This is a genomic window from Pseudoduganella sp. GW821-FHT05F09, from assembly GCF_059419605.1.
Map to the genome: position 1 here is coordinate 1,029,297 of NZ_JBWKSD010000001.1, position 56,596 is coordinate 1,085,892.

General features: G+C 65.4%; 49 protein-coding genes (2 of these 49 only partly in view). 30 read left to right on the forward strand and 19 right to left on the reverse strand.

The genetic code is table 11. The features are described from left to right. From tmk to AC07S4_RS04380, 9 genes are all read left to right on the forward strand, one after another. Positions 1-250, forward strand: partial view of a dTMP kinase gene (gene tmk / locus AC07S4_RS04340; RefSeq protein ID WP_228892729.1) — the final stretch only. 368 nt of this gene lie to the left of the window's left edge; 250 of the gene's 618 nt are visible here — the last part of the coding sequence; its start codon lies off the left edge, out of view; its stop codon occupies positions 248-250. Next, a complete protein-coding gene (locus AC07S4_RS04345; RefSeq protein WP_494985423.1) occupies positions 247-1,272 on the forward strand; it encodes a DNA polymerase III subunit delta' in 1,026 nt (341 codons plus the stop codon). Before tmk ends, AC07S4_RS04345 begins: the two co-directional genes overlap by 4 nt. Positions 1,273-1,283: 11 nt before the next feature. Beyond that, the gene (locus tag AC07S4_RS04350) at positions 1,284-1,661 is read left to right on the forward strand and encodes a PilZ domain-containing protein (protein WP_161071309.1); all 378 of its coding nucleotides are present in this window, start codon (positions 1,284-1,286) and stop codon (positions 1,659-1,661) included. A gap of 20 nt (positions 1,662-1,681) precedes the next feature. Next, on the forward strand, positions 1,682-2,197 hold the full coding sequence (locus tag AC07S4_RS04355) for a GNAT family N-acetyltransferase (RefSeq protein WP_494985424.1): 516 nt from the start codon (positions 1,682-1,684) through the stop codon (positions 2,195-2,197). Between the two features lie 26 nt (positions 2,198-2,223). Then, positions 2,224-3,417, forward strand: a complete 1,194-nt coding sequence (locus tag AC07S4_RS04360; protein WP_494985425.1) for a tetratricopeptide repeat protein — start codon at positions 2,224-2,226, stop codon at positions 3,415-3,417. A 38-nt stretch (positions 3,418-3,455) separates the two neighbouring features. Continuing rightward, a complete protein-coding gene (locus tag AC07S4_RS04365; RefSeq protein ID WP_494985426.1) occupies positions 3,456-4,235 on the forward strand; it encodes a TatD family hydrolase in 780 nt (259 codons plus the stop codon). A 16-nt stretch (positions 4,236-4,251) separates the two neighbouring features. Then, positions 4,252-4,914 (forward strand): ankyrin repeat domain-containing protein, encoded by a 663-nt coding sequence (locus AC07S4_RS04370; protein ID WP_494985427.1) that lies wholly within the window; start codon positions 4,252-4,254, stop codon positions 4,912-4,914. Between the two features lie 82 nt (positions 4,915-4,996). Next, a complete protein-coding gene (locus AC07S4_RS04375) occupies positions 4,997-5,920 on the forward strand; it encodes a class I SAM-dependent methyltransferase (RefSeq protein WP_494985428.1) in 924 nt (307 codons plus the stop codon). Between the two features lie 119 nt (positions 5,921-6,039). Next, a complete protein-coding gene (locus tag AC07S4_RS04380; protein WP_494985429.1) occupies positions 6,040-6,285 on the forward strand; it encodes a hypothetical protein in 246 nt (81 codons plus the stop codon). A gap of 12 nt (positions 6,286-6,297) precedes the next feature. On the opposite strand, the gene AC07S4_RS04385 is transcribed toward AC07S4_RS04380, so the two are convergent. After that, positions 6,298-7,281 (reverse strand): NAD(P)H-dependent flavin oxidoreductase, encoded by a 984-nt coding sequence (locus AC07S4_RS04385; RefSeq protein ID WP_494985430.1) that lies wholly within the window; start codon positions 7,279-7,281, stop codon positions 6,298-6,300. 81 nt (positions 7,282-7,362) lie between these two features. Here AC07S4_RS04385 and AC07S4_RS04390 point away from each other — a divergent pair, with 81 nt between their 5' ends. Beyond that, positions 7,363-7,998, forward strand: a complete 636-nt coding sequence (locus AC07S4_RS04390; protein ID WP_494985431.1) for a TetR/AcrR family transcriptional regulator — start codon at positions 7,363-7,365, stop codon at positions 7,996-7,998. Between the two features lie 23 nt (positions 7,999-8,021). Here AC07S4_RS04390 and AC07S4_RS04395 read toward each other — a convergent pair whose 3' ends face one another. Next, positions 8,022-8,528 carry a cupin domain-containing protein gene (locus AC07S4_RS04395; protein ID WP_494985432.1) on the reverse strand — a complete coding sequence of 169 codons (507 nt, stop codon included), beginning with the start codon at positions 8,526-8,528 and terminating at the stop codon, positions 8,022-8,024. A 217-nt stretch (positions 8,529-8,745) separates the two neighbouring features. On the opposite strand from AC07S4_RS04395, the gene AC07S4_RS04400 reads away from it, so the two are divergent. Continuing rightward, positions 8,746-8,946 (forward strand): hypothetical protein, encoded by a 201-nt coding sequence (locus tag AC07S4_RS04400; protein ID WP_494985433.1) that lies wholly within the window; start codon positions 8,746-8,748, stop codon positions 8,944-8,946. On the opposite strand, the gene AC07S4_RS04405 is transcribed toward AC07S4_RS04400, so the two are convergent. Next, positions 8,943-10,067, reverse strand: a complete 1,125-nt coding sequence (locus AC07S4_RS04405) for a phospholipase A (RefSeq protein WP_494985434.1) — start codon at positions 10,065-10,067, stop codon at positions 8,943-8,945. The two genes, AC07S4_RS04400 and AC07S4_RS04405, sit on opposite strands and share 4 nt — an antisense overlap. Before the next feature lie 168 nt (positions 10,068-10,235). On the opposite strand from AC07S4_RS04405, the gene fusA reads away from it, so the two are divergent. Then, positions 10,236-12,350 carry an elongation factor G gene (fusA, locus tag AC07S4_RS04410; RefSeq protein ID WP_494985435.1) on the forward strand — a complete coding sequence of 705 codons (2,115 nt, stop codon included), beginning with the start codon at positions 10,236-10,238 and terminating at the stop codon, positions 12,348-12,350. A gap of 23 nt (positions 12,351-12,373) precedes the next feature. On the opposite strand, the gene AC07S4_RS04415 is transcribed toward fusA, so the two are convergent. Further along, entirely contained in the window at positions 12,374-12,823 is a 450-nt protein-coding gene (locus tag AC07S4_RS04415) for a hypothetical protein (protein ID WP_494985436.1), read from the reverse strand. A gap of 211 nt (positions 12,824-13,034) precedes the next feature. Between AC07S4_RS04415 and AC07S4_RS04420 the strand changes: the two genes are divergently transcribed. Continuing rightward, on the forward strand, positions 13,035-14,771 hold the full coding sequence (locus AC07S4_RS04420; protein WP_494985437.1) for a methyl-accepting chemotaxis protein: 1,737 nt from the start codon (positions 13,035-13,037) through the stop codon (positions 14,769-14,771). A gap of 151 nt (positions 14,772-14,922) precedes the next feature. Further along, positions 14,923-16,887, forward strand: coding sequence for a family 43 glycosylhydrolase (locus AC07S4_RS04425; protein ID WP_494985438.1), 1,965 nt, complete (start codon positions 14,923-14,925; stop codon positions 16,885-16,887). A 62-nt stretch (positions 16,888-16,949) separates the two neighbouring features. On the opposite strand, the gene AC07S4_RS04430 is transcribed toward AC07S4_RS04425, so the two are convergent. From AC07S4_RS04430 to AC07S4_RS04455, 6 genes are read right to left on the reverse strand one after another with little or no spacing between them, the layout of a single operon-like run. Beyond that, on the reverse strand, positions 16,950-18,341 hold the full coding sequence (locus AC07S4_RS04430) for an FGGY-family carbohydrate kinase (protein ID WP_494985439.1): 1,392 nt from the start codon (positions 18,339-18,341) through the stop codon (positions 16,950-16,952). Further along, positions 18,338-19,360, reverse strand: coding sequence for an ABC transporter permease (locus AC07S4_RS04435; protein WP_494985615.1), 1,023 nt, complete (start codon positions 19,358-19,360; stop codon positions 18,338-18,340). Before AC07S4_RS04435 ends, AC07S4_RS04430 begins: the two co-directional genes overlap by 4 nt. Before the next feature lie 11 nt (positions 19,361-19,371). Continuing rightward, positions 19,372-20,376 (reverse strand): ABC transporter permease, encoded by a 1,005-nt coding sequence (locus tag AC07S4_RS04440; RefSeq protein ID WP_494985440.1) that lies wholly within the window; start codon positions 20,374-20,376, stop codon positions 19,372-19,374. Beyond that, complete coding sequence (locus AC07S4_RS04445) at positions 20,373-21,998, reverse strand: sugar ABC transporter ATP-binding protein (protein ID WP_494985441.1); 1,626 nt, start codon at positions 21,996-21,998, stop codon at positions 20,373-20,375. Before AC07S4_RS04445 ends, AC07S4_RS04440 begins: the two co-directional genes overlap by 4 nt. 12 nt (positions 21,999-22,010) lie before the next feature. Beyond that, positions 22,011-23,015 carry a rhamnose ABC transporter substrate-binding protein gene (gene rhaS, locus AC07S4_RS04450; protein ID WP_494985442.1) on the reverse strand — a complete coding sequence of 335 codons (1,005 nt, stop codon included), beginning with the start codon at positions 23,013-23,015 and terminating at the stop codon, positions 22,011-22,013. Then, complete coding sequence (locus tag AC07S4_RS04455; protein WP_161072970.1) at positions 23,012-23,878, reverse strand: DeoR/GlpR family DNA-binding transcription regulator; 867 nt, start codon at positions 23,876-23,878, stop codon at positions 23,012-23,014. Before AC07S4_RS04455 ends, rhaS begins: the two co-directional genes overlap by 4 nt. Before the next feature lie 319 nt (positions 23,879-24,197). Between AC07S4_RS04455 and AC07S4_RS04460 the strand changes: the two genes are divergently transcribed. From AC07S4_RS04460 to AC07S4_RS04485, 6 genes are read left to right on the forward strand one after another with little or no spacing between them, the layout of a single operon-like run. After that, positions 24,198-26,297 (forward strand): bifunctional rhamnulose-1-phosphate aldolase/short-chain dehydrogenase, encoded by a 2,100-nt coding sequence (locus AC07S4_RS04460; protein WP_494985443.1) that lies wholly within the window; start codon positions 24,198-24,200, stop codon positions 26,295-26,297. Between the two features lie 57 nt (positions 26,298-26,354). After that, complete coding sequence (rhaI, locus tag AC07S4_RS04465) at positions 26,355-27,650, forward strand: L-rhamnose catabolism isomerase (RefSeq protein ID WP_494985444.1); 1,296 nt, start codon at positions 26,355-26,357, stop codon at positions 27,648-27,650. A gap of 20 nt (positions 27,651-27,670) precedes the next feature. Further along, complete coding sequence (locus AC07S4_RS04470) at positions 27,671-30,487, forward strand: glycosyl hydrolase (RefSeq protein WP_494985445.1); 2,817 nt, start codon at positions 27,671-27,673, stop codon at positions 30,485-30,487. Beyond that, on the forward strand, positions 30,484-31,932 hold the full coding sequence (locus AC07S4_RS04475) for a glycoside hydrolase family 28 protein (RefSeq protein ID WP_494985446.1): 1,449 nt from the start codon (positions 30,484-30,486) through the stop codon (positions 31,930-31,932). Before AC07S4_RS04470 ends, AC07S4_RS04475 begins: the two co-directional genes overlap by 4 nt. Continuing rightward, positions 31,932-33,119 (forward strand): glycoside hydrolase family 88/105 protein, encoded by a 1,188-nt coding sequence (locus AC07S4_RS04480; RefSeq protein ID WP_494985447.1) that lies wholly within the window; start codon positions 31,932-31,934, stop codon positions 33,117-33,119. Before AC07S4_RS04475 ends, AC07S4_RS04480 begins: the two co-directional genes overlap by 1 nt. Beyond that, on the forward strand, positions 33,116-33,430 hold the full coding sequence (locus AC07S4_RS04485; RefSeq protein ID WP_161072965.1) for an L-rhamnose mutarotase: 315 nt from the start codon (positions 33,116-33,118) through the stop codon (positions 33,428-33,430). The genes AC07S4_RS04480 and AC07S4_RS04485 overlap by 4 nt, the downstream gene beginning before the upstream one ends. Positions 33,431-33,473: 43 nt before the next feature. Here AC07S4_RS04485 and AC07S4_RS04490 read toward each other — a convergent pair whose 3' ends face one another. Beyond that, positions 33,474-34,352 (reverse strand): alpha/beta hydrolase, encoded by an 879-nt coding sequence (locus tag AC07S4_RS04490; RefSeq protein WP_494985448.1) that lies wholly within the window; start codon positions 34,350-34,352, stop codon positions 33,474-33,476. Positions 34,353-34,396: 44 nt separating this feature from the next. On the opposite strand from AC07S4_RS04490, the gene AC07S4_RS04495 reads away from it, so the two are divergent. After that, on the forward strand, positions 34,397-35,044 hold the full coding sequence (locus AC07S4_RS04495; RefSeq protein WP_494985449.1) for a 3-keto-disaccharide hydrolase: 648 nt from the start codon (positions 34,397-34,399) through the stop codon (positions 35,042-35,044). 15 nt (positions 35,045-35,059) lie between these two features. Here AC07S4_RS04495 and AC07S4_RS04500 read toward each other — a convergent pair whose 3' ends face one another. Further along, positions 35,060-36,409, reverse strand: a complete 1,350-nt coding sequence (locus AC07S4_RS04500; protein WP_494985450.1) for a hypothetical protein — start codon at positions 36,407-36,409, stop codon at positions 35,060-35,062. 124 nt (positions 36,410-36,533) lie between these two features. Here AC07S4_RS04500 and AC07S4_RS04505 point away from each other — a divergent pair, with 124 nt between their 5' ends. Genes AC07S4_RS04505 through AC07S4_RS04515 form a run of 3 tightly spaced genes read left to right on the forward strand, consistent with a single transcriptional unit; the run spans position 36,534 to position 39,470 of the window. Then, on the forward strand, positions 36,534-38,267 hold the full coding sequence (locus AC07S4_RS04505) for a rhamnogalacturonan acetylesterase (RefSeq protein WP_494985451.1): 1,734 nt from the start codon (positions 36,534-36,536) through the stop codon (positions 38,265-38,267). After that, positions 38,264-38,995: a DUF6250 domain-containing protein gene (locus AC07S4_RS04510; protein WP_494985452.1), complete on the forward strand. Its 732-nt coding sequence runs from the start codon at positions 38,264-38,266 to the stop codon at positions 38,993-38,995. The genes AC07S4_RS04505 and AC07S4_RS04510 overlap by 4 nt, the downstream gene beginning before the upstream one ends. A gap of 4 nt (positions 38,996-38,999) precedes the next feature. Beyond that, positions 39,000-39,470 carry a nuclear transport factor 2 family protein gene (locus AC07S4_RS04515; protein WP_494985453.1) on the forward strand — a complete coding sequence of 157 codons (471 nt, stop codon included), beginning with the start codon at positions 39,000-39,002 and terminating at the stop codon, positions 39,468-39,470. Between the two features lie 9 nt (positions 39,471-39,479). Here the strand turns inward: AC07S4_RS04515 and AC07S4_RS04520 are convergent, their stop codons facing one another. Genes AC07S4_RS04520 through AC07S4_RS04540 form a run of 5 tightly spaced genes read right to left on the reverse strand, consistent with a single transcriptional unit; the run spans position 39,480 to position 47,782 of the window. After that, a complete protein-coding gene (locus tag AC07S4_RS04520) occupies positions 39,480-41,777 on the reverse strand; it encodes a TonB-dependent receptor domain-containing protein (protein ID WP_494985454.1) in 2,298 nt (765 codons plus the stop codon). A 1-nt stretch (position 41,778) separates the two neighbouring features. Next, positions 41,779-42,480 carry a GDSL-type esterase/lipase family protein gene (locus AC07S4_RS04525; protein ID WP_494985455.1) on the reverse strand — a complete coding sequence of 234 codons (702 nt, stop codon included), beginning with the start codon at positions 42,478-42,480 and terminating at the stop codon, positions 41,779-41,781. A 21-nt stretch (positions 42,481-42,501) separates the two neighbouring features. Continuing rightward, complete coding sequence (locus AC07S4_RS04530; RefSeq protein ID WP_494985456.1) at positions 42,502-44,706, reverse strand: GDSL-type esterase/lipase family protein; 2,205 nt, start codon at positions 44,704-44,706, stop codon at positions 42,502-42,504. Positions 44,707-44,736: 30 nt separating this feature from the next. Continuing rightward, the gene (locus tag AC07S4_RS04535; protein ID WP_494985457.1) at positions 44,737-46,596 is read right to left on the reverse strand and encodes a rhamnogalacturonan lyase; all 1,860 of its coding nucleotides are present in this window, start codon (positions 46,594-46,596) and stop codon (positions 44,737-44,739) included. A gap of 28 nt (positions 46,597-46,624) precedes the next feature. Beyond that, positions 46,625-47,782: an alpha-hydroxy acid oxidase gene (locus AC07S4_RS04540; protein ID WP_494985458.1), complete on the reverse strand. Its 1,158-nt coding sequence runs from the start codon at positions 47,780-47,782 to the stop codon at positions 46,625-46,627. A 173-nt stretch (positions 47,783-47,955) separates the two neighbouring features. On the opposite strand from AC07S4_RS04540, the gene AC07S4_RS04545 reads away from it, so the two are divergent. The 4 genes from AC07S4_RS04545 (at position 47,956) to AC07S4_RS04560 (ending at position 52,581) form a co-directional block, all read left to right on the forward strand. Next, on the forward strand, positions 47,956-49,515 hold the full coding sequence (locus tag AC07S4_RS04545; RefSeq protein WP_494985459.1) for an alpha-L-fucosidase: 1,560 nt from the start codon (positions 47,956-47,958) through the stop codon (positions 49,513-49,515). 114 nt (positions 49,516-49,629) lie between these two features. Beyond that, the gene (gene fnr / locus AC07S4_RS04550) at positions 49,630-50,400 is read left to right on the forward strand and encodes a fumarate/nitrate reduction transcriptional regulator Fnr (protein ID WP_494985460.1); all 771 of its coding nucleotides are present in this window, start codon (positions 49,630-49,632) and stop codon (positions 50,398-50,400) included. A gap of 68 nt (positions 50,401-50,468) precedes the next feature. Beyond that, positions 50,469-51,953: a PAS domain-containing sensor histidine kinase gene (locus AC07S4_RS04555; protein ID WP_494985461.1), complete on the forward strand. Its 1,485-nt coding sequence runs from the start codon at positions 50,469-50,471 to the stop codon at positions 51,951-51,953. Continuing rightward, complete coding sequence (locus tag AC07S4_RS04560; protein WP_494985462.1) at positions 51,943-52,581, forward strand: response regulator; 639 nt, start codon at positions 51,943-51,945, stop codon at positions 52,579-52,581. Before AC07S4_RS04555 ends, AC07S4_RS04560 begins: the two co-directional genes overlap by 11 nt. 4 nt (positions 52,582-52,585) lie before the next feature. Here the strand turns inward: AC07S4_RS04560 and AC07S4_RS04565 are convergent, their stop codons facing one another. Then, positions 52,586-53,029, reverse strand: coding sequence for a universal stress protein (locus AC07S4_RS04565; protein WP_494985463.1), 444 nt, complete (start codon positions 53,027-53,029; stop codon positions 52,586-52,588). Between the two features lie 18 nt (positions 53,030-53,047). Further along, positions 53,048-53,776, reverse strand: coding sequence for a helix-turn-helix domain-containing protein (locus AC07S4_RS04570; protein WP_494985464.1), 729 nt, complete (start codon positions 53,774-53,776; stop codon positions 53,048-53,050). 194 nt (positions 53,777-53,970) lie between these two features. On the opposite strand from AC07S4_RS04570, the gene AC07S4_RS04575 reads away from it, so the two are divergent. Next, entirely contained in the window at positions 53,971-56,001 is a 2,031-nt protein-coding gene (locus tag AC07S4_RS04575) for a putative bifunctional diguanylate cyclase/phosphodiesterase (protein ID WP_494985465.1), read from the forward strand. Between the two features lie 71 nt (positions 56,002-56,072). Then, positions 56,073-56,596 carry the 5' end (the start) of an EAL domain-containing protein gene (locus tag AC07S4_RS04580; protein ID WP_494985466.1) on the forward strand. Its footprint extends 2,059 nt past the window's final position, so 524 of the gene's 2,583 nt are visible here — the first part of the coding sequence; its start codon is at positions 56,073-56,075; the stop codon falls past the right edge of the window.

Below are 56,596 nucleotides of genomic sequence, written 5' to 3' on the forward strand. Positions count from 1 at the left end.
GCATGCCGACCTGGAGCCGGACCTGACCTTTTTGTTCGACGTGCCGCTGGAAGTGGCGCGCGCGCGCCTGGACGCCACCCGCGAGCTGGACAAGTTCGAGCGCGAGCAGGAAGACTTCTTCCACGCCACCCGCAACGAGTACCTGCGCCGCGCGGCTGAAGCGCCGCAGCGCTTCCGGGTGATCGACTCCACCCGCAGCATCGCCGAGATCCAGCAGGAGCTGGCAGGCATACTGGACGGGCTGGTATGACCACCTCCATCTACCCCTGGCAGGAAACGGCCTGGCAGCAGCTGCAGGCGCTGCGCGCCCGCATGCCGCACGCCATCCTGTTCCACGGCGCGGCGGGCACCGGCAAGGCCGGCTTTATCGAGCATTTCGCCCAGTCGCTGCTGTGCGAAAACGCCGGCCCGGGCGGCCATGCCTGTGGCGCCTGCGTCTCCTGCGGCTGGTTCGCCCAGCACAACCATCCCGATTACCGCCGCGTGCGCCCCGAGTCCTTCGAAGACGAAGTGAGCGGCGAGGGCGAGGAGGGCGAGGACAAGAAGGCCGCCAAGTCCAAGACCCCGTCCAAGGAAATCAAGATCGAGCAGATCCGCCAGCTGGCCGATTTCATGAACATCTCCACCCACCGCCAGGGCCTGCGCGTGGTGGTGCTGTATCCGGCCGAGGCGCTCAATATGCCGGCCTCGAACGCGCTGTTGAAAACGCTGGAGGAACCGCCTCCGGGCACGGTGTTCCTGCTGTCGTCGAACAGCCTGGACCGCCTGCTGCCCACCATTTTGTCGCGCTGCCGCAAGTTCGCGCTGCCCATGCCGGGCCACGACGAAGCACTGGCCTGGCTCAAGGCGCAAGGCGTGGCCGACGCCGACAGCTGGCTGCGCGAGCAGGGCGGCGCGCCGCTGGCCGCGCTGGCGCAGTCCGAGTCCGGCAGCCGCGAGGAAATGGACATGCTGCTGCAGATGCTGGCCCATCCCAGCGTGGAAGCGGCGCTGCGCGCAGCCGACAAAATGCAGAAAGTGCCGCTCGCATCCCTGGTTTCCTGGCTGCAGCGCTGGCTTTATGACATGTTTTCCTACAAACTATCAGGCAACATCCGGTATTATCCCCGTTACCGCAAGGAGCTGGCCGGACTGGCGGACAAGGTGCACACCGCCAGGCTGATGGCGGCGATCAAGGGCGTCAACGAGCGCCGCGCGATTGCCGACCATCCTTTGTCGCCCAAGCTGTTCATTGAGGATATGCTGCTGGACTACACAGCCAGCTGCGCTTGAAAGGAAACGAATTGACCGGCAGCACCATCGATCCCAATGCCGTACCGATAGCGCGGCCCACCGTGCTGTCGCTGGCGATTAAGGAAAAGGCCGCGCTCTACGCGGCCTATATGCCGTTCCTCAAACACGGCGGCATCTTCGTGCCGACCCAGAAGCCCCACAAGATCGGCGACGAAATCTATCTGATCCTGGCGCTGATGGACGACACCGCCAAATACCCGATCGCAGGCAAGGTCGCCTGGATCACGCCGCCCAGCGCCGCGCACAACAAGGCGCAGGGCATAGGCCTGCATTTCCCCGACGACGAATCCGGCCACCGCGTCCGCGCCCGCATCGAGGAAATCCTCGGCGCCGCGCTGCGTTCCTCGCGCGCCACGCACACCCTTTAACCACCTTTACGTTTTAATTCATGTCCTACCGCCACCGCATCGCCACGCTCAACGACCTGCCCACCATAGTCGCCATCTACAACAGCACCATCGCCTCGCGCGAAGTCACCGCGGACACGGAGCCGGTATCGGTCGAGTCGCGCCTGGCCTGGTTCCATGAGCACACGCCCGAGCGCCGCCCGCTGTGGGTCATTGAGCGTGCCGGCGACAATTCGGCGGCGCCCGCCATCCTGGGCTGGATTTCCTATTCCAACTTCTACGGCCGCCCGGCGTATTCGGGCACGGCGGAAGTGTCGATCTACATCGCCGAAGAGGCGCGCGGCAAGGGCATAGGCCGCTATGCCCTGCAGGAAGCCATCGATTTCGCGCCCAGCATCAATGTGCACACGCTGCTGGGCTTCATCTTCGGCCACAACCAGCCCAGCCTGGGCCTGTTCTCCCGCTTCGGCTTTGAAACCTGGGCCAATCTGCCCAAGGTCGCCAACCTGGACGGCATAGAGCGCGACCTCATCATTTTGGGCAAGCGCGTCGCCTGATCTTTAAACCCACTTCGAAAGCTGCCATGCTGCGTAAAGTCATCCTGGTCCTAGCCCTTGGAATTTGCGCAGCACAGCCGGCCAGTGCCGTACTGATGGGCAGCGCCGAAAGCCAGAAGCTGGTGTCCGAAGGCCAGGCCCTGCAGGCCAACGGCCAGTTCAAGGAAGCGCTGGAAAAATACGAGGCGGCGCGCAAGCTGTCGCCGGACGCTTCCAGTCCGCTGTCCTCGGCGGCCTACCTGCTGCAGGCGCTGGCGGGCGGCATGCCCGCCGAGTCCGCCGCCAAGGTGCGGCAGCAAGCCGAAGCGCTGGCGCGCGCGGCGCTGAAACTGGCCGCCAACGACCCCATGGCCGCCGAAGTGCTGCGCATGCAGTCGGACCCGACGGTGGTTCCCGCCTACAAGCCCAGCGAAGCGGCGGGGCAGGCTTATGCCGAGGGCGAAGTGCTGTTCCATAAAGGGCAATACGAAGCGGCGCGCGTCAAATACCGCGAAGCGCAGCTGGCCGATCCCAAGTTCTCCAACGCCTGGCTGATGGAGGGCGACACCTATTTCGTTGAAAAAAACTGGCCCGCCGCCGAAATGCTGTTCCAGAAAGCGGCGGCGGTCGATCCGAAAAACGCGCAGGCCTGGCGCTTCCAGGCGGACGCGCTGATGCGTCTGGGCAACCGGGCCGGCGCCGAGGCCGCCGCGCTGAACGCCGTGGCGGCCCAGCCAGGCCAGCAGCCGAGCTGGGACCGGCTGGCCATGATCGCCGAGCTGGACAAGCAACCCTACGCGCGCCTGCGGCTGGAACGCAAGGCCTCGGTTTCCTTCGACCCCAAGTCCGGCAAATCCACTGTGCAGATGGACGGCGAGTTCAAGGACGCCAAGGCCGAAGCCAACACCGACTACGCAATGTGGCTGACCTATGCCGTGGCCCAGGTGAACGCCCGTGCGGCCGCCGAGAAGGACGGCCGCAAGCTGTCGCCGTTCGCACAGGAGCTGGCAGGCTGGACCACCGCCCTCAAGGTGGCCGACGAGCTGGTGCAGGCGGGCGGTCCCGCGCCTGTGACGCCCGCGCTGCAGGCGCTGCGCAAGCTGGCCACGCCGGACCAGCTGGAGGCGGCCGTGCTGCTGCTGATGTACCGCGAAGCCTACCGCCCCGAGTTCGAGGCATGGAAGCAAGCCCATCCCGACGGCATCAAGGCCTTCCTGGCGGCGAACCGGCTGATACCCTAGCCGTGGCGGCCGCGCCGCCGCTCGCGTACAATCACGGCATGTTTATCGATTCCCACTGCCACATCAATTTCCCCGAGCTGGCTGCTCGCATGCCCGAGATACTCGGCAAAATGGCCGAGAACAAGGTCACCCATGCGCTTTGCGTGTCGGTTGACCTGCCGGACTTCCCGCAAGTCCTGGCGCTGGCCGAACAATATCCGCACATCTACGCCTCGGTCGGCGTCCACCCCGATTACGAAGACACGCCGGAACCAACGGTCGAGCAGCTGGTGCAGCTGGCCGACAATCCGCGCATCATCGCCATAGGCGAGACCGGGCTGGACTACTACCGCCTGGAAGGTGACCTGGAATGGCAGCGCGAGCGCTTCCGCACCCACATCAAAGCTTCAAGAATCACGCGCAAGCCCTTGATTATCCACACAAGGGCCGCCAGCGCCGACACCATCCGCATCATGCAGGAAGAGGGCGCGGGCACCGACCAGGGCGGCGTGGCCGGCGTGATGCACTGCTTTACCGAGTCCCTGGAAGTGGCGCGCGCGGCCATGGCCATGGGCTTCTACATTTCCTTCTCCGGCATCGTCACCTTCAAGAGCGCCAAGGACCTGCAGGCGGTGGCCATGGAAGTGCCGCTGGAGCAGATGCTGATCGAAACCGATTCGCCCTACCTGGCCCCCATGCCGCACCGTGGCAAGATGAACGAGCCCGGCTTTGTCGCCCACGTGGGCGAATACATCGCCAAGCTCAAGGGCGTGTCCGTGGAGCAGGTGGCGCAGCAGACCAGCGACAACTTCTTCAAGTTATTCAACGTGGTACGTTAATCTTCTCAGCTAATACATGACCCTCAAACGCCGGCTGCTGCTGTCCGCCATCGCCCTGGTGCTGACCGTTCCGGCGTTTGCCGAAACCGAAGACCAGGTCGACTTTTTCCGCGCCGCCCAGGTGGACAACGTTATCGTGGTGCGCGACGTGCTCAAGCGCGGCCTGGATCCCAATCTGCACGAGCCGGAGCGCGGCGAAACCGGCCTTATCGTCGCCATGCGGCACGACGCCAACCGCGTCTTCGCCATCCTGCTGCAGCATCCCAGGATCGACCTCGAAGCGCAGTCCGCCAACGGCAGCACGGCGCTGATGATGGCCGCCTTCAAGCACAACAAGGCCGCCGTGGCGGCCATGATCGCCAAGGGCGCGCAAGTGAACCGCAAGGGCTGGACGGCGCTGCACTTCGCGGCGGCGGCGGGCGACCTGGAGATTATGAACATGCTGCTCGAACACCACGCCTACATCGACGCCGGCTCGCCCAGCGGCCTCACGCCGCTGATGCTGGCCGCGCGCGAAGGCATGGAAGACGCCGTCAAGCTGCTGCTGGAGCAGGGCGCCGACGCCACGCTGAAGGACGGCGCCTACCGCGTGGACGCCGCCGAGTTCGCCATCCGGGCGGAAAAGCCGTGGATCGCCAAAGCCATCAAAGCGCATCTCGCCGGGAAAACGGCAAAGTAGACGGTTTTTCCAGTGCAACTCGCCGCTTAGCTTTGCGCCCGCCGCAAAGATAATGGCTACGTTGCGCTAACAAGGAAAAACCATGCTGAACGAACGTGAAATAGAGAGCTGCTATCTCGGACAATTCATCCCTGTCCACTACCATCACAATATGCTGATGGACCAGAACCGCATGCACAGCTTCAAATCCGCCATCGACTACGCGGTGAAGCCGGGCATGAAAGTGCTGGAACTGGGAGGCGGCACCGGTGTGCTTTCCTTCTTTGCGGCGGCCAAGGCCAGCAAAGTGTACTGCGTCGAATTCAACCCGGACATGGTCAAGGAAGCGCGCAAATTCCTCGCCATCAACCCGAACGGCGAGAAAGTGGAAGTCATCCACGCCGACGCCTTTGAATACCTGCCGCCCGAACCGGTCGACGTCGTGATCTGCGAAATGATCCATGTCGGCATGCTGCGCGAAAAGCAGGTGGAAGTGATCGAATCGTTCAAGCGCCGCTACCTCGAGCGCTTCGGCGGCCCGCTGCCGGTGTTCATGCCCGAAGCGGTCATCATGGCGGTCCAGCCGCTGCAGCAGGAATACGACTTCGAAGGCTTCTTCGCCCCCATCGTGCAATTCCAGGAAACCCAGGTCATCTATCCCGGCACGGTGGAAATGGCGCAGCCCGCCGTGTACAGCGTGCTCGACTTCACCCAGCCGAACGACATGATGATAGGCTGGCAAGGCAAGTTCGTGGTTGAGCGCAGCGGCTGCGTGAACGCCATGCGCTTTGTGACCAAGAACATCCTGTCCGTGGTACAGGAGCGCAACAGCACCATCGACTGGCTGAACCACTACATGACGCTGCCGCTGGCCAAGCCGGTGCAGGCCAAAGAAGGCGACGTGCTGGAAGTAAGCTTCCAATACCGCGCGGGCGGCTCGCTGCCTTCGCTGCAAGCATCGCTGCGCTGCGAAGTGCTGTACGAATCCGCGCTCCAGCCCCACCACTACGCGCCCGCCTACGCCTGAAATTCGTTGATCCACCCTGGGGTCAGTTCTGTCATCGCGTCAAAATGACGCGATGACAGAACTGACCCCGACGTTGGGATGGCTGTATACTCGGGGTTTTGATTAAAAGAGTATTTGCTATGGAACAAGAAGATCGCCGCTACATCATCCAGCAGAAGAAGATCGCCGACGGCGACAAGCCGCCGGTGTTTGCGAAGGTGATGCGCAGCAAGGAAGGCGCGTTTGAAGGGGTGTCCTTCATTAAGTCGAAGGAGAAGGCCACCATCCTGACCGTACCGGAAGCCGAGCAGGCTATCGCCTGGGCTCAGAAGAAGAAGCCGAACGCAAAAGAGTACGAAACCAAGATCATTTGCGTCGGCCAGTAATCTCCTCCCGCCTTATGCGGCCCGCAGGTTCAGCAGGCGGGCGCGGGCGGTGTCGTATTCCGCTGTCAGGCGGCTGACCAGCTCGGCCACCGTCGGCGCGTCTTCCATCAGGCCCACGCCCTGGCCCGCGCCCCAGATGTCGCGCCAGGCTTTGGCCTTGGCGGTACTGCCGGAGCCGAAGTCCATGGCCGATTTGTCCGCTTCCGGCAACGCGTCCGGGTCCAGGCCGGCGGCGACGATGGATTTCTTCAGGTAGTTGCCGTGCACGCCGGTGAACAGGTTGGTGTAGACGATGTCCGCCGCCGTCGATTCGATAATGGCCTGGCGGTAGCCATCGTCCACGTTCGCTTCCTCCGTGGCCAGCCAGCGCGAGCCGATGTAGGCGAAGTCCGCGCCCATCGCCTGCGCGGCCAAAATGGCGTCGCCGGTGGCGATCGAGCCGGACAGGGCGATCGGTCCCTTGAAGAACTTCCGCACTTCTCCCACCAGCGCAAACGGCGACAGCGTGCCCGCATGGCCGCCGGCGCCGCTGGCAACCAGAATCAGGCCGTCCACGCCGGCTTCCAGCGCCTTCTTCGCGTGGCGGATCGACACCACGTCATGCAGCACGATGCCGCCGTAGCTGTGGATGGCGTCCAGCATCTCTTTCGGCGGCGCGCGCAGCGAGGAAATAATGATGGGCACCTGGTGCTTGACGCACATCTCCACGTCGTGCGCCAGGCGGGTGTTGGACTGGTGCACGATCTGGTTGACGGCGATGGGGCCGACTATCGCGTCCGGATTGGCTTGCTGGTAGGCGGCCAGTTCGGCTTTCAGCTCGGTCAGCCAGGTGTCCAGCAGCTCTGCCGGGCGCGCGTTCAGCGCCGGGAAGGAGCCGACGATGCCGGCTTTGCACTGCGCGGCCACCAGTTTGGGGCCGCTGGCGATGAACAGCGGCGAGCCGATCACGGGCAGGGCCAGTTTGCGCAATACCTCTGGGATGTGATTCGATGTCATGATATGCTCCTCGGGTTAGGTCTGATACGATGTTATCAGAAAAAACGCTGTTTTTTCCACTGAATTTTAGAGCATGACTTCATGACAAAAGCCAAGGTTGTCGATTTTCGCCAGGAACAGGAAGATTTGCGGGGCGCGCTGCGCCAAGGCATGCTGGACGCCGCCAGCCGCTTGCTGGTGGAGGAGGGGCCGGCCGCGCTCACCGTGCGCAAAGTGGCCGAGGCCGTCAATTGCTCGACCACGCTGCTGTATTCCATCTTCGGCGGCAAGGACGGGCTGAGCAATGCGCTCTACCTGGAAGGCTGCGAACGCCTGAAGCGCGACTTTGAGGCCACCGAAGCGGAACTGGCCAAGGTGGATGCCGAGCAGGGCGTGTGGCTGTGCGCCCGCGCCTACCTGGATTTCTCGCGCCGCAATCCCAGCTACTACCTGGTGATGTTCGGCGACGCCATCGCCGGCTTTATCCCGCCGCTGGAGTCGCGCGTGTCCGCCTGGGGCACGTTCACGCCGCTGATACGCCAGTTCGAGCGCTGCATGGACCAGGGCCTGCTGCCGAAATCCAGCCCGACGGCGGCGGCGCGGCTGCTGTGGGCCGCGCTGCACGGCATCGCCAGCCTGGAGCTCAAGGGTTTTTACCTGAAAAAGGAGCACCCGGACGAGCTGTTCAAGGCGGCCGTGCGCGCCATCCTGCTGTCGCTCAAGTCGCCGGAGGCATAAACGGCGCAGTCTTGCCCCAGGGATCAGGGCAGGGATTTGCGCTGGCGCGTATACGCGGGATTGATCACCGGATCGTGGCTGCGGGACAGCTCGCGCCCGGCACAGCAGCAGCAATAGCAGTAGCACATGAGGGCGCCCATCGGGCCGGTCTCGAAACTGTATTCCTTGCCTTTCGGGATAAACATCCAGTCGCCGGCATTCAGCTCTATGCCGTCATAGAAGACCGAGCCGGACATGACGACGCGCAAGCCGTCGTTGTCGTGGCTGTGCTCGCCGACGCTTTTCCCGGGCGCCGCGCTGGTCAGGAAGAACTGGCCGCCGTCCATATAGAACGGCAACTGCCATTTGACGAAACCCTCCGGCACCTGCCTCTTGTCCACCGCCAGCAGATTGCACAGTTCGACCGCCTCGCGGTCGCGCGAGGTCAAAATGCGGGAACCCAGCTTGTGGCCCACCTTGCCCAGGGCCTCATCGATACGCTGCTTGCCTTCGTCATAGCTGATGTGCGTGGGCTTGTATTGCTCGTTCATGGCGCTACTCCCTGTCCGGTTGTTCGGACCACCAGTGGAGCATCCGCATGGGAGTTTTCGTTTGATGCGCGTCAAAGGTGCGCGCCGGCGCCGCGCAGTTCAGCCCCGGATTTGCACAATTGGTCGGTCCATGCTGCAGCTTGTCGCATGGACATAATGCGCGCGGCCAGTTAGGTTACATTAACGTTGTCGAAAACGTACCTCCCTGGAGCGCATCATGCTGAGTTTTATGCTGTGGCTGGTTCTGCTGTTTCTGTGTTGGCCGCTGGCCTTGCTGGCTCTGCTGCTCTACCCGCTGGTCTGGCTGCTGCTGTTGCCGTTCCGCCTGATCGGCATCGGCGTGGACGCCGTGTTCGGCCTGCTGCGCGCCGTCGTCATGCTGCCGGCGCGCGTGCTGCGCGGCTCGCCCGGCCGTTAGAACTCCACCAGCACGCCTGCGCCCACGGACTTCTGGGCGTAGTTGTAGTCGATCAGGCTCTGGCCGTAGCCGGTGCTGCCTTGCAGATAGCCTTTCAGATTGTCGCGCAAGGGGAAGTGCCAGCCCAGCTGCAGGAAGCCGTGATTGGTGCTCAGGTTGCGCCGCGCCAGCAGCGCGTACTCGTGGCCGGCATTGCGGTAGGCCAGGCGCAGGTCGCCCCGGCCCATGAAGTCGCTGATATCGATGTTGTCGTTGTCCGACTTGGCGTTGTCCAGCCGCTGCCACACCCGCAAGGTGGCGCTGAAATGCGGCCCCCATTCCCCGCCCACCTCGGCATACAGCCGGTTCCAGCTGCGCGACAGGGTCGAGGTCTGGCCGTTGGACTGGTGCACCATGCCGAAATTCACATAGCGCAGCCGCGCCTCGCCGATGCCGGCGTTCAGCGGCGCCACTACCATCAGTTCGGGCTGGTAGTTGGTTTCGCGGAAAGGGCTGGACGCGGAGCGGTTGTAGGCCTGCCAGAAGCTCTGCTGCGTATAGGCGAACCACAAGTCGAAGGGGCTGGCGGCGATACTTTCCATCATCTTCATCTTGAAGCTGAGCTGGTAACTCAATTCCACGTGCTTGCTTTTCAGGCCGGCCGGCGTGAATTCCTTGAAAGGCCCGTCATTGGTGCCGTTGCTGTAGTTCGCCAGCAGCAGATAGGTGTCGCGGTGCGGGCTGAAGGAGAACACGCCGCGCTTGGACGGCTGGTCCAGCTCCCACTTCTGCACCATGCGCGACAAGGGCTGTTCCGGTACGGCGGCCTCCACCGCCGCCATGGCCGTGGGCGCCGCTTCGGCTTTCGCCGCCGCCACCGCAGGTGCGATCACGGCCGCCGCTTCGCTGGCCAGCGCGGGCTGCGTCCCCGGCGCCGCCCCGGCAGCGGGCGGCGTGGACGCCAGCGGCCCTTTTTTTGCCAGCGCGTCATAGCAGCTCAGGCGGGCGCTGGGGTCGCCCAGCACCGAGCAGCGCTGCAGCAACACTTCGATTTCGGCCGCGTCCTGGGCCAGCACGGCGCCGGGCGCCAGCGTGGCGAGAACGATCAGGGATTGCATTGCCAGCGGAGCTTTGGTCTTCATGGGATGATGGGTTGATTGTATTGGTGAGTAGTCTATATTGATTGCGGGAAATCCCGCGCACCTTTGCCAACCGCACTTGAATTTGGCCGCGCACACCATACTTGAGTGATCCATTACTGATAGAATCAACGACGACCCGCAGCCGGGCCTCGTTTCAAGGAGATTGTGATGACCCGCAAGACACCTATCGAGCGTTACCGCAATATCGGCATCAGCGCTCACATCGACGCCGGTAAAACCACCACCACCGAGCGCATCCTGTTCTACACCGGCGTCAATCACAAAATCGGCGAGGTGCACAACGGCGCTGCCACCATGGACTGGATGGAGCAGGAGCAAGAGCGCGGCATCACCATCACCTCGGCCGCCACCACTGCCTTCTGGAAGGGCATGGCGGGCAATTTCCCCGAGCACCGCATCAACATCATCGACACCCCCGGTCACGTGGACTTCACCATCGAGGTGGAGCGTTCCATGCGGGTGCTGGACGGCGCCGTCATGGTGTACGACTCGGTGGGCGGCGTGCAGCCGCAGTCCGAGACCGTCTGGCGCCAGGCCAATAAATACAAGGTGCCGCGCATCGCCTTCATCAACAAGATGGACCGCGTGGGCGCGGACTTCTTCCGCGTGCAGCAGCAGATCAAGGACCGCTTGAAGGGCACCGCCGTGCCCATCCAGATTCCGCTCGGCGCCGAGGATAATTTCCACGGCGTGGTGGACCTGGTGAAGATGCGCGCCATTAACTGGGACGACGCCAGCCTGGGCGTGAAGTTCACCTACGAGGACATTCCCGCCGACTTGAAAGAGCTGGCGCAGAAGTGGCACGACCATATGGTGGAGGCGGCCGCCGAAGGCTCGCCCGAGCTGCTGGAAAAATACCTGGACGGCGGCGTGCTGACCGAGGCCGAGATCAAGCAGGGCCTGCGCGCGCGCACCATCCGCAACGAGATCGTGCCCATGCTGGCGGGCAGCGCGTTCAAGAACCGCGGCGTGCAAGCCATGCTGGACGCGGTGATCGAGTATCTGCCTTCGCCGCTGGACGTGCCGGCCATTTCAGGCCACGACGAGCAGGACAATCCGATCGAGCGCCATCCGGCGGACGACGAGCCGTTCTCCGCGCTTGCGTTCAAGATCATGACCGACCCCTTCGTGGGACAGCTGACCTTCTTCCGCGTGTATTCCGGCGTGGTGAATTCGGGCGATACGGTGTACAACCCGACCAAGAGCCAGAAGGAACGCCTGGGCCGCATCCTGCAGATGCACGCCAACGAGCGCAAGGAGATCAAGGAAGTGTATGCCGGCGATATCGCTGCGGCGGTGGGCCTGAAGGCCGTCACCACGGGCGACACGCTGAGCAATCCGGACCACGTGATCGTGCTGGAAAAAATGATCTTCCCCGAGCCGGTGATTTCGCAGGCGGTGGAGCCCAAGACCAAGGCCGACCAGGAGAAGATGGGCATCGCCCTGAACCGCCTGGCGCAGGAAGACCCGTCATTCAAGGTGCATACCGACCAGGAATCGGGCCAGACCATCATGTCCGGCATGGGCGAGCTGCACCTGGAGATATTGGTGGACCGCATGCGGCGAGAGTTCGGCGTGGAGGCGACGGTGGGCAAGCCGCAGGTGGCTTACCGCGAAACCATCACCAAGAAAGCCACGGACGTGGAAGGCAAGTTCGTCAAGCAGTCCGGCGGACGCGGGCAGTACGGCCACGCGGTGCTGACGGTGGAGCCGTCCGGCGCGGGCAAGGGCTTTGAGTTCGTGGACGCCATCAAGGGCGGCGTGATTCCGCGCGAATTCATCCCTGCGGTGGAGAAGGGCATCCAGGAAACGCTGCAGAACGGCGTGCTGGCGGGCTACCCGGTGGTGGACGTGAAGGTCACGCTCACCTTCGGCTCCTACCATGACGTGGACTCGAACGAGAACGCCTTCCGCATGGCCGGCTCGATGGCCTTCAAGGAGGGCATGCGGCGCGCGTCGCCGGTGCTGCTGGAGCCCATGATGCACGTGGAAGTGGAAACACCGGAAGAGTTCATGGGCAATGCCATGGGCGACCTCACGTCGCGGCGCGGCATGGTGCAGGGCATGGACGAAATTCCCGGCGGCGGCGGGAAGATCATCCGCGCATCGGTGCCGCTGGCCGAGATGTTCGGCTACTCCACCACGCTGCGTTCGCTCACGCAGGGCAGGGCCACGTACACCATGGAGTTCAAGCACTACGCCGAAGTGCCCAAGCATATCCTTGACCAGATCGCCGTCTCGGCCAAGGGCAAGGCGCACTAAGGCACATTAGGGCGCCAGCAGTCCTAGTCGGTCAGCTTGAATTTGAGCTGCACCGACAGGGCGCCGTACAGCCTGTCCTTGTAGCGCGGGATCACGGCGATGTTGGCGCCCACGCGCTGGTATTCAAAGCTCATCACAGGAATGGCGGCCAGGAACCAGCCGCCGTCGCGCATTTTCGGGTAGCCGTTAAAGCCGCCCACCACCGCGCCGAAACGCACCGGGCCAATGGCGAAGGGCTGGTAGTAGACGCCTGCGTAGTTGGAATACTGGCGGTCGCTGTTGTAGAAGCGGCCGGCGGTCGCGGCGGCAACGGTGGAGAAGCGGTATTCCGCGCCGATGCCGGGGTTGCGGTCGTTCAGATTGCGCTCGCGGTCGAAATGGTAGGAATAAAACCCGGGATTGATCCACAGCTCGCTGAGCGGCTTGTCCTCGACCAGCTCGAAGGGGTTGGCGTCGCCCGCAGTGGCTGGCATGGAAAAAGCCGCTATCGATGCAAAAGCGAGGCAAGCCGCAACATGATGTGTCATCCCAACAGTCCTTGATAAAAGCCGTAGCGGCGGTTGGGGCATTATAGCCAAGAGTGGACACGGTTCGTTACAATTGAGTCTGGAATTAATTTCCTTGTAACAAGATAGTCATATTTGCCAACTATCGACCGTATTAATTCACCTGAGAAGAAATCCCATGACCATTACCAAACGCCTTATGCTGACCCTGTCCGTGGCGCTGCTAGCGCTGCTCTTTGTCGGCATCAGCGGCGTAGTGCAGCTGCAGCGCGCCCAGGCCCGCCTGGATACTGTGCAGACATCGCTCATCCCCAGCATCGCCGGCTTGAACATGGCGAAAAACGCGGTGTCCGACAGCCGCCTGGCAGGCTACCGCCTGTCTGTATTTTCCGCGCCGGCGCCTGCCGAGTGCCCGGACCCGTGCAAGATGCCGGACCGCGCCTCGCTGACCAAAGCCTACAACGACGCCCACGCGAAGTTCGACGAGATCCTGGCCAAGTACGAAAAAGAAAACGCCACCGACGACACCGACCGCAAAATGGTGGAAGCGGACCGCGAAGCCATGGCCACCTACCGCAAGGCGCTGGTGCCCTTCCTGGAAGCTTCCTACGCAGGCAATATGGACGGCGTGCGCGCCACGCTGGTGGGCGGTTCGCCGCTGGCGGTGGGCGCGGCCGGCGTGAAGAAAGCGCTGGACGACCATATCGCCTACAACAACACCCTGATCGACAAGGTGCGTGAAGAATCGATCGCCGCCTACAAATTCGCCTTCAACCTGCTGGTGGGCGTGATCGTCGCTGCGCTGGTGGTCACCGCCATGCTGGGCTTCCAGCTGTACCGCACCATCAGCGGCAGCCTGAGCAACATCCAGGGCACGCTGGAAGGCGTCAGCCAGTCGCTGGACCTGACGCAGCAAGTGCGCGTCGAACGCATGGACGAAGTGGGCCACACCGCCGTTGCCTTCAACAAGCTGCTGAGCGATATCGGCGGCGTGATCGGCAAGGTGCGCAACGCCACCGAGACCGTCAGCTCGGCCTCGCAGCAAATCGCGGCCGGCACCGGCGACCTGTCCTCGCGCACCGCCTCGCAGGCGGCGGCGCTGGAACAGACCGCGTCCAGCATGGAAGAACTGAGCTCCACCGTGGGCCAGAACGCGGACAACGCGCGCCAGGCCAACCAGCTGGCGCGTTCCGCGTCCGACGTGGCGGTACAGGGCGGCAGCGTGGTGGAGCAGGTCACCATGACCATGTCCTCGATTAACGACTCGTCGCGCAAGATCGTCGACATCATCAGCGTCATCGACGGCATCGCCTTCCAGACCAACATCCTGGCGCTGAACGCGGCGGTGGAAGCGGCGCGCGCCGGTGAGCAGGGGCGCGGCTTTGCCGTGGTGGCCACCGAAGTGCGCAACCTGGCGCAGCGCTCGGCCGCTGCGGCCAAAGAGATCAAGGTACTGATCGAGGACTCCGTGGACAAGGTAGGCTCCGGCACCAAGCTGGTGGAGCAGGCCGGCGCCACCATGAGCGAAGTGGTGACCAGCGTGCGCCAGGTGACGGACATCGTCGCCGCCATCAGCGCCGCAACCGACGAGCAGAACGCAGGCATCGCCCAGGTCCACCAGGCCATTACGCAGATGGACCAGGTAACGCAGGAAAACGCGTCGCTGGTGGAAGAAACCGCCGCCGCCGCCCAGCTGCTGCGCGACCAGGCTGAGGAACTGTCGCAAGCGGTGGCCGCCTTCACCATCAGCGGCGGCCAGGCGCCAAGGCCGGCCGTTCGCCGCGCCAGCGTGGCGCCCATCGCTAGCGCCGCACCGCGCGCGCCGGCAGCACCGGCAGCACCTGCGGCGAAGCGCGCCGCACCGGCCAAGCTGGCCAACGCCAAACCGGCCAGCAGCGACTGGGAAGAATTCTAAGCAGTCCCACAGCAGGCTTGAAACCGCGCCAGTGATGGCGCGGTTTTTTTTCGCCGATCATCATTGTGATTCTTTGTCCCGGCAAGAAAATATCACATGGCGCTCCCCTAGAATGTGACGGTAAACCGACCATACAAGCGATCAAAAACCGATGACATACAAATTAAGCCTCGTCGCCGCTGCCGTGCTGGCGGCCCTGTCGGCGCCGGCCTTCGCAGCGCCGGCCACGCAAGCGGGCGAACCCGCATTTGCCAACCCGCTGGTGCGCCAGCGGGCCGACCCCCACGTCACGCTGCACAGCGACGGCTACTACTATTTCACGGCCACCGTGCCCGAGTACGACCGCATCGAGCTGCGCCGCGCGCGCACCCTGGACGAGCTGGGAACGGCGCAGGCGCAGACGGCCTGGCGCAAGCACGCCAGCGGGCCGATGAGCTATCACATCTGGGCGCCGGAGCTGCACCACATCAACGGCAAGTGGTACATCTATTTCACCGCAGGGCGCGCGGACGCGCACTGGGAAATCCGCCTCTACGTGCTGGAAAACAGCGCCGCCAACCCGCTGGAAGGCGAGTGGGTGGAACGTGGCCAGCTGAAAACCGGCTGGGAAAGCTTCGCGCTGGACGCCACCACCTTCGCGCTGGGCAGCAAGCGCTACCTGGCGTGGACCCAGCGCGGCACCGAGGAAGGCTACAAGGGCACCAATATCTACCTGGCCGAAATGGACACGCCGCTGTCCATCAAAGGCCCCGCCACCATGCTGTCCCGCCCCGAATACGCGTGGGAAAAGGTCAAGTACGATGTCAACGAAGCCCCGTCCGCACTGGTGCGCAACGGGCGCGTGTTCCTGACCTACTCGGCCAGCGCCACCGACGCCAACTACGCCATGGGCCTGCTCACCGCGCCCGCCAGCGCCAACCTGCTGGACGCGGCATCGTGGCGCAAGTCCGCCGAGCCGGTGTTCAAGAGCGCCAACGGGCAGTACGGCCCCGGCCACAACTCCTTCACCACCACGCCCGACGGCAAGGCCGACGTGCTGGTCTACCACGCGCGCGACTACCGCGACATCCAGGGCGACCCGCTGCGCGACCCCAATCGCCACACCCGCGCGCAAGTGCTGCATTGGCGCGCCGACGGAACGCCGGACTTCGGCGTGCCCGTTGCGGACAAGGGCAAAGTGGCGGCCAAGCCGCTGTTCCGCGACCCGGTGGAAGACGGCGCCGCCGACCCAGTCGTCATCTGGAACCCGGCGCGCGGCAAATGGTGGATGTACTACACCAACCGGCGCGCCAAGTCCGCCGGCCTGCCGAATATCGCCTGGGTGCACGGCACTCGCATCGGCATCGCCGAATCCGGCGACGCCGGCGCCACATGGACCTATGCGGGCTTGGCCGACATCGAGCTGCCGCAGGAATGGGGCGGCGCTGACGCCACGCACTGGGCGCCGGAGATCGTGCGTGGCGACGACGGCGTCTACCATATGTACCTCACCGTGGTGCCGGGCGTCTTCACCGACTGGAAGCATCCGCGCCACATGGTGCACCTGACCAGCAGCGACATGCGCAGCTGGCGCAAGGCGGAGCAGATAAAGCTGGCCTCCGAGAGCATCATCGACGCCTGCGTGGCGCGCATGCCGGGCGGGGGCTGGCGCATGTGGTACAACAACGAAGCGGACAAGAAGTCCATCTACTACGCCGACAGCCCGGACCTGGTGACCTGGACCGACCGTGGCCGCACCGTCAGCGACCAGGGCGGCGAAGGGCCGAAAGTATTCCAGTGGAAGGGCTCGTGGTGGATGATCACCGACGTCTGGCGCGGCCTGGCCGTGTACCGGTCGGACGATGCTGTGAAGTGGGTGCGCCAGGCGGACAACCTGCTGCAGGGCGGAGGGCAGGGCGTGGATGACCAGGTGCAGGGCGGGCATCCGGACGTGGTGGTCAGCGACGGCCGGGCCTACCTGTTCTACTTCACCCATCCCGGCCGCCGTGGAGCGGACGCCAAGCTGGATGGCCCAGAACAGCGGCGCAGTTCGATACAGGTAGTGGAATTGCAGGAATCCGCCGGCGTCCTGCGCGTCGAGCGCGACCAGCCCACGAATATTCTGCTCAAACCGTAGGACGGGTTAGCGGGGCTTTGCCCCGCGTAACCCGCCATGTATGCAATGCGGCGCTGCCGGAATCAAAGCGCCGCGAGCCAGCGCTCGCGGTATGCAGCCCAGCCAGTCAAAGCCAGGCCCGCCGCCGCGCCGGGGGCGGCGCCGGGGTCAGCGCCGGGTTCAGTTCCGGCATCCGGGCATTTCTCCGCCCAATTTGCCAGCAGCCAGGCGCCGCAAGTGGTGCCGCTGGCGTCGTCCGAGCAGATGACGGCTTGCGCCGGACGCAGCGCGGCCAGCAGCGGCGCGAAGTGCGGATTGCCGGTGTAGCTGCCTTCCACCACGATGGCGACGCTCGCCGCGTTCAGCGCCGACAGGCAGTAATCGCTCATCAGCACGCAGTACAGCGTGGCCAGTGCATAGCGCTCATGCGCGGTCTGCGGTGCGGGACCGGTGATTTCCCCGGTCCGTCCGCCGAACGGCCCGCCTGCGGAGGCGAAGCAGGGCAGCGCCATCGTGCCCTGGTCTATCAGCCGCTGCAAATCCTCCACGCTGCAGGTCTCTGGCGCGGCGCCGGCCAGCTCGCCGAACTCGCGCCCGCCCATGAAGCGCATGCACGCCACCGGCTCGCCCAGCGCATTGCTGTTGGCCAGCATGTCCGCTTCTTCGCGCAAACCGTCCAGCGGCATGCCGATGGCGGCGGCGATCACCCAGGTGCCGGTCGACAGCACGGTGCGCGCGCCGTCGCCGTTCAGGTGCCGCAGCAGCGATGCATTGCTGTCGTGGATGCCGCAAACGACCTGGCAATCCCACGGCAAACCCGTCAGCTCGGCCAGGTCCGGCTTCAAGGCGCCCAGCGGCGCCCAAGCCGGCTGCATAGCGGGGAACAGGCCGCTCCAGCCCATGCGCTCGACCAGCGCGGAATACTGCTGCCGCGCCGGCTGCCACAAATCCGTATGGCAGCCCAGCGAAGTGACTTCGCTGGCGGCCACGCCGCTCAGGCGCCAGGCCCAGTATTGCGGATACATCAGGATATGCCGCGCGCGCGCGAACTGCTCGGGGAAGGCCTGCGCCTGCCACGCCAGCTGGCGCCCCAGGTTCAGGCCCGCCGGCAGCAGCGGAGAATAGCTGGACGAATATGCCGGCCGCAGCGCGCCATATGCCGCGTCCTGTTCGGGCGGCAGTTCGAACTCGTAGTCCAGCACAGGCAGCACCAGCCCGTGGTCGTCGACCAGCGCCGCCGTGGCGCCGTGCGTCACCGGCACGATCGCGGTGACATGCGCCAGCTGCGCGAAGGCGCGCATGGTGTCCAGCATCCAGCCCCAGATCCGCTCCGTGTCGTGGTGCGGATACAAGCCGTCCTTGACGATGGCGTTCGGGCTGCGCTGTTCTGCCAGCGTGCCGCCGCCGCTGTCCAGGAGCGCCAGCTTGACATTGGTCTTGCCGATGTCGAGAACTATGGTCGCGCTGCCGGTCATTTGGCCACCTTGCGGCCGCGCAGCAGGCGTGGCAGCGCAATCGTCACCAGCAGCAGCACGCCAACCACGATGGTCATGTAGATGCCGGGGATGTTCGCCAGCGACAGGCCATACGTCACGGTGCCCAGCGTGAGCACCGCCAGCAGCACGCCGCCTATGGTGCCCGCGCCGCCGGCGATGCTGACGCCGCCCAGGATCACCATGGTGATCACTTCCAGTTCCCAGCCCATGGCGATATTCGGACGCGTGCTGCCGATGCGGCCGGTGAGCAGGTAAGCGGCCAGGCCGGCCATCGCGCCCGCAACCATGAACAGCACCAGGCGGTAGCGTTCAACCGGAATGCCGGAGAAACGCGCCGCTATCGGGTTGTTGCCGATGGCGTAGATGCGGCGGCCCCAGGTGGTTGCGTGCAGCACCACCGCGAAGACGGCCGCAAACACCAGCAGTACCACGAACTCGCGCGGGATCAGGTCGAAGAAATAGCCCTGGCCCCAGTCCATCATCAGCTGCGGGTAGCCGGTGTATGCCTGGTCGCCCAGCACCACGCTGGCCAGGCCGCGGAACAGCGACACCGTGCCGATGGTGACCACGATGGAAGGCAGCGCCCAGCGCGTCACCAGCCAGCCGTTAAGCCAGCCGCAGGCCGTGCCAGTGGCCAGCGCCACGAACAGCAGGCTTTCCGGCGGCAGGCCGATGGACTTGGCGTAGCCCATCGCCACCGACGACAGCGCCAGCGTGCCCGCCACCGAAATATCGATCTCGCGGCAAATGATGAGCAGCGCCATCGGCAGCGCGATCAGCGCTTTCTCGCTGAAGTTGAACGTGCCGTCGGCCAGGTTGTTCAGGTCCAGGAAGTTCGGCAGCAGTATGGCGCAGACGACGAAGGCGGCCAGCAGCAGCAAGGCCAGCAGGCTTTCCCAGCGGCCCAGCGCCGCGCCCAGGCGGAAGCCCGGACGGTCCTGGATAACGTAGCGCGACGTGCTCGCCGCCGGTGCGGTGGTTTGCGTCGAGGTTGGCATAGGCGCTGGATTCACGCGGCACTCCCGGTAGATTTAATCAGATGCAGCGGCAGGATCTGGCGCCCGGCGCTCTTGTTGCCGCGCGCGTTAATCATCACGGCGGTCAGGATGACAAAGCCGGTCAGCGCGCTTTGCCAGAACGGCGATACTTTCAGCACCGGCAGCGCATTGCCGATGACGGCCAGGAACAGCGCGCCCAGCACAGCGCCGGCCACCGTGCCGGTGCCGCCCGCGATGCTGATGCCGCCGATGACGCAGGCCGCAATCACGGTGAACTCGAAGCCGTAGGCGATTTCGGTGTAGGCGACGGCGTAGCGCGCCACCCACAGGTAGCCGCACAGGCCAGCCATCAGGCCGGACAGGCCGTAGGTCCACAGCAGGCGGCGCGCAATCGGAATGCCGACATAGCGCGCCGACGCGGGCTCGTTGCCCACGGCGTACAGGTCGCGGCCAAAACGGCTGTGGCGCGCCACGAACACGGCCGCCAGCACGGTCGCCACGGCGATCCAGACCAGGTGGCTGACGCCCAGCAGGCGCGCCAGCGGGAAGGCGATGAAGTCGGCCGGCATCTGGTGCGAGGACACCCAAGCGCCGCCGGACAGCACGAACACCAGCCCCCGGTACACGCTCATGGTGCCCAGCGTAACCACGATGGGCGGCAGTTCCAGGTAGCCTATCAGCCAGCCGTTGACCAGGCCAAGCAGCAGGCCGATGGCCACGGCGGCCAGCATCACCAGCACCAGCGGCAGCTCGGGATAGCGCGCCGCCAGCAGCGCCGACATCATGCCGGACAAGGCCAGGTTGGACGCCACCGACAAATCCACGCCGCGCGTGACGATGACCAGCATCTGCGTCAGCGCCAGCATGATGAGCAGGGTGCTGTCCGTCAGCAGGCCGGCCAGGCTGCCCCAGCTCAGGAACACCGGCGCGCGCAGGCCCACCAGCAGTATCAGGGCCACTATCATCAGCGCCAGCAGCGCCTCCCTTTGTTTCAGACCACTTTTCAGTGCGTTCATGCGCATTCCTCAACTGGCAGCGCGCAGCCGGAAGCCGCCGCCACTACTTTCTCGGGCGTGGCCTCGGCCCGCTCGAATACATTGGTGATGTGCCCCTGGTGCATGACCACCACGCGGTCCGCCAGCCCCAGCACCTCGGGCAGTTCGGACGACACCAGGATGACCGACAGGCCTTTGCCTACCAGTTCGCTGACGAATTTGTGCACGGCGGCCTTGGAGCCGATGTCGATGCCCTTGGTCGGCTCGTCCAGGATAATTACGCGCGGATTGGTCGCCAGCCATTTGCCCAGCACGACCTTCTGCTGGTTGCCGCCCGAAAGCTCGGACACCAACTGCGTCAGGTGGCTGGCCTTCAGTTCCAGCTGTTCGCTGAAATGGCGCGCAATGGTGTTTTCCTGCGCGCGGCGTCCGCGCAGCAGGAAGCCCACTTTGTCCAGGATGGGCAGGGTGATGTTCTGCAGGATGGGCAGCGACAGGTGAGCGCCCTGGTGCTGGCGGTCTTCCGGCACGTAGGCGATGCCGTGCTCGATGGCGTCGGCGGGGCAGGTGATGCGCACCTGGCGTCCACCCAGGCGCACCGAGCCGCGCACGCCGGTGCTCAGGCCGAACAGCGCCTGCATCACTTCGGAGCGGCCCGCGCCCACCAGGCCGTAGAAGCCCAGGATCTCGCCCTGGCGCAGCTTGAAGCTCACGTTCTCGAATTCGGTCGGGTGGCAGAAGCCCTCGACTTCCAGCAGCACGGGGCCTGGCGTGACGTCGGCCTTGGGATAGGCCTGGTGCACGGCGCGGCCCACCATCAGCGCCACCAGTTCAGGTTCGGTGATGTCGCACAGCGCGCCCTCGGCGATGAACTGGCCGTCGCGCAGCACGGTGTAGCGGTCGGCCACGGCGAAGATCTCGTCGAATTTGTGCGAGATGAAGATGACGGCGGTCCCCGCTGCGCGCAGCTGGGCGATGATGCGGTACAGCTCCTGGATCTCGCGCTGCGACAGCGAGGCGGTGGGCTCGTCCATGATGACCACGCGCGCATCCTGCGACAGGGCGCGGGCGATCTCCACGAAATGGCGCTGCGCCACGCTCAGGTCTTTCACCTTGGCGCGCACCGGCAGCGACACTTCCAGGCGTTCAAACAGTTTTTCCGCTTCCGCTTCGATCAGGCGCCAGTCCACGCGGCCCAGCGCGCCCTTGCAAGGCTGGCGGCCGACGTAGATGTTCTCGGCCACGGTCAGTTCGTCGAACATCACCGTTTCCTGGTGCACGGCGGTGATGCCGGCGCGCATGGCTTCCTGCGCGCTGGCGAAGGTCACCGACTTGCCGCACAATTCCATGCTGCCTTCGTCCGGGCGATAGATGCCGGTCAGCGTCTTGACCAGCGTGGACTTGCCCGCGCCGTTCTCGCCGATCAGGGCCATCACTTCGCCGGGGCGCACGGATAGCGCTACCTTGTTCAGTGCCACGATGCCGGCGAAGCGCTTGCTGATGCCGGTCAGCGCCAGCACCGGCGCGGGCAGGGCGGCGCCCGCCGCAGCAGCAGCGGCCGGAACCGAGGCGGCGGACGACGCCGCCGGCTGTGCACCGGCCGGCAGCGGCAGCTCGCCGTTTGCTAACAAATTGAGTTGCATGCTACGTCCGCGTCAGAAGATTTTGGAGAACTTGTCGACGTTCTCTTTGTTGTAGGTGAACGGTGCGCCCATGGCCGCTTCGCCGTTCGCGTCTATCGCAATGGTGCCCATGCGGCCGGCCGATACCGAGCCGCCCGCCTTCGCGTTCGGAGCGCCTTTGACAAAGTCATACGCTGCATAGGTGGCGGCGTAGCCCAGGTCGATCGGGTTCCAGATCGCGAACTCGCGCACCGCGCCGCTCTTGACGTGGCCCGCCATTTCGGACGGCAGGCCCAGGCCGGTGACGAACACCTTGCCCACCAGGTGCTCGTCCACCACGGCCTTGCTGGCCGCGTTGATGCCCACGGTGGTCGGCGCGATGATGGCTTTCAGGCCCGGATTGCTGCGCAGCAGGCCGATGGCTTCGCGGTAGCTCTTGTCCGACTGGTCGTCGCCGTACACGGTGGCCACCAGTTTCAGCTTGGCGAATTCCGGCTTGGCCAGCTCGGACTTCATCACATTGATCCAGATGTTCTGGTTGGTGGCCTGCGCGGAAGCGGACAGGATGGCGATCTCGCCGGCGCCGCCTATGGCGTCCGAGGCCATCTGGATCTGCTTCTGGCCGATCAGTGCCGCGTTGGACGGGTTCAGCTGCATCAGGCGGCCCTCCTGCGACAGGCCGCTGTCGAAGGAAATTACCTTGATGCCGCGCGCCATGGCCTTCTTGGCGATCGGTACCAGCGCATCCGGGTCGTTGGCCGAGATCACAATGGCGCTGACCTTCTGGCTGATGAGCGAGTTGACGATCTCGATCTGGCCTTCGGCGCTGGGCGTGGTCGGTCCGGTGTAGATGATCTCCACATCCTTGAGCTGCGCCGCCGCTTCCTTGGCGCCGGCGTGGGCCGCGTCAAAGAAGCCGTTGCCCAGATTCTTCACCACCATGGCGATGCGTACCTTTTCCTGCTTCTTTTCACAGCCAGCAAAGGCGACGAGCATGCTTGCGGCCAGCGCCGCGATTGCGAGTTTCTTGAGCTTCAATGCGAGGTCTCCGATTGGAACAGGGCTGCGGACTGGAAGTCGTACCCTGGGTTATAGTTAGGGGTGTTCATTTGCGGCGGCATGGCTTCCGGCTCCACGGTCACCACGCGGATGCCCGACTGCTCCATCAGCTGCACGGCCGAATCGGAAGCGTGGGTGTCGGTGATGACGGTGGACACGCGGTTCAGGCCGCACAGGATCAGGCCGGCCTTCTTCTGGAACTTGGAGCTGTCGGCCAAAACGATCAATTCCTCGGCTTGGCTGATCAGTCGCTTCTCGGCCTGGATCAGCAGCGGGTCCGCCTCCATCAGTCCCAGCAGCGACAGGCCATACACGCTCATGAACATCTTGGCGGCATAGTGGTGCTGGGTGATGTCGTTGTCGAAGGGGCTCAGGATCACGTTCTGCTCACGGTACACCTTGCCGCCCGGCAGGATGATCTCGTTCTCACTCGAAATGAGCAAACGCTCAGCCATCAGGAAGGAATTGGTCAGGATCTTGAGATGCTGGTCAACCAGGAACTCGGCCATCATGAAGGTGGTGGTGCCACCGTTGATGATGATGGTTTCGCCCTCGGTGCACATGCCGGCCGCGTAGCGCGCTATGGCGCGTTTGCGTTCGGCGTAGCACTGGATGTTGTTCTGGAAGGTTTCGCTGGTGAGCGGGAAACCGCGCTTTTTCTGTTGCAGATTGGTTGCACCACCCCGCGTGCGGGTGAGCAGATTGCGGCCGGCCAGCCAGCTGATGTCCCTGCGGACGGTAGCAGGCGAGGCGTTGAGCCACTCGACCAGTTGAGGCACGCTAGCCGTATTATGTTCGGCGAGCAGCTTCAACAAACGTTTACGGCGCTTGTGATTTACCATTTCTGTCTCCTCTTGTTTTGTGTCTACTCAAGTCGTTCCGGAGGTTTTTGCCGCCGGTAGTGCCAGGTGATCACTTTATTAACGATAGAGACTAATCATTTTGGTCTGACCAGTCAATCAAGCTCTGCTCAATTAATTGATTATTTCCGCCGCATTGCAGCATTAACCGCGCATTCCAATCAACGATATGATTATTTCGTTCTTAGTCATCATGTTGATTGCTTGCGCATTGACACTCCATACCCCGCTGATTTCTACTGATTGCAGTTGCCCCTGCGGCAAAAAATCAGCACACATACCCAACAACGGAGATCAGCAAATGAAAGACCCGAAGCAGAAAGAACCGATCGCTTCCCTATGGAACGACAGCGCGGCAGCCGCCATGAGCGAGCCTGAACTGCTGCTGTACCGCTCCAACCTGTTGGGTTCGGATCTGCGCATCACCAATTTCGGTGGCGGCAACACTTCCGCCAAGGTCATGATGGCCGACCCGCTCAGCGGCGAACAAGTGGAAGTGCTGTGGGTCAAAGGCTCCGGCGGCGACCTGGGCAGCATCAAGCTGGACGGTTTCTCCACGCTGTACATGGACAAGCTGCAAGCGCTCAAGCAGCGCTACCGCGGCCTGGCGCTGGAAGACGAGATGGTGGCCTATCTGCCGCACTGCACCTTCAACCTGAACCCGCGCGCCGCCAGTATCGACACGCCGCTGCACGCCTACATCGACCGCAAGCACGTTGACCACATGCACCCGGACTCCTGCATCGCCATCGCGGCCTGCAAGAACAGCGAAGCGATCACCGCCAAAGTGTTCGAAGGCGAACTGGGTTGGCTGCCATGGCAGCGTCCTGGCTACGACCTGGGCCTGAAACTGGAAGCGCTGTCGAAATCGCAGCCGCAGCTGAAAGGCATCATCCTGGAAGGCCACGGCCTGTTCACCTGGGGCGACACCGCCAAGGGCTGCTACGAGACCACGCTGAACATCATCAAGCGCGCCGAAGAGTGGCTGGCCGCCAACGTCAAGCAGCCGGTATTCGGCGGCGCCGGCACCACCCCGCTGGCAGCGCAAGAGCGTTCCGCGCTGGCCGCGAAACTGATGCCTATCCTGCGCGGCAAGATCAGCCAGGACGAATACAAACTGGGCCACTTCGACGACAGCGACGCCGTGCTGGAATTCGTCTGCAGCAAGGACCTGGAGCCGCTGGCCGCGCTGGGCACTTCCTGCCCGGACCACTTCCTGCGCACCAAGATCCGTCCGTTCGTGATCGACTTCGACCCGGCCAAGCCGGACTTCGACGGCCTGGTGGCCGGCCTGGATGAGCAGCTGGAAGCCTACCGCGCCGACTACCGCGCCTACCACGAGCGCTGCAAGCACGACAACAGCCCGGCCGTGCGCGACGCCAATCCGATCATCTACCTGATCCCTGGCGTGGGCATGCTGTCCTTCGCCAAAGACAAGGCCACCGCCCGCATCGCCGGCGAGTTCTATGTCAACGCCATCAACGTGATGCGCGGCGCGAACGGCGTGGACACCTACGTCGGCCTGCCCGAGCAGGAAGCCTTCGACATCGAATACTGGCTGCTGGAAGAAGCGAAACTGCAGCGCATGCCGAAACCGAAAAGCCTGGCCGGCCGCATTGCGCTGGTCACCGGCGGCGCCGGCGGCATCGGCCAGGCGGTTGCACGCCAGCTGCTACAGGAAGGCGCTTGCGTCATGCTGACCGATATCGATCCTGAAGCCCTGGAACAGGCGCACAAGGACCTGGCCAAGACCGCAGGCAAGGACAGCGTGGGCAGCATCGTCGCCAACATCACCAGCGAGCAAGCGGTGGAGGACGTGATCAGCGCATCCGCGCTGCGCTTCGGCGGCATCGACCTGCTGATCTCCAACGCCGGCATCGCCTCGTCGGCGCCGCTGGACGAGACCACGCTGGAAATCTGGAACCGCAACCAGGACATCCTGGTGACCGGCTACTTCCTGGCCAGCCGCGCCGCTTTCCGCATCATGAAGCAGCAGAAGCTGGGCGGCAGCATGGTGTTCGTGGCCTCGAAAAACGGCCTGGTGGCATCGGCCGGCGCGTCCGCCTACTGCACCGCCAAGGCGGCCGAAATCCACCTGGCGCGCTGCATCGCGCTGGAAGGCGCGCCGCACGGCATCCGCGTCAACGTAGTCAATCCGGACGCCGTGATCCGCGGCTCCCGCATCTGGGACGGAAAATGGAAGCAGGAACGCGCCCAGTCGAATAAAATCGGCGCGGACGACGTGGAAGACTTCTACCGCCAGCGCAGCATGCTGAAACTGAGCGTGCTGCCGGAAGACATCGCCGAGGCGGTGTACTTCCTGTCGAGCGACAAGGCAGGCAAGAGCACGGGCAACATCCTGAACGTGGATGCCGGCAACGCCGCCGCCTTTACCCGCTAAGGAATTCGGCTGGCATGCAGCGCATGCCAGCCTTCAAAAGAACAGATGGAGACTGGAATGAGCACTTTGATCGACGCTGGCCGCGTGGCCGAACACAACGCAAAACTGCAAGCCAACCTGCAGGCCGACTACGACGCGCTGGCCGGCGTGCTGGCCCGCCGTGGCCAGGACATCGAAAAACTGACCGCCGCCGCGCAGCGTTTTGCCGTGGCGCTCCCGAGCTGGGGCGTGGGCACCGGCGGCACCCGTTTCGCACGCTTCCCGGGCAAGGGCGAGCCGCGCAACGTGTTTGAAAAAATGGAAGACTGCGGCGTGATCCATCAGCTCACGCGCGCCACGCCTAGCGTGTCGCTGCACTTCCCATGGGATAAAACCACCGACCCGAGCGCACTGCGCCAGCAGGCCGAAGGCTACGGCCTGGGCTTCGACGCGGTCAACTCGAACACCTTCCAGGACCAGCAGGGCCAGGAACACAGCTACAAATACGGCAGCCTGACGTCCCAGGACGCGGCCACCCGCGCGCAAGCCGTGGCGCACAATATCGAATGCATCGAACTGGGCAAGGCGCTCGGCTCGAAAGGCCTGACCGTGTGGGTGGGCGACGGCGCCAACTTCCCCGGCCAGCACAACCTGCGCGGCGCGCTGGAACGCTACCTGGACAGCGCACGCGGCATCTACGCGGCGCTGCCGGACGACTGGCAGATGTACATCGAACACAAGCTGTTCGAGCCCGCGTTCTACGCCACCACCATCGCCGACTGGGGCACCAGCTTCGCCTGCGCCCAGCAGCTCGGCCCGAAAGCGAAATGCCTGGTCGACCTGGGCCACCACGCGCCGAACACCAATATCGAAATGATCGTGGCGCGCCTGGCGCAGTTCGGCAAGCTGGGCGGTTTCCACTTCAACGACAGCAAATACGGCGACGACGACCTGGATTCGGGCAGCATCAACCCGTTCCAGCTGTTCCTGGTCTTCAATGAACTGGCGGACGCCGAGCAGCGCGACGGCGCCGGCTTCAATCCGGCCTACATGCTGGACCAGTCGCACAACGTGACCGATCCTATCGAAAGCCTGATGAACAGCGCGGCCGAAGTGCAGCGCGCAGCCGTGCAGGCGGCGCTGGTGGACCGCGCAGCGCTCAAGCAGTACCAGGAGAGCAACGACGCGCTGCAATCGGCGCAGGCCCTCAAGCAGGCCTACCGCACCGACGTCAGCGCCATCCTGGCCATGGCTCGCCTGCGTTCGGGCGGCGCCATTGATCCGGTGGCTTGCTACCGCGCCTCCGGCTACCGCGAGAAGGCGGCCGTGGCGCGTCCGGCAAAGGCAGGCGCCAGCAGCAGCGGCATCGTCTAAACGTCCGCTGGAGCCTATCGATGAGCAAGCGCACCATGCGCAGGACGGCGGCTACCCGCTACATTTCCTACACCTGGATCGCCGCGGCAGCGGCGGCGCTTGCAGCCGGCTCCGCCGTGGCGGCGGGCGCCGGTGTATCCGCAGCTTTTGTGCCTCCCGCGCCGGTGCGGTCCGACCGGCTGTCGGACGTGGCGGCCAGGCTGGCCGTCCCGCCGGACGACGCCAAGGCCCTGGTGCGCTGGTGGTGGTTTGGCCCGAACGTGGTCAAATCGCAGCTGGAACGCGAAATGCTGGCCATGAAGCAGGGCGGTTTCGGCGGTTTTGAAATCCAGCCCGTCTACCCCATGGAACTGGATGACCCCGCGCGCGGCATCCGCAACGTTCCCTATCTTTCCCCCGAATTCCTCGACGCCGTCAGCTTCGTCAACGCCAAGGCCCATGAGCAGAAGCTGCGCGTGGACATGACGCTGGCCAGCGGCTGGCCCTATGGCGGTCCCAACGTCCCCGTGACGGAAGCCGCCAGCCGCATGCGCGTGGCGGCAATCGCCATTCCCGCGGGCGCCGCGTCTTACGCGCTGCCGTCCGTCATGAGCGGCGAAAGCCTGGTGGCCGCCTTCGTGGGCGAGGGCAGCGACAAGCAGTACGACGCCACCAAGCTGCGCCTGCTGGACGCCAAAGCTTCCGCCACCGGCCGCGCCGCCGTGGAACCGGCTGCGCAGGCGCGTGTGGCGGTGCACTACATCGCCAGCCGCACCGGCCAGCAGGTCAAGCGCGCCGCATTGGGCGCGGAAGGCTTTGTGCTGGACCATTTGAGCCGCACCGCCATCGACCACCACCTGAACACCGTGGCCGAGCCGCTGATGAAAGCCTTTGGCGACAAGCCGCCTTACGCCGTCTTTTCGGACAGCCTGGAAGTCTACGGCACCGACTGGACCGGCGATTTCCTGGCCGAGTTCCAGCGCCGCCGCGGCTACGATCTGAAGCCGCACCTGCCCGCCGTCTACAGCGGCCAGGGGCCGGACGCCGCCGCCGTGCGCCACGACTGGGCGCTCACGCAGACGGAACTGGTCAACGAACGCTATCTCACGCCGGTGAACGACTGGGCCACCGCCCACCGCACCCAGTTCCGCTCGCAGACCTACGGCGAGCCCGCTGTCTCCATGTCCAGCAACCGCTTGGTGGCGCTGCCGGAAGGCGAAGGCCCGCAGTTCCGCAGCTTCTCCTTCACCCGCCTTGCCACGTCGGCTGGCCATTTGTACAACCGCCCCGTGGTCTCCGCCGAGACGTGGACCTGGCTCAATTCCCCCGCCTTCAGCGCCACGCCGCTGGACATGAAGGTGGAAGCGGACCGCATGCTGCTGCAGGGCGTGAACCAGTTCGTCGGCCACGGCTGGCCGTACACGCCGCCGGGCGCGCAGGAACCGGGCTACTCCTTCTATGCCGCCGCCGTGTTCAACGACCACCAGCCCTGGTGGAACGTCATGCCGGACGTGAACGCCTATCTGCAGCGCACCAGCTATCTGCTGCGCCAGGGGCAGCCGGCCAATGAAGTGGCGGTGCTGCTGCCGAACGACGACGTCTACTCCGCGCTCACGCCGGGCAAGGTGTCGCTGTCGGCCGAAATGCACAAGCACGTTACGCCGCTGCTGACCGAGCAGATACTCGACGCGGGCCACAACCTTGACTATGTCGACGCCGAGTCCATCCTAGCGCTGGGCGTGAAGCATCCGGTGCTGGTGCTGCCGCACGTAACGCGCCTGGCGCCGGAAGTGCTGGCCAAGCTGCAAGCCTATGTGCGCGGCGGCGGCAAGATCATCGCCGTTGGCGGCACGCCGTCGCTGGCGCCGGGCTATGCGGATGCCGCGCGCATCGGCGGCCAGGTGGCGGCGGCTTCGAAAGCCTTGTTCGCCTCCGGCGCGCAAGTGCAGGTGGTGGCGGACGACGCAGCCGTTGGCGCAGCGCTGAAGAAGGCGCTGCCGGGCGATCTGCGCCTCGCGTCCGGCCAGTCCGACGTGGGCTTCATCCGCCGCAAGCTGGCCGATGGCGACATCTACTTCATCGCCAACACCAGCAACCGCGAAGTGCGCACCACCGCGACCCTGCGCGCCACGCGCCGCTCGGCGGCCTGGTGGAACCCGCAGGACGGCAAAACCACGCCCGCCAGCGTGAAGCCCGATTTTGCGCTGACCCTGGCTCCCTACGAATCGCGCGTGCTCGTGCTGTCCGACGCGGCGCAAGCCACGGCGCCAGGCGCTATCGGCAACAGCGCCGTTGGCGTCGCCGGCACAGCCTCGGTACTGGCGGACCTGAGCCGCGACTGGCAGCTGGCCTTCGCCGGCGCCCAGCCGCAAGCCATCGCCGAGCTGCGCTCGTGGACGGATACGGCCGCAACCCGCTACTACTCCGGCGTAGGCGTCTACACCAAGGACGTCACGCTGGCGGCGGCGCCCGCAGCCAACGCCCGCGTCACGCTGGACTTCGGCCCCGGCACGGCGCTCGAAAGCACGCCCAAAGTCCCGGCGGGCATGCGCGCCATGCTGGAAAGCCCGGTGCGCGAAGCTGCCGAGGTCTACGTCAACGGCGTCCGCGCGGGCTCCGTGTGGAAGCCGCCTTACCAGCTCGACGTAACCCAGTGGCTGAAGGCAGGCAGCAACCGCATCGAAGTGCGGGTCGCCAACCTGGCCCTGAACGGCCTGGCGGGCCAGGAGCGTCCCGACTACCGCCTGCTGTCCGCACGCTACGGCCAGCGTTTCGTCCCGCAGGACACCCACCTGATCGAGCCCAAGCCGTCCGGCATGCTCGGCCCCGTGCGCCTGATGTCCGAGCAAATCAAATGAGGAACACCATGCAAGTGAAGTGGATACAGGCCGCGCTGGCCGCCGTGCTGGCCCTGGCCATGTCGGTCGCCGGCGCCAAGGACTACAGCGTGGACAAGTACGGCGCCAAAGGCGACGGAACGACCATGAACACCAAGGCCATCCAGGCCGCCATCGATGCGGCGGCCAAGGACGGCGGGCGCGTGGTGTTCCCGGCCGGGACCTATCTGAGCGGCTCCATCTTCGTCAAGAGCGGCGTTACGCTCAACGTGGGGAAGGGCGCCACCATACTCGGTTCGCAAAACATCAAGGACTATCCCGTCATGCCCACCCGCATTGCGGGCATCGAGATGAGCTGGCCGGCCGCGCTGGTGAACGTCTACGAGCAGAAGAACGCCGTCATTGAAGGCGAAGGCACCATAGACGGCGACGGCAAAATCTTCTGGGACAGCTACTGGACCCTGCGCAAGGAGTACGAGCCGCGCGGCCTGCGCTGGGCTTCGGATTACGATGCGCAGCGCCCGCGCCTGGTGCAGGTGTTCAATTCCTCCCACGTCAAGGTCGGCGGCGGCCTGCTGCTGCGCCGCTCGGGCTTCTGGACGCTGCACATCTGCTACTCCACCGACATCACCGTGGACGGTGTCGTCATCCGCAACAATGAAGGCGGCCGTGGCCCCTCCACCGACGGCATCGACATTGACTCGTCCAAGCGCATCCTGGTGCAGAACGCCGACATCGCCGTCAACGACGACGCCCTGTGCCTGAAAGCCGGACGCGATTCCGACGGCCAACGCGTGGCCCGCACCACGGAGGACGTGGTGATACGCGACTCCATCGTGCGCGACGGCGCCGCAGGCGTGACCTTCGGCAGCGAGACGGCGGGCGGCTTCCGCAATATCGAGGCCTACAACATCACCGTGGTGGGCAACGTGCCGGTCGGTATCCTGTTCAAGTCCGCGCACACCCGTGGCGGCTTCGGCGAGAACCTGCGCCTGCACGACTTCAAGATGACGGACATCCCCGTCGTCATGCGCATCACCATGAACTGGAATCCAAGCTACAGCTACGCCACTATCCCGCCGGAGATCAAGGACTATCCTCCCTACTGGAAAGTGCTGGCCACGCCGGTGCCCAAGGAAAAGGGCCGCGCCTACTTCCACGACGTGAGCATCTGGAACATTCAGGCCACCGGCGCCACCACGGCGTTCGAAGTGAGCGGCTACAAGGAAGTGCCGCTGGAGCGGTTCAGCCTGAAGAACGTGGACATTCAAGCCAAGCAAGGCGGCTTTATCCACGACGTGAAGGACTGGCAGTTCAGCGACGTGAAGCTCGCGCTTGGCGCGCCGGTTGAACTGGAAGAGGGCGCCGCCGTGCGCGGCCTGCCTGCCGGCAGCACCGTTGTGGGCGTGGCCAAGCCCAAGGAAGACCCATCGAAGAAAAGCTTTGAAGAACAGGACAAGACCTGATGTTTAATAAGACCGCACTTTTCATCTCGCTGAGCCTGGCCTTCGGCCTGGCCTCGGCGCAGCAGAACTACCCGCTGCCCACGCCGGCGCAGCAGGCCATCGTGGACAAGGACACCAATCGCAAATTCGGCGACGCGCCTGTCGACGGCGGCCCGCTGGCGACAGACCTGTCGCCGGCCCTGCAGACTGCGGCCATCGACAAGGCCTTGCGCAAAGTGGCGGACTGGCAGCTGGACCGCACCATGCGCCACCTGGACAAGATCTGGACCTCGGCCGTGCTGTTCACAGGCTTCATGGCCGCCAGCGACGCGACCGGCGACGCGAAATACCGCGACGCCATGCTGACCATGGCCAAGGGCTTCAACTGGGAGCTGCGCACGCCATACCCCAACGCGGACGACATCAGCGTGGCGCAGACCTATCTGGAGCTGTACGCGCTGGACCCCACGCCTGAAAAACTGGCCGCCACCCGCACCCAGCTCGACATCCTGATCAACCTGAAGACGCTCAAGCCCGGCGACGACCGCCTGCCTTGGTGGTGGTGCGACGCGCTGTTCATGGCGCCGCCGGTATGGCTGAAGATGTACAAGGCCACCGGTGACCGCAAGTACCTGGACTACGTGCACACGCAATGGCAGAACACCTACGATCTGCTGTACGACAAGCAGGAGCACCTGTACGCGCGCGACGCGAGCTACGTGGGCAAGACTGAACCGAACGGCAAGAAGATCTTCTGGTCGCGCGGCGAAGGCTGGGTGCTGGGCGGCCTGGCGCGCAGCATAGACCTGATTCCGGCGGACGATCCGAAGCGGCCGTTCTACATCCAGCAGCTGCGCGAGATGTCGGCGGCCGTGGCGAAAATCCAGGGACCGGACGGCCTGTGGCACGCTGGCCTGCTGGACCCCGCGACCTATCCGCTGCCGGAAATCTCCGGCTCCGCGCTGTTCGTCTTCGGCATGGCTTACGGCGTGAACCAGGGCTACCTGGACGAGAAGACCTACCGCCCTGTCATCGAGCGCGCCTGGGCGGGCATACTGAAGAACGTGTATGCGGACGGCCGCCTGGGCGGCATCCAGCAGACCGGCGCGGAACCGGCGTTCTACCGGCCTGCGTCCAGCTATAACTACGGCGTGGGCGGCTTCCTGCTGGCTGCGGCGGAACTCAAGAAAATGGTGGCAAAAAAATGACCTCGCGCGCCTTCCGCATGAAACTCAAACCCGGCACGGTGGAGGAATACCGCCGTCGCCACGACGAACTGTGGCCGGACCTGGCGCGCGCGCTGCGTGACGCCGGCATCTACGACTATTCGATTTTCCTCGATGAGGAAACGCTGCACTTGTTCGCGGTGCTGAAGCTCTGGCCGGACAACAAGATCGCCGAGCTGCCGCAGAAGGAAGTGATGAAGCGCTGGTGGGACTACATGGCCGACCTGATGGAAGTCGAGCCGGGTAACCGGCCGCGCGAATGGCCGCTGGAGCAGATGTTCCACTTTGCGTGACGGAGCTGGCGGGTTACGCTCACGCTAACCCGCCAGGCGCGGCCTATCGCTTCGACAGCAAGCCCCGCGTGCGCAGCCACTCCTCTGCGCGCCGTGGCCACTCGGACGAAGTCCCCAGCCCGTCCTTCATGCCCATGCCATGCCCGCCATGTTCAAACAGATACATCTCCGCAGGCACGCGCGCCTTGGTCAGCGCCTGGTAGAACAGGATGCTGTTCTCAACCGGCACGGACTGGTCCTCCTGCGTGTGGATCAGCAGCGTGGGCGGCGTGGCGGCGGTGACCTGCTTTTCCAGCGACATCTGCGCCACCAGCTCGGCCGACGGCGACTTGCCCAGCAGCGCCACGCGCGAGCCCATGTGCGCAGCCGCCGGGTCCATGGTAATGACGGGATACATCAGCATCAGAAAGTCCGGCCGGCCGCTGGTGCCGTCCAGCGCCGCCCCGGTGCGGCCTGCAGGCAAATCGAACAACGTACCCGCGCTGGCCGCCAGGTGACCGCCCGCCGAGCTGCCCATCACGCCGATGCGCGCCGGGTCGATGCCGAATTCCTTGGCGCGCGAGCGCACCATGCGCACCGCGCGCAGCACGTCCTGCAGCGGCGCCGGATGGCCGAATTCCTGCATCCGGTACTTCAGCACAAAGGTCGTCACGCCCAGCCCGGACAGCCAGTTGGCGTACTGCGTGCCTTCGCGGTCTGTGGAAAGCCGCACATAACCGCCGCCAGGGCATATGATGACGGCTGTGCCGTTCGGCCGGTCCACCGCCGGCCCCACCAGGGTCAGCGTCGGTTCGCTGACATTGGATATGCGTCCGTCCTTGATTTGCTCCGCGCCGATATTGGCGCGCGCTCCGGGCACGCCTTCCGGCCAGAGAGGAATAACAGGGTTGGCGCAGGCCAGCGCCGAGATGCAACTGATCATTGTGGCGAGTATAAATTTTTTCATGGTATTGGAGAGCGTATCAGATGACGAATTTTAAAGTGAGCAAATTGTGGGCCGCCTGCGTGGCAGGCTTGTGCCTGGCCGGCCAGGCCGGCGCCGTGGACCTGTTCAACGGCAAGGACTTCAGCGGCTGGGAGTTGCAAACCACCCCCGCCGCGCCGCTGGAAAGCGTGTTCACCATGCTGCCGGGCGGCGTGGTGGCGTCCACCGGCAAACCGGCCGGCTTCCTGGCCACCACCGCCAGCTACCGCAACTACAAGCTGCACGTGGAATGGCGCTGGAGCGGCAAGCCGGGCAACGGCGGCGTGCTGCTGCACATCAGCCCAGGCCCGATGGACCGCGTGTGGCCGCTAAGCCTGCAAGTCCAGACCAAGAACGGCAACGTGGGCGACCTGCTGCCAATGGCGGACTACTCCTTCGCCGAACCGCCAACCAGCGCGGCGGGCGCGGCGCCCATCATCAAGGCCCACATGGTGGCGGACAGCGAACTGCCGGCCGGCGAATGGAACAGCGCCGACATCGTCAGCCGCGACGGCACGGTGGAAGTGACCATCAACGGCGTGCTGCAGAACAAGGTGACCAAGGCCACGCCGTCGTCCGGCCGCATCGGCTTTCAGCTGGAAAGCGCGCCCTACGAGCTGCGCCGCGTAACGCTGACGCAGCTCGACTAGAGCGCAAGCCGGGTCTTACTTCCGCTTCAGCCATTCCTCCGGCACCGGCACGATGCAGATGTTCATCGTGCGGCCGTCCTCGGACAGCATGGCGGACTGGATCTCGATCTTGGTGCCGTCCGCATTGAAAGTAGGGTGCGGATGGTCGGCGGCCGTGTCCTTGTGGCCGGTCGTCAGCGTGATCATCTCACGCGTCTTGCGGTCGATCAGGTAGACGCTGCGGCTGAAATCGTCGCCCACGGCCCAGCGGCCGTCCGAGGAGCCGTGCACGTGCCACAAGCCGCTGCCGGACGGCGTCTGGCCGGCGATGGTCATTTCACGCGTGCGCAGGTTCACGATGGCGAGGCCGCTCGGTTTCTCGCGCGTGCCGCTTGGTCCCCATGCCGCATCCTGGCCCGGATTGGCGCCGCCCACGTCGGTTGCCGGGGCGCCCACGCCGCCTGCGCCTTCGGGGATTTTGCGGTGGCCCATGATGGCCATCGCCACTTCATCCTTCGAGATCACCGCTTCGTGCGTCACCCATTCATACGGCGCTTCCGGGTACAGCGGACGCAGGCCCGAGCCGTCCGCTTTCACGGTCCAGGTGCGCTGCGGCGACTTGCCGCCGGTCTCCCAGCAGAACACGATTTCGCCCGGATTGAACAGATTGGCCTGGATATGGCCGATCTGGAACGGCACAGACACCACATGCTTGATCTCGCCCGTCTTGACATTCATGCGCGCGATGCCGTTGGGGCCAGCGCCCATGCCGCGCGGGCCGAAAGGCTGCTCCGGCTTCACGCCCGGCGCCAGGTGCTTGCTTGCCTCGTCTTTGCCAACGCGGAAATAGGCCCATTCTTCGTCCGCGTCCAGCGCCATGTCGCCGCCGGCCTCCATGCCCACCGGGGTGGTGCCGGCAACGCGCTGGTATTCGCCGGCGGGCTTCATCGTGCCTGCCGCGCTGTCCGCAAACAGGCGCGCCAGGTCCACCTCGACGATCTGCAGCCTGCCCTTGGTGCTGTCCGGGCGCATGAAGTACAGTTTCATCGCCTTGCGCGCCAGGTTCAGCATGCCGGTATAGCCGCCTTGGCTCACCTGGACGATGTCGCCGGTCTGCTCGTTCACCGCCAGCGCTTCGCCGCCCGCGAGGCGAGACCGGAACACCACCCACTTGCCGTCCGACGTCCATTGCGGATGGGTGGGGTAGATTTTCGAATCCCCATGCGGCTTGCTGGTCAGGAAGGTGAGCATGGTGCCGGTGACGGGATCTTTGACCACCTTGCGCTCGGACGGGAAGCGCTTGCCGATCTGCGCGTGCGCCGTGCCGCTGAAGGCGCACGCCATCATGATTGCGGCCACGGTCGGCATGAGGAATCTGGTTTTCATATCTGGATGATTTCAGGTTGCGGGGTTCCGATTGTGTGCGCATTTTCACAGCCGAATTGCTCATCTTCCTGATTCTTTGCAAGCCGCGCGAGGAGAGCGAAAATCATGGCATAAAATCTTGGCCATGAAACCATTCCTGAAGGCGCTGGGGCGCGCCGCTTCCATCCTCGCCTGCTGCGCCGCAGCATCGGCTTTTGCCCAGAATACTCCGGCCGCATCGGCTCCATTGCCGGCCGCCGTCAACACCGATCCAGCGCAGGCACGCCCGCAGCTGCCCGAACCGGCCAATCCGGCCTTGCCGTCGCTGATCCTGATTGGCGACTCGACGGTGCGCAACGGCCGCGACGACGGGCAGGGCAAAGGCGCCGAAGGCCAGTGGGGCTGGGGCAATCCCATCGCCGCCTACTTCGACGCGAACAAGATCAACGTCGTCAACCGCGCCATCGGCGGCTTGAGCAGCCGCACCTACATCAGCGGCGGCCATTGGGAACGCACGCTGCCATTCGTGAAGGCGGGCGACGTGGTGGTGATGCAGTTCGGGCACAACGACTCCAGCGCCGTCAACGACAACAGCCGCGCGCGGGGCACCATCAAGGGCGTGGGCGAGGAAAGCCAGGAGATAGACAACCTGCTCACCGGGAAGCACGAAACGGTGCACAGCTACGGCTGGTATCTGCGCCAGTACATCGCGGCTATCCGCGCAAAAGGCGCAACGCCCATCATCTGCTCGCCCATTCCCCGCAAGATGTGGGACGCGGACGGCAAGGTCGGACGCGGCAAGGGCGACTACGCCGGCTGGGCCGCCGAGGTGGCGCGCCAGGAGCGCGTGGGCTTTATCGACCTGAACGAACTGGCGGCCCGCAAATACGACGAGTTGGGCCGCGACGCGGTGATGAAGCTGTTCCCGCTGGTGACGCCGGACGAGCGCGTGCACACCAACCTGGCCGGCGCTGAGTTGAATGCGCGCCTGGTGGTGTCCGGCCTGAAAGCGCTGCGCCTGCCGGTGCTGCAGTCCGCGCTGGCCGCAAAGGCCGCCGACATTGCGCCCGCGGAGGATGAGCGTCCGGTTGTGGACGGCGCCAAAGTGCGCGGCGACGTGCCGCGCGATCCCTCGCTGCCCAACGTCTTTATCGTCGGCGACTCCACCGTGCGCAGCGGCGGAACCAACGGCGCTTTCGGCTGGGGCGAGCGCATTGCGCCGTACTTCGACACCAGCAAGGTCAATGTGGTGAACCACGCCATCGGCGGCCGCAGCAGCCGCACCTTCCTCACCGAAGGCCGCTGGGACAAAGTGCTGGGCCAGATGAAGGCAGGCGACGTGGTGCTGATCCAGTTCGGCCACAACGATGGCGGCCGCATCGGCGATCCGGCCATGAAGGGCAGGGCGTCCGGCAAAGGCACCGGTCCCGAAACCGTGGAAGACACGAAACCGGACGGAACGAAGGAGCAGGTGCACACCTTCGGCTGGTACATGGCCAAATACGTGGCCGACGCAAAGGCGAAAGGCGCTTCCGTTGTGCTGCTGTCGCCAGTGCCGCACAAGGACGGCTGGGAGCAGGGCCGCGACTTCGCCACCTTCGCGCAGTGGGACGCCGAAGTGGCGGCGGCAGGCGGCGCGCAGTTTGCGGACCTGACGATGGTGGTCAGCGATGGCTACCGCCAGATTGGCGCCGCCGAAGTGGCCAGCCATTTCTCGGACGCCCGCACCCATACCAACGACGCCGGCGCGCAGTTCAACGCCCGCAGCGTGATCGCTGCGCTGAACGGCCTGTCCCGCAATCCTGCCGCGCCTTTCCTGTCGCCGCAGGGCAAGGCCGTGGAGGGCCAGTCCGGTTCTCCGGCGAAGGGCAAGCAATGATGCGCAGCGTTGCCCGGGCCACGGCGCCTGTACTGGTGTTGGCCGCACTGTCCGTCTGGTGCGCCGCCTGGACGACGGCGGCGCATGCGCAGGAATGCAGCAGCTGGGGCAGGCCAGGCGCGCTGCTCCACGAGGACGGCTTCGAGAAGGACATGTCGCAGTGGGTGGCCGAGTACCGCGCCGCGCCGGGCTCCAGCATCACCGCGGCCGGCGGCAAGCTGACCATGGACCTTGCGGGTGACGCCACGGTCTGGTTCAAATCCAGGCTGTCGGGCGACGTCCAGATCAGTTACCGCCGCAAGATGCTGATGGCCGGCGGCGTCAACGACCGCCTGTCGGACCTGAACCAATTCTGGATGGCCAGCGACCCGCGCAACGCCGACCTGTTCACGCGCGACGGCACCTTTGCGCAATACGACGCGCTAAGCCTGTACTACATGGGCATGGGCGGCAATACCAACACCACCACGCGCTTCCGCAAATACGACGGCAAGGGCCAGCGCGTGCTGCTGGGCGACCTGGCGGACAGCGAGCACCTGCTGCTGCCCAACCGCGAATACCAGATCGACATCGCCGTGTACCAGGGCTGCACGCGCATCCTGGTGGACGGCGAACCGTACTTCACCTACCGCGACCCCGAGCCGCTGCGCAGCGGGTATTTCGGCTTCCGCACCACGCACTCCCGGCAGGAAATCAGCGATTTCAAGGTCTACCAGCTGATAAAATAGCGTCATGAAACCGACCCTGATGCTGCTGCTCTCCGCCGCCTTGCCGCTTGCCGCGCAAGGCGCTTCCTGCCTGCCCGCTGCGGACCTGATCGCGCGCGACGCACAATACGAGGAGGCCACGCGCGTCAACGACGCGGCCTTCCTGGAAAACTATCTGGCGGATGATTTTGTCTGGGTCCACAACCTGGTCTCGTCCATCGACGACAAGGCGGCCGTGGTGGCGCGCGCGAAGAAGGCGGCCACCGTGCCCAAGTCCCGCACCACCAGCGGCGTGCAGGCGCAGTCGCTGGGCGACACCGTGGTGCTGCGCGGCCAGAGCACGGTGGAAGCGTGGAATGCGGACGGCAAGACCTGGCGCAGCAACCGCTACCAGTTCATGCGCACCTATGTGAACACGCCGGCAGGCTGCAAGCTCCTGGCCGTGCAGACCATGAAAGTGTGGTCCAGCGAAGCGGAAAAAGCCTCCGCCAAATAAAACGCAAGGTCAACGCCCGCCGCCGCCACCGCCGCCGGAGCCCCGCTGGCCCTGTCCCTGGCCGCTGCCCTGCCGCATGACCGAACCCGGCCCCGGCGTAAATCCTCCCAGGCGATAGGACAAGCCCACATACACTATCCGTCCGTCGGAGCGGCGTATGCTGTTTTCCTTCAGCGACGCCGTATCGGTAATGGTCTCGATGCGGTTCGCGTCGAAGGCGTCCGTCACGTTCAGCACCAGGGACAGTTTCGGCGTGAACGCATGGCGCATGCTGAAATTGACCGTGGTATTCGGCTGGCGCATGCCCTGGCCTATCAGCTGGCGGCCCATCGTTTGCACGGCGGCCTGCAGATCGTCTTCCGGCGTGGCCTTGTAGTTCAGCCGCAAGCGCCCGCTCAGCGACGATGCGGTGCGCGTCGACGTGAAGCCGTATATATCCACCAGGTCCTGCTCCGTATGCCCCAGGTTGCCGCTCGCATTGACGGACAGGGCGGGCGTGAGCTTGCCGTGCACCGTGAATTCCAGCCCGCTCGCATTGCTGCGGCCACCGTTCGCGGGAGTGGTCAGCAGCACCGTGTCGCTGATGAAGTAGCGCCGTATCAGGATGGAATCGCTGTCCCTGCGGTGGTAGGCGCGCAGATTCGTTTCCATGCCGGCGATGCGGGTCTCGTAGCCGATCTCGAACGAGTCGGTCTTGGTCGGGCTCAGATGGGGATTGCCGGCCGAAACGTTGTACTCGTCCCGGTAGATCACAAAGGGATTGAGCTCGTTCGCGTTCGGCCTGCGCAGCCGGTGCGCGTAGCTGAAGCGCAGATTGGTTTCGTCGGACCATTTATAGGTCGCGTAGGCGCTGGGGATGTAGCTGGTGTAGCTGTTGGCGGCGCTGACATGGCTGGTCAACTGCTCGACGTCCAGGTCGGTATGCTCTATGCGCAGCCCGCCCAGCACACCCCATTTGTCGTTGAGGCGCGTCTGGTAGGAGCCGTACACCGCCAAGTTCTTCTCATCGAGGTGGAAGCGGTTCGAGCGCTGCAGGTTGACGTAAGGCTGCTGCGAAACCGGATCGACGCTGGTGTACAGCGTGTCGAAGTCGCTGCGGTTGTCCGCCACCTTGTAGCCCAGCTTGATCATGGCGCGGTCCACCGGCAGCTCGTAGTCGCCGGTGAAGTCGACGATGCGGTTGCCGGTCACGTTGTCCTGATAACTCTTCTGGTCCAGCGCGCCGGCCGGCGCGATGGCGTAGGCGTTCTGGTAGGCGTTGTTGAAGGTGTTGTCGGCCGACGTGACGCGCAGGTCGACCTTCATGCTTTCGCCGTCTATGCTGCCCTTGTGCTCCCAGCGCGCGCCCCAGCCATAGTTGCGGGCTTCGCCGCCGCGATGCGTGCTGCGCGTGTAGTCGCTGTCCACGGCGCCCGCCGCGGCGTAGCGCTGGTAGCGGTCATGCGAACTCTGATCGTTGTCCCTGATCTGGAAGGACATGCTGGCGGCCAGCGTGTCCTTGGCGCCGATGTTGTAGGTGACGCCGCCGTTGCCGCCCACGTTGTCGCTCAGGCCGGACATGCTGCCGAACTGGGTGCTGTGCACCATGCCGCCGGAAAGGCTGTCGATACGGTCGCGCACCGTCTCGTTGGTCGAAGCGCGGCCGTCGTGGCGCACATTGAGGCCGCCCTGGAAGCCGAACACACCCGAGTTGTAAGTACCCGAGAACGCGGAGTTGTAGCGCCCCGCAGTGCCGCCGTTGGCGTTGATCACGCCAAAGCCGCCGGGCCGGCGCGTGCGCCGCATCACCAGGTTGATGATAGGGCCGCCGCCCGCTTCGTTGCCGAATTGCGCGCCGGGATTGTTGATGACTTCAACCGATTCGATATCCTCGGCGGGAATCGCATTCAGGGAAGCGCCCCGGTTATCGCCCTGCATCATGGCGGAAGGCTTGCCGTCGATGAGGATCTGCACATTCGAGCTGCCGCGCAGCGTGACCGAACCGTCCGGGTCCACCGCCACGGACGGCACGCTGTTCAGGGCGTCCGCCGCCGAGCCGTTGCTGCTGCCCACATCGGACTTCACGTCATACACCTGCCGGTCTATGCGGTTGGTGGGCCGCTCGGCCGCCACCACCACGCTGGGAACATCGGCTTCCTCAGGGGGCGCAGCGGGAGCAGGGGTGGCAGGCGGTTCCGGCGGCTTCACCGGCGGGACATCCTTCTTGATGGTCACCACCGGCTTCTCCGCCGTCTGCGCCAGCGCCGGCCCGAACGCCACCGCCAGGCACGCGGCGATGACCGTCGGGCGGGATACAAAATTCTTCATACTATTTCTGCACCACGGCCAGCAAGGCTTCCAGCTCATCCGCCCACATGGTGTAGCCGGCGGTCGTGAGGTGCAGCTTGTCGCCGCTCAGCCCCTTCCAGTTATCGCCTTCGGGCGTAAAGCGCGCGGCCAGGTTCAGATACCAGATGGTCTTGTTGTCCGCCAGCGGCGCAACCAGTTTGTTCACCTCGGCCATGCGCTGCTCGGCGCGGGAGTTCGGCAGTATGCTGACCACCACCACTTTCACGCCGGCGAACTTCTTCTGCGTGGCCGCGATCACTGCCTTGATGCCGGCGGCGGTGTCTTCCGCCTCGTTGTTCACGTTATTGGTGCCGATCATGATGACCGCCACCTTGGGCTTCAGGAAGGACAGGTCGAAGTTATCGAGCCGCCACAGCACATGCTGCGTGCGGTCCGCACCCAGGCCGAAGTCAAAGGCGCGGTGCTCAAAGCGGCGGTTCCACACCGAAGCGCCCGAGCCCCAGCGGAACTGCTCGGTGATCGAGTCGCCGATGAAGATGATGTCGGCCTCGCGGCCCTTGCGCAGCGCCAGGTAGTCTGCGAAATAGGTCTGGTAAGGCACGCGCGCCAGGTAGTTCTGATCGCTGGCGGTCGTGGTGGCCGGGTCCAGCGCGGCGGCGGTCTGTGGCAAGCCCAGATTCAGGCTGGCGGCGGTGGCGAGGGCGAGCAGCAGTCGTTTCATTCAAGTCTCCGTTGTGGTTTGTCAGTTTTGCGCGCGCAGCTGCTCGATCAGCGCAGCGGGTACAGCGATTGCGGTGCCATGGCGCATGCGCACCGGCGTGCCTTCGTCGGGGAAGCTCATTTTGGCCGTCACGTCTTCCCAGTTCACCAGGTCGCGCGAGCGCATGGCGCCGTAGTGCTTGGTGCGGTAAGCGTCATAATAGACGATCACGTCCTCGCCGGCCTGGATGGCAGTCGGCCCCTCGACCCACATGCCTTGCGGCGTGATGGGCGCACTGAGCTTGCCGAACGGACCGTTCAGCGATGGCGCGTCCGCCACCTGCAGGTATTTGCGCGGCGGGTTCACGGTTTCGTCCTTTACCAGCAAGTGGTTCTTGCCATTGGCGCGCACGAAGGTGGCGTCGATCACGCTGAAGCCGGGGTCGTAAAACAGCTTGGTCGGCGTGAAGGTCTGGAAGTCCCTGGTGCTGGTCGAGTACAGGCGGTGGTTGTATTTCTCCTCGGAGGAGCCGGCTGTTTCAGCGAACTTGCCCGGCACGGTGGAAGCCCAGAAGATCAGGAACTCGCCGCGCTGGTCGTCGTAGACGATTTCCGGCGCCCACGCATTGAGCACGCCTTTTTCGTGCGCCATCACCGGCAGTTCCTTCTGCTCGGACCAGTGGATCAGGTCCTTCGACGAAGCGTAGCCGATATTGTTCTCTTTCCAGCCCGAGGTCCAGACCATGTGGTAGGTGCCGTCCGGGCCGCGCACGATGCAGGGGTCGCGCATCAATTTCGAGATGCCGACCTTGGGCGCGAGGTAGCTGCGGCCGCCGCCCAGCTTCTCCCAGCGGTAGCCGTCCGCGCTGGCGGCCAGGTGCAGGCCATCCTCGCCGTTCCTGGTGAAGTAGGTGAACAGATAGGCGGTTGAGCCGGCGCGCGCCTGCGGGCCTGCGTTGGCTTCATCGCCCAGCGGACGCTCGTTGCTGAACGTGGGGCTGCGCGGCACGGCGAAGCTGGCAACGGGGTCCGGCTTGGCCGGGTTGAAGCTGCCGTAGCCGTCCGCAATGAAGGACGCGGCGGGCACGCCGGCCTGGCGCATGCCGGTCAGCACGGCTTGCGCCAGTTCGTAGGCGCCGTAGTTGTTGTGGTGGGTGTTGTCGATGCGGCCCGGCTGCGGTTCGGCGAAGGCGGCCTTGGAGGCCTCCGTGCCCAGCGCTTCGTAGAACGGCTTGCTCATCGCGTTCAGGTCGATGAAGGCCACGCCCAGTTCCTCGGCCGACTGGCGCGCCGCTGTGGCGTAGTCGATCAGCGAGGGAATGACTTTGCCGTTCGCGTCGAAGGCGCGGCGCTCCATGGACGAGATGATGACGGGCACGCCGCCACGGGCGCGCACGCCGTCCACGTGCTGCTTGATCTCGGCCTTGTAGGTGGTGAAGGGGCCGCCTTTGCCGTCCTTGATCTGCTTCTGGTCGTTGTGCCCGAACTGCATCATGACCGTGTCGCCGGGGCGCATGGCGCTCAGCACCTTGTCCAGGCGGCGGCGGGCCAGCGAATCGCGGTAGGTCTCGCCCGATTCGCCGTGGTTGGCGACGGCCACGCCGGGTTTCAGGAAGCGCGGTAGCATCTGGCCCCAGCTGGCGTAAGGCTCGCCGGGCTGGTCGCACACGGTGGAGTCGCCCAGCAGGAAGATGGTGGGCGTTTGCGCGGGCGTGATCTCGATGGAGCGCACGGCGGGCTGGCTGCCGTTGAATTCCAGCGTCAGGCGGCGGTCCCAGTTCCAGGCTTCCTGGACGGTCTCGCGCGGCACTTTGAGATTGACCACGCCCGCCGCCAGGCCGTTCACCGCCGGAATTTTCGGCGTGCGGACGTTGACGGTGAAGCTGCGCGTCTCGGTCTTGCCCGGCGCGGTGCGCACGTTCTCCAACATCAGGCGGCGCAGCTCGGACTTGACGGTGGTGGTGGACGCTTCCGGCGTGCCGCCCAGCGTGACGGTGACATTGTAATTGCCTTCGGGGAGATCGACCGAGAAGAAGGAGGGCTTGCCTGCCGCAGCGCCCGGTTCGAAGCCGTAGCCCTTACTGGCGCTGTATTCGGCGCTCACTGGGACGGCGGTGTAGCCGGCGGCCGGCTGTGCGCTGAAATCGAAGCGGCGGGCTTCGCCGTTCTGTGCGGCGGCGGAAAAACTGGCGGCCAGCAGCAGGGCCAGCGTGGTGGCGCGGCGCGCCGCGAGCAGGGGAGTCTTCATGGTCTCTGTTTCTGTTGTGTTGTATGCCGACTATTCTTGTGCGCTGAAACGGAATGCGCCGGGCGGCGGCGCCATGCCTTCGCCGAGGTAGAACGACGGGTGCGGCGGCTGGTTGTAGCCTGCGTTTTGTCCCGCTACCTGTGCGCGGTATTGCGCGTCCTGCATCAGCGCCGGAATGCGGTGGGTGGTGGGCGCGGTGGTGCTGAACACCAGCAGGGAGTTGTTGTCGGCGCTGCGCCAGACCACTTCCTCGCGCCAGTCGCCAAGCAGGTCCGCCGACAGCACAGGCGTGGACTTGGTGCCGTTGTTGGAGGCGGCGCCGAAGTCCGCACCATTCAGCAGCGGCTGCATGTCCTTGGTGGCGGGATTCCATTTTTCTATCCGCGTGCCGTCCAGCGACTCGCGCAGCAGGTCGCCGTCCCACCACGAAGCGAAGTTGATGCGGCGCGGATGTTCGGGGGAGATCTGCACGCCGCTGGCGCTCATCAAGCCGCCGACCGAAGCCCAGCATTCTTCGCCCAGGTGGGCCGGGTCGATGTCCATGCATACGCCGCGCCCCACGTCCGCGCCTTTGCCGTCCACGCTCCACAGGATCTTGCCGGTGGCCGCGTCATGCATTTCTATGCCGTGCTTGCCGTAGCAGCTCGGCGTTTCGTGCACCATGAAGATCTGCTGGCCCTCGCGGCGCGGATCGAGCTTGCCCACGTGGAGGGCGTCGCCGTGGCACAGGCCTGTGCTGTACAGCATTTTGCCGTTGCTGCCTATGGTGGCCGCGCCGTAGATGATGTCGTCCTTGCCGTCGTTGTCCACGTCGGCCACGGACAGCCAGTGCGCGCCCTGGTGGTTCACTTCGCCGCCCGCCACGTCGCTGTCGAACACCCAGCGGCTGCTCAGTTTCCCGCCGCGCCAGTCCCAGGCGGCGATCACGGCGCGCGTGTAGTAGCCGCGCGAGAAGATGGCGCTGGGCCTGGCGCCGTCCAGATAGGCCACGCCGCCGAGGAAGCGGTCCACCCGGTTGCCGTAGGCGTCGCCCCAGGCGGCCACGTCGCCGCGGCCGGGCAGGTAGGGCGCGCTGGCCATGGCGGCGCCGGTTTCGCCGTTGAAGACGGTGATGAATTCAGGGCCGGACAGGATGTAGCCCTTGGGATTGCGGTAGTCCGCGTTCGCATCGCCGATCACCGTGCCTTTGCCGTCCACGGTGCCGTCGGCGGTTTTCACCATCAACTCGGCCTTGCCGTCGCCGTCGAAGTCGTAGACCAGGAAGGTGGTGTAGTGCGCGCCGGCGCGGATATTGCGGCCCAGGTCCACACGCCACAGGCGCGTGCCGTCCATCTTGTAGGCGTCGATATAGGTGTTGCCGGTGTAGCCCGCATGCGAATTGTCATGCGCATTGGTCGGTTGCCACTTCACTATGAGCTCGTAGCTGCCGTCGCCGTCCAGGTCTGCGGCCGAGCCGTCGTTGATTTCGTAGGTGTAGCTCTGGCCGTCGGGCGTTACGCCGCCGGCCGGTTTCTGCACCGGGATGGTCTTGTATTGCTGCGGCCAGGTGGCGCCGGCGCTGGCCAGGGGCTGCTCGCGGCCGTGGATCATGACGGGCCGCACCGAGTAGACGGCAGCGGCGGTGCCGGCCGGGTCCACGTAGTTGCTGCCTTTCAGCGGCTCCGGCTTCAGGCGCTTGCCGTCGCGGTAAAGATCGAAGGACGTCCCGCCAGGGTCCGTCGCCAGCGCCCGCCAGCTGACGAAGACGCCGCCATTCGCAGCGATGGCGAGCACGCCACGGTCCAGGTTTTCAAGCTGCTTGCCTGCGATTTGAGCCGGGGCGGCCGCAGCGCCGGCGCTCAGCGCCAGTGCCAGGGACGCTGCAATGCCAGCGGTGCGGTAGGTGTGCATGGAGGTCCTGTTGGTCTTTACCAGTGATTTACCAGTGCTTGGGCAGCACGATGTGCGAACGGTTGGCGTCGCGGATGTCGCGGATGCCGGACAGCGCCATCGACACGTCCAGTTCCTTGCGCATGATCTCCAGCGCCAGGCTCACGCCCGGCTTGCCCATGGCGCCCAGGCCGTAGATGTAGCTGCGGCCCGCCATCACGCCGCGCGCGCCCATGGCGCAGGCTTTCAGGATGTCCTGGCCCGAGCGGATGCCACCGTCCATCCACACTTCCATGTTCGGATTCTCCGCCTGCACCGCCTCCAGCACGCCGGGCAGGGCGCGGATGGAGCTCATGGCGCCGTCCAGCTGGCGGCCGCCGTGGTTGCTGACCACCAGCGCATCGGCGCCGGTGCGGGCCGCCATCTTGGCGTCTTCCGGATCCAGGATGCCCTTCAAAATCAGCTTGCCGCCCCATTGCTTGCGTATCCACTCCACGTCGTCCCAGTTCAGCGTGGGGTCGAACTGCTGGCCCACCCAGGCCATCAGCGTGGACAGGCCTTGCGCGCCCTTGACGTGGCCGTCCAGGTTGCCGAAGGTCTTGCGCTTGCCCAGCAGGACGCTGGCGCACCACGACGGCTTGCTCAGCATGTCCGCGATATTGGACAGGGTGGGGCGCGGCGGCACGGTAAGCCCGTTGCGCAGGTCCGCGTGGCGCTGGCCCAAGATCTGCAGGTCCAGCGTGAGCACCAGCGCCGAGCATTTGGCCGCCTTGGCGCGCGCGATCAGGTCGGCGGCGAAGGCGCGGTCGCGCATCACGTAAAGCTGGAACCAGAACGGCTTGGTGGTGGCCGCCGCCACGTCCTCGATGGAGCAGATGCTCATGGTGGTGAGCGTGAAGGGCACGCCGAATTCCTCGGCCGCCTGGGCCGCCAGGATCTCGCCGTCGCCGTAGTTCAGGCCCGTCAGGCCCACCGGCGCGAGCGCCACCGGCATGGACGCGTCCTGCCCGGCCAGCGTGGTGGCCGTGTTGCGCTGGTCCACATTCACGGCCACGCGCTGGCGCAGATGGATGGCTTCCAGGTCGCTTTTGTTGGCGCGCATGGTGCCCTGGGTGTAGGAGCCGGAATCGACGTAGCCAAAAATAGCTTTCGCGACGCGCCGCTTGGCCTGCAGGCGCAGGTCTTCAATCTCGGTGATGACTGCCATGGGGATATTGTTATAGGTCTGATTAGGATGGCTTCCGAGTATCGATAGTCGTCACGCCAGTGTCAACGGCTGGCGCAATCTAATCATGTTTATGAGTGATACAAAGCGAAACGTGCGCGAAACGTGCCCGCGCGATACGCTAGCCGTCATTTTTATAATTACGGGGGCCAATCATGCTGCGCGCGCCATTGCTGTCCGGTTTAACTCTTGCCGTCCTCGCGTCCATCCTGACCGGTGCGGATGCCGGCCCCTTGCCCAAGCCGGACCGGGGCGGCGTGCCGGAGTCCAAGCTGTATGACTACGGCGTGATGGGACCGCCCGCCACCCCGGCCACCGTGGCGGCTGCGGACGCCGCCGTCGCTACGCCGCTGCCGCCCGGCCCCTACGCCGCGGACTGGGAGTCTATCCGCAAGAACTACCGCACCCCGGCCTGGTTCGAGGACGCCAAGTTCGGCATCTTCATGCACTGGGGCGTGTACGCGGTGCCGGCCTACCACAACGAATGGTATGAAAAGCATATGTACGGCGCCGACCTGGCCTGGCACACCGCCAACTTCGGCCCGCCGGAACGCTTCGGCTACAAGGACTTCATCCCCAAGTTCAAGCAGGAGAAGTTCGACGCGGCGCAGTGGGCCACGCTGTTCCGCCGGGCCGGCGCCCGTTTTGTCATGCCGTCCGCCCAGCACCACGACAATTTCGCACTGTGGGACAGCCGGGTCACGCCGTTCAACGCCAAGCGCATGGGACCGAAGCGCGACCTGATCGGCGAACTGGCGGCCGCCGTGCGCAAGGAGGGCATGAAGTTCGGCGTATCCAACCACGGGGTGGAGAATTTCACCTTCATCAATCCCCCGCCAGCGCTGGAAGCCCGCCTGAAAGCGGCCAAGGCCGACCTGTACGACCCGGAGTGGGCCGCGTTCTACAACGTGGCCGACCGCAGCCAGCCCGCCATGGAGCGCTTCCTCACCGACTGGGTGAACCGCAACCTGGAGCTGATCGACCAGTACCAGCCCGACATCCTGTGGTTCGACAACGGCGTCAATCTGCGCGTGCTGGACCCGCTCAAGCTGCGCTTGGCGGCCTATTACTACAACCGCGCCCAGGCCTGGAACAAGGAAGTCTCGATCAGCACCAAGTTCGTTGCCTACGCGCCCAGCAATGACGACGCCAGGCAGGTCGGCTCCATCATCGACTTTGAAAAAATAGGCGTGCGTTCGCCGGCCGACATCCGCCCCGGCCCGTGGATGGTGGACGACACCATAGGCAGCACCTGGGGCTACACCAACGGCATGAAGGTGGCCGGCGGCGCCGCCATTATCGGCCGCCTGGTGGACACGGCGAGCAAGGGCGGCTTCTACCTGCTCAACCTCTCGCCCAAGGCGGACGGCACCATCCCCGAGGAGCAGCAGCGCACCTTGCTGGACGTGGGCGCCTGGCTGGACACCAATGGCGAGGCCATCTACGGCACCCGGCCCTGGAAGCAGTTCGGCGAGGAATCGTGGCGCTTCACGGCCAAGGGGGCGGCGGTCTACGCCATCGGCGCGCCGCGCGACGGCTCGGTGGTGCTGCGCGTGCTCGGCCCGGGCGCGGGCAAGGTGAAGGGCGTGGAACAGCTGGGCCGCGACGGCGCGCTGCCGTTCCGCCAGACCCAGGAAGGCCTGACCGTGGAGGGCATTTCCAGCGCTCCCGGCGCCTTGGCCGGGGCACCGTCGGCCCTGAAAATCACCTTCTGAGCCGGATTGTAGGGGATCCCCTACAGCAACTGGCCGGAATACCCGATACCGCCCAGGCCCGGTGCACGCGATACTGTCCGCATCGACAGCGCAGCCCATGCACCGGAGCCGACCATGACCACCGCCACCATCCACATCGCATCCTCCAACCCAGCGCGGCCGCAGCCCCAGCCGCGCTGCGGCCTGTGCAGCTTCAACCGCCTGTGCCTGCCGCAGGGCCTGGACGAGGAATCGATGCACCGCCTGGAGCAGATCATCTCGCGCCGCCGCAAGGTGCAGCGCGACGAGCAGCTGTTCAGCATGGGGCAGGGTTTCGGCAGCCTGTACGCGGTGCGCCTGGGGCATTTCAAGACCGCGCAGGTGAACCAGCGCGGCGAACAGCAGATTACCGGTTTCCACATGGCCGGCGACCTGCTCGGCATGGAAGCGATAGGCACCGGCCAGCACAGCTGCAGCGCGGTGGCGCTGGAAGACAGCGAAGTGTGCGAAATCCCCTTCAACCGCCTGCAGGAACTGGTGGCGCAAGTACCCGAGCTGATGCACCAGTTCCACCGCGTCATGGCGCGCGAGATCCAGCGCGAGCAGGCTGTTGCCCTATTTTTGGGCAATATGCGCGCCGAACAGCGCCTGGCCTTGATGCTGACTTCGCTGGGCGCCCGCTACGCGGCGCGCGGCTTCTCTCCTGCAAGCTTCCAGCTGCGCATGTCGCGCGAGGACATCGGCGGCTACCTGGGCCTGACCATCGAGAGCATCAGCCGCCTGCTGGCGCGTTTCCGCAAGGCTGGCTGGATCAGCCTGAACAACCGCGACCTGCGCATACTCGACCTGGCCGGCCTGCAGGACCTGGCCTCCGGCCGTCTGGCGCCGGAGCAGCAGGCCGCCTGACTGCGGGCGGCCGCGCCGCACGGGCGCCGAGGCTTTACCGGGGCGTGCATCCCTCGTATGATTGCGGCATGCAAAATCCCCCCATCGCCGACCAAAGCCTGGCCTGGCTACTGGCTGCCGCCACCGACCCCGTCCTCATCGTCGACCGCGGCGGCGCCATTGCGCTCGCCAATCCGGCCCTGGAAGCGCTGTTCGGCTACACGCAGGAGCAGTTGCAGGGCCTGCCGGTGGAGACGCTGATACCCGAACGCTTCCGGCACGGCCACCAGGCGCTGCGCGAAGGCTACAGCGCCGAGCCGCGCCCGCGCGCCATGGGCGCCGGCGCGCAGTTGTCCGGCCGCCACCGGGAGGGACGCGAATTCCCGGTCGAAGTCAGCCTGTCGCCGCTGCGCAGCCCGGACGGCCAGACCATGGTGATGGCCACCATCCACGACATCAGCGCCCGCAAGGCCGCCGAGCAGGCGCTCCAGGAGAGCGAAGCGCGCATGCGCGCCGTGTTCGAGACGGCGGTGGACGCCATCATCACCATCGACGAAAACGGCATGCTGGAGCGCCTTAACCCCGCCGCCGAGCGCATGTTCGGCTACCGGGAGGCGGAAGTGGCGGGCCGCAATATCAATATGCTGATGCCGGAGCCGCACCGCAGCGCGCACGACGGCTACCTGTCCCACTACCGCGCCACCGGCGAAAAACGCATAATCGGCAAGGGCCGCGAAGTGCAGGGCCTGCGGCGCGACGGCAGCGTCTTCCCCATGGACCTGTCGGTGGCCGAGATGACGCTGGGCGGCAAGCGCATGTACACCGGCCTGGTACGCGACATTACCGAGCGCAAGCTGGCCGAGCAGAAGTCCCAGCAGCTGCTGCAGGCACTGCGCCAGTCGCAGGACGAGCTGCGCCGCCTGGGCGCGCACCAGGAACGCATCAAGGAAGAAGAACGCAAGCGCATTGCGCAGGAAATCCACGACGAACTGGGCGGGCTGCTGACCGGCATCCGCGCCTACGTCCTGGTGGCGCAGGAGCGGGCGGTGGCGGCGGGCAGCACGCCCGAGCCGCTGCTGGCGGATACGGCGGACCTGGTGCAGAGCGCCATCGAAACCGTGCGCCGCGTGATTACCGACCTGCGCCCCAGCGTGCTGGACCAGCTGGGCGTGTGGGCCGCGCTGGAATGGTATGCGGACCAGGTGGCGCTGCGGGCAGGCCTGCGTTGCGTGTGCCGTATCGATGCGCAGGCCGCTGCGCTGGAACTGGACGCGGACCGCAGCACCATGCTGTTCCGCATCGTGCAGGAGGCGCTGACCAATGTGGTGCGCCACGCGCAGGCCACGCAGGCGACGATAGCAGTGAGCTGCGAAGCGGACACGCTGCGGCTGACGGTAAGCGACAATGGCAAGGGCATCGCGGCCGACGGGCTGCTGAGCCGGGAGTCCTGGGGCATATTGGGCATGCACGAACGCAGCCGCAGTTTCGGCGGCCAGCTGGCCATCATGGGCGGCCCGGACGGCACCGTGCTGACGCTGCGCCTGCCGCTGGAGGAGAGTAAAAATGGCGCATGACGAGATCACCGTCCTGCTGGTGGACGACCATGCGATCGCGCGCAACGGCGTGCGGCTGATGCTGGGCACGGCCAGCGGCATCGCCGTGACGGGCGAGGCGGGCAACGCGCAGGAGGCCATGCAGCGCGTGGCCGAGCAGCAGTTCGACGTGGCGCTGGTGGATATCACCATGCCGGGCAAGAACGGCCTGGAACTGCTGAAGATGCTGCGCGCCGAATGCCCGCGCATGGCGGTGCTGATACTAAGCACCTATTCGGAGGAAATCTACGCGGTGCGCGCGCTGAAGCTGGGCGCGGCCGGCTATCTGACCAAGGACGCGCCCACCGCCACGCTGGTGGAGGCGGTGCGCAAGGCGGCGGCGGGCGGCAAGCACGTGAGCCCGGCGCTGGTGGAAAAGCTGGCCACGCTGGTGGGCGGCGGCGGGGCGGGCGACCACGAAGCGCTGTCGGACCGCGAGCTGGAAGTGTTCAAGCTGATCGCCGCCGGCGAGGCGCTGGTGCGCATCGGCGAACTGCTGCACCTGAGCCCGAACACCGTGACCACCTACCGCACCCGCATCCTGGACAAGATGGGCATGGCCAGCAACGCCGAGCTGACCCGCTACGCGCTGGAACACGGCATGATCTGAGCGCTCACTCGGCGCGGAACACCAGCACCGGCACCGGGCTGTGCACCAGCACCTTTTGCGTCTGGCTGCCCAGCAGCACGCCTTTCAGGCCGAGCTGGCCGTGGCAGGCCATGGCGATCAGGTCGCAGCCGCGCGCGTGCGCCGTTTCCAGTATCTTGCGGTGCGGACGGTCGCCGCGCGCTAGCACCGTGTAGCAGGGCACCTGCCTGGCGTGCGCCGCCTCGCTCACGGCGGCCAGCAGGGCCTGGCCCTGGGCCGTGCTGTCGCTTGGAGCTTTCTCTTGCGGCGGATGCGCTGCGGCTGGCCGGTGGCTGAACGCGTGGTCGTCCGGCAGCACGTGCACCGCCGTGATGCTGGCGCCGTAGCCGGCCGCCATGTCCAGCGCCGAACGTAGCGACACCTGCGACGCGGGCGAGCCGTCTACCGGCACGAGGATGTGCTTGAACATGAAATCTCCTTGTATGGTTCAGACGGCGCCGTAGGCTGGTGCGGCGGCCACGGCGCGCAGGCCGGCCGTGTCGCGCAGCTCGATGGCGCGGTTGCTCACGGCCAGCAGGCCGTTTTGCTTGAACATGGACAGCAGCCGGCTCACGCTTTCCACCGTCAGCGCCAGATAGGCGGCCAGGTCCTCGCGCGACATGCACAGCTGGAAGGAGGTGGCGGACCCGCCGCGCTCGCCGTAGCGGCCGCCCAGGTCCAGCAGCAGCCGCGCCAGCCGCTGCGGGGCGCGCGCATTCCCCAGGAACAGCATTTGCTCCTGGCGCTGCGCCAGGCTGGCGCTCAGCAGATGGGACAACCGCCGCGCCAGCACGGGCTGCTGCGCCATCAGCGTTTCCAGGCCGGGGTAGGGGATGGCGCAGATTACGCTGTCCGACAGGGCGACGGCGTCGCTGCCGTAGCGGCCGGGGCCAATGGCGTCCAGGCCCAGCAGGTCGCCCGGCATGGCGAAGCCCAGCACCTGCACGCCGCCGTCCGGCGCGGCGCGCTGCAGCTTGAACTGGCCGCTCAGCACCGCGTGCAGCTGGCCGAACGGTGCGCCGCCGGTTTCCACGCGCTCGTGGCGCGCCACCGCCCGCCGCTGCGATACCGCGCGCTCAAATTCATCCAGCGCACCGCCGGCCAGGCCGGAGGGCAGGCACAGGGCGCGCCAGTGGCAATTGGCGCAAGTGGCTGGAGGGAGTGACGAGTGATTCATTATGGCAAGAAACCTTTCATACTTGAAGCCTCAGCATAGCAAGCGCTCCACGCAATTCCTTTGATCCATATCAAAAATCCCATAGTCCCTGGCCGTGCCCGCGCCGCCGCCAGCCCGCCAAATTTGATCCAGATCAATAAATCTGTTGCCCATAATCAGTATCCTTGCGGGAATGTTTTGGTACTGGAGTCCACATGAATGAGATAGATCCCGGTTACAGCCTGGCGGCCCGCGCTTTGCTGGATGCCTTGCCCGACGAGATCGCCGTGCTCGGCCCGGATGGGAGCACCCTGGCGGTGAACCGGGCCTGGCACGCGCACGCCGGCAGGCACGCGGCAAGCCAGAGCATGATGGCGCACGAGGGCATAGCTTCGGTGCTGGCGGGCGACACCGCCTGCTTCGAAACGGAATACCGCCTGCAGACCGAGGAGGGCGAGCGCTGGTTCCGGATCTGCGCCACACCGCTGGAAGCGGAATGGCGCGGCGCCGTGGTGGCGCACACGGATATCACTGCGCGCCGCCAGTCGGAGGCGGAGCTGCGCATCGCCGCCATCGCCTTTGATTCTCCGGAAGGCATGATGGTGACGGACGCCGCCGGCGTCATCCTGCAGGTGAACCAGTCGTTTACCCGCATCACCGGCTACACCAGCGCGGAAGTGGTGGGACGCAAGCCCTGCGTGCTCAGTTCCGGCCGCCACGACGCCGAGTTTTACCGCGCCATGTGGTCCGCCATCGGCGTGCACGGGCGCTGGCAGGGCGAGATCTGGAACCGCCGCAAGAACGGCGAAGTCTATCCGGAGCTGCTGAACATCGCCGCCGTGCGCGACGCCGGCGGCGCCGTCACGCACTACGTCGCCTCGCTGAGCGACATCACGCTGAGCAAGGCGGCCAGCGACGAGATCAAGAACCTGGCCTTCTACGACCCGCTCACGCATTTGCCGAACCGGCGCATGCTGGAGGAGCGGCTGGCGCAGGCGCTGCCGGCGGCCTACACCGGCGGCCATTGCGGCGCGCTGATGCTGATCGACCTGGACAACTTTAAAACCATCAACGAAACCCTGGGCCACAGCAAAGGCGACTTGCTGCTGCAGCAGGCCGCCGCGCGCCTGCACGCCTGCCTGCGCCAGGGCGACACCGTGGCGCGCCTGGGCGGCGACGAGTTCGTGGTGCTGATCGAGGGCCTGAGCACGCAGCCGCGCGAGGCCGCCGCCCGCAGCGAGGCGCTGGCCGCCAAGCTCGCCGCCGCGCTGAACCTGCCTTACACGCTGGGTGCGCACCAATGCCACAGCACGCCCAGCATAGGCATTACGCTGTTCCACGCGGGCCTGCGCCAGAAGCCGGAGGAGGTGCTGATGCAGGCCGACATCGCCATGTACCAGGCCAAGGAAGCCGGCCGCAACGGCATGCGCTTTTTCGACCAGAGCATGCAGGACAGCATCAGCGAGCGCGCGCGACTGGAGCAGGAGCTGCGCCACGCCATCGATACCCAGCAGTTCGAGCTGTACTACCAGGTGCAGGTGGACCACTTGAAGCACCCGCTCGGCGCCGAAGCGCTGATACGCTGGATACAGCCGGACGGCGGCGCCGTGTCGCCGGCCCGCTTCATTCCGCTGGCGGAGGAGAGCGGCCAGATCCTGGCGCTGGGGCAGTGGGTGCTGGAAAGCGCCTGCGCCCAGCTGCGCGCATGGCAGAGCGTGCCCGCCATGAGCCAGCTGGCCGTGGCGGTGAATGTCAGCGCGCGCCAGTTCCACCAGCCGGACTTCTGCGGGCAGGTGCATTCGGCGCTGCGGCGCTATGGGGTCGATCCGGGACTGCTGAAGCTGGAGCTGACCGAGGGCGTGCTGCTGGAGAACATGGAAGACACCATCGCCAGCATGCAGCAGCTGCGCGGCATGGGCGTGCGCTTCGCACTGGACGACTTCGGCACCGGCTATTCTTCGCTGCAATACCTGAAGCGTTTGCCGCTGGACCAGCTCAAGATAGACCAGTCCTTCGTGCGCGACCTGGCCAGCGACGGCAACGACCAGGCCATCGTGCGCACCATAATCGCCATGGCGCGCAGCCTGAATCTGGACGTGATCGCCGAAGGCGTGGAGACGGACGCGCAATGCGCCTTGCTTGGCCAGCTGGGCTGCCAGTCCTACCAGGGCTACCTGTTCGGCAAGCCCATGCCGGCGCCGGCGCTGGAGTCCTTGCTTGCGGGTGCCTATTCGGATGCAATTTGATTCATGTCAAGGTTTCGCTTATATATATTGCATTACAGTAACGAATATATAACAAACCTTAACGGTGAACAATGAACCGCACGACGTCCGAATACCTTGCCGCGCTGATCGAAGACATGATGCCGGCGCCGGACGCGGTACGCCAGCGCCTGGCCTTCCTGGAATTCGGCCCGGAGGACGCACTCTTGCTGCGCCAGGTCCACGACAGCTTGCAGCAGCACGCCGGGCCGGTGGTCGACGGCTTCTACCAGCACCTGCGCTCGGTGCCCGAGCTGGCCTGCATGCTGGCGGACGAGACCCGCTTCGAGCGGCTGCGGCATGCCCAGGCGGACTATTTCAGCAGCCTGACAGGCGGCGCGGTCGACGCCGGCTATGTGCGCGACCGCGTGGCGGTGGGCCTGGTGCACCGCCACATCGGACTCGAGCCGCAGTGGTATATCGGCGCCTACCGCAAATACCTGGACTCCATCGGCGGCGTGCTGCGCGAGGTGCTGGCCGGCCAGCCCGAACTGGCCTGGCAGACTTATGAAGCGCTGCTGAAAGTGGTGTGCTTTGATCTCGGCCTGGCGCTGGACACCTATATCCGCTCCGGCGA

Excerpts from the sequence above, each read along its gene's own strand:
- AC07S4_RS04365 (WP_494985426.1), top strand. The coding sequence starts at position 3,456 with ATGTTTATCGATTCCCACTGCCACATCAATTTCCCCGAGCTGGCTGCT.
- AC07S4_RS04510 (WP_494985452.1), top strand. The coding sequence starts at position 38,264 with ATGATGCGCAGCGTTGCCCGGGCCACGGCGCCTGTACTGGTGTTGGCC.
- AC07S4_RS04520 (WP_494985454.1), bottom strand. The coding sequence starts at position 41,777 with ATGAAGAATTTTGTATCCCGCCCGACGGTCATCGCCGCGTGCCTGGCG.
- AC07S4_RS04485 (WP_161072965.1), top strand. The coding sequence starts at position 33,116 with ATGACCTCGCGCGCCTTCCGCATGAAACTCAAACCCGGCACGGTGGAG.
- AC07S4_RS04460 (WP_494985443.1), top strand. The coding sequence starts at position 24,198 with ATGAAAGACCCGAAGCAGAAAGAACCGATCGCTTCCCTATGGAACGAC.
- AC07S4_RS04400 (WP_494985433.1), top strand. The coding sequence starts at position 8,746 with ATGCTGAGTTTTATGCTGTGGCTGGTTCTGCTGTTTCTGTGTTGGCCG.
- AC07S4_RS04420 (WP_494985437.1), top strand. The coding sequence starts at position 13,035 with ATGACCATTACCAAACGCCTTATGCTGACCCTGTCCGTGGCGCTGCTA.
- AC07S4_RS04555 (WP_494985461.1), top strand. The coding sequence starts at position 50,469 with ATGCAAAATCCCCCCATCGCCGACCAAAGCCTGGCCTGGCTACTGGCT.
- AC07S4_RS04570 (WP_494985464.1), bottom strand. The coding sequence starts at position 53,776 with ATGAATCACTCGTCACTCCCTCCAGCCACTTGCGCCAATTGCCACTGG.
- fusA (WP_494985435.1), top strand. The coding sequence starts at position 10,236 with ATGACCCGCAAGACACCTATCGAGCGTTACCGCAATATCGGCATCAGC.
- AC07S4_RS04345 (WP_494985423.1), top strand. The coding sequence starts at position 247 with ATGACCACCTCCATCTACCCCTGGCAGGAAACGGCCTGGCAGCAGCTG.
- AC07S4_RS04490 (WP_494985448.1), bottom strand. The coding sequence starts at position 34,352 with ATGATCAGTTGCATCTCGGCGCTGGCCTGCGCCAACCCTGTTATTCCT.
- AC07S4_RS04500 (WP_494985450.1), bottom strand. The coding sequence starts at position 36,409 with ATGAAAACCAGATTCCTCATGCCGACCGTGGCCGCAATCATGATGGCG.
- AC07S4_RS04390 (WP_494985431.1), top strand. The coding sequence starts at position 7,363 with ATGACAAAAGCCAAGGTTGTCGATTTTCGCCAGGAACAGGAAGATTTG.
- fnr (WP_494985460.1), top strand. The coding sequence starts at position 49,630 with ATGACCACCGCCACCATCCACATCGCATCCTCCAACCCAGCGCGGCCG.
- AC07S4_RS04515 (WP_494985453.1), top strand. The coding sequence starts at position 39,000 with ATGAAACCGACCCTGATGCTGCTGCTCTCCGCCGCCTTGCCGCTTGCC.
- AC07S4_RS04435 (WP_494985615.1), bottom strand. The coding sequence starts at position 19,360 with ATGCCAACCTCGACGCAAACCACCGCACCGGCGGCGAGCACGTCGCGC.
- AC07S4_RS04560 (WP_494985462.1), top strand. The coding sequence starts at position 51,943 with ATGGCGCATGACGAGATCACCGTCCTGCTGGTGGACGACCATGCGATC.
- AC07S4_RS04405 (WP_494985434.1), bottom strand. The coding sequence starts at position 10,067 with ATGAAGACCAAAGCTCCGCTGGCAATGCAATCCCTGATCGTTCTCGCC.
- AC07S4_RS04370 (WP_494985427.1), top strand. The coding sequence starts at position 4,252 with ATGACCCTCAAACGCCGGCTGCTGCTGTCCGCCATCGCCCTGGTGCTG.
- AC07S4_RS04445 (WP_494985441.1), bottom strand. The coding sequence starts at position 21,998 with ATGCAACTCAATTTGTTAGCAAACGGCGAGCTGCCGCTGCCGGCCGGT.
- AC07S4_RS04505 (WP_494985451.1), top strand. The coding sequence starts at position 36,534 with ATGAAACCATTCCTGAAGGCGCTGGGGCGCGCCGCTTCCATCCTCGCC.
- AC07S4_RS04430 (WP_494985439.1), bottom strand. The coding sequence starts at position 18,341 with ATGACCGGCAGCGCGACCATAGTTCTCGACATCGGCAAGACCAATGTC.
- AC07S4_RS04375 (WP_494985428.1), top strand. The coding sequence starts at position 4,997 with ATGCTGAACGAACGTGAAATAGAGAGCTGCTATCTCGGACAATTCATC.
- AC07S4_RS04565 (WP_494985463.1), bottom strand. The coding sequence starts at position 53,029 with ATGTTCAAGCACATCCTCGTGCCGGTAGACGGCTCGCCCGCGTCGCAG.
- AC07S4_RS04440 (WP_494985440.1), bottom strand. The coding sequence starts at position 20,376 with ATGAACGCACTGAAAAGTGGTCTGAAACAAAGGGAGGCGCTGCTGGCG.
- AC07S4_RS04415 (WP_494985436.1), bottom strand. The coding sequence starts at position 12,823 with ATGCCAGCCACTGCGGGCGACGCCAACCCCTTCGAGCTGGTCGAGGAC.
- AC07S4_RS04495 (WP_494985449.1), top strand. The coding sequence starts at position 34,397 with ATGACGAATTTTAAAGTGAGCAAATTGTGGGCCGCCTGCGTGGCAGGC.
- AC07S4_RS04360 (WP_494985425.1), top strand. The coding sequence starts at position 2,224 with ATGCTGCGTAAAGTCATCCTGGTCCTAGCCCTTGGAATTTGCGCAGCA.
- AC07S4_RS04470 (WP_494985445.1), top strand. The coding sequence starts at position 27,671 with ATGAGCAAGCGCACCATGCGCAGGACGGCGGCTACCCGCTACATTTCC.
- AC07S4_RS04535 (WP_494985457.1), bottom strand. The coding sequence starts at position 46,596 with ATGCACACCTACCGCACCGCTGGCATTGCAGCGTCCCTGGCACTGGCG.
- AC07S4_RS04395 (WP_494985432.1), bottom strand. The coding sequence starts at position 8,528 with ATGAACGAGCAATACAAGCCCACGCACATCAGCTATGACGAAGGCAAG.
- AC07S4_RS04575 (WP_494985465.1), top strand. The coding sequence starts at position 53,971 with ATGAATGAGATAGATCCCGGTTACAGCCTGGCGGCCCGCGCTTTGCTG.
- AC07S4_RS04385 (WP_494985430.1), bottom strand. The coding sequence starts at position 7,281 with ATGACATCGAATCACATCCCAGAGGTATTGCGCAAACTGGCCCTGCCC.
- AC07S4_RS04480 (WP_494985447.1), top strand. The coding sequence starts at position 31,932 with ATGTTTAATAAGACCGCACTTTTCATCTCGCTGAGCCTGGCCTTCGGC.
- AC07S4_RS04475 (WP_494985446.1), top strand. The coding sequence starts at position 30,484 with ATGAGGAACACCATGCAAGTGAAGTGGATACAGGCCGCGCTGGCCGCC.
- AC07S4_RS04455 (WP_161072970.1), bottom strand. The coding sequence starts at position 23,878 with ATGGTAAATCACAAGCGCCGTAAACGTTTGTTGAAGCTGCTCGCCGAA.
- AC07S4_RS04355 (WP_494985424.1), top strand. The coding sequence starts at position 1,682 with ATGTCCTACCGCCACCGCATCGCCACGCTCAACGACCTGCCCACCATA.
- AC07S4_RS04530 (WP_494985456.1), bottom strand. The coding sequence starts at position 44,706 with ATGAAGACTCCCCTGCTCGCGGCGCGCCGCGCCACCACGCTGGCCCTG.
- AC07S4_RS04380 (WP_494985429.1), top strand. The coding sequence starts at position 6,040 with ATGGAACAAGAAGATCGCCGCTACATCATCCAGCAGAAGAAGATCGCC.
- AC07S4_RS04425 (WP_494985438.1), top strand. The coding sequence starts at position 14,923 with ATGACATACAAATTAAGCCTCGTCGCCGCTGCCGTGCTGGCGGCCCTG.
- rhaI (WP_494985444.1), top strand. The coding sequence starts at position 26,355 with ATGAGCACTTTGATCGACGCTGGCCGCGTGGCCGAACACAACGCAAAA.
- AC07S4_RS04545 (WP_494985459.1), top strand. The coding sequence starts at position 47,956 with ATGCTGCGCGCGCCATTGCTGTCCGGTTTAACTCTTGCCGTCCTCGCG.
- AC07S4_RS04540 (WP_494985458.1), bottom strand. The coding sequence starts at position 47,782 with ATGGCAGTCATCACCGAGATTGAAGACCTGCGCCTGCAGGCCAAGCGG.
- AC07S4_RS04525 (WP_494985455.1), bottom strand. The coding sequence starts at position 42,480 with ATGAAACGACTGCTGCTCGCCCTCGCCACCGCCGCCAGCCTGAATCTG.